This is a genomic window from Streptomyces fagopyri (assembly GCF_009498275.1).
Classification (GTDB): domain Bacteria; phylum Actinomycetota; class Actinomycetes; order Streptomycetales; family Streptomycetaceae; genus Streptomyces; species Streptomyces fagopyri.
In genome coordinates this window covers 6,781,003-6,837,020 of record NZ_CP045643.1, presented here as the reverse complement: position 1 = coordinate 6,837,020, position 56,018 = coordinate 6,781,003, and the positions used below count along the sequence as shown (strand labels likewise).

General features: G+C 72.8%; 53 protein-coding genes and 1 pseudogene (1 of these 54 running past the window's edge). 20 read left to right on the top strand and 34 right to left on the bottom strand.

The genetic code is table 11. The features are described from left to right. Positions 1–536: 536 nt before the first annotated feature. The 4 genes and pseudogenes from pepN to GFH48_RS29495 form a co-directional block, all read right to left on the bottom strand. Complete coding sequence (gene pepN / locus GFH48_RS29510) at positions 537–3,038, bottom strand: aminopeptidase N (protein WP_153291142.1); 2,502 nt, start codon at positions 3,036–3,038, stop codon at positions 537–539. A 70-nt stretch (positions 3,039–3,108) separates the two neighbouring features. Beyond that, on the bottom strand, positions 3,109–3,579 hold the full coding sequence (locus tag GFH48_RS29505; protein WP_153291141.1) for a response regulator: 471 nt from the start codon (positions 3,577–3,579) through the stop codon (positions 3,109–3,111). Positions 3,580–3,704: 125 nt separating this feature from the next. Next, positions 3,705–4,037, bottom strand: a pseudogene (locus tag GFH48_RS39795) (chorismate mutase); the annotation flags it as partial. Between the two features lie 158 nt (positions 4,038–4,195). Further along, positions 4,196–5,080: a helix-turn-helix transcriptional regulator gene (locus tag GFH48_RS29495; RefSeq protein ID WP_153291140.1), complete on the bottom strand. Its 885-nt coding sequence runs from the start codon at positions 5,078–5,080 to the stop codon at positions 4,196–4,198. A 102-nt stretch (positions 5,081–5,182) separates the two neighbouring features. Here GFH48_RS29495 and GFH48_RS29490 point away from each other — a divergent pair, with 102 nt between their 5' ends. After that, complete coding sequence (locus tag GFH48_RS29490) at positions 5,183–7,039, top strand: glycoside hydrolase family 35 protein (RefSeq protein WP_153291139.1); 1,857 nt, start codon at positions 5,183–5,185, stop codon at positions 7,037–7,039. 92 nt (positions 7,040–7,131) lie between these two features. Here the strand turns inward: GFH48_RS29490 and GFH48_RS29485 are convergent, their stop codons facing one another. Continuing rightward, on the bottom strand, positions 7,132–7,914 hold the full coding sequence (locus tag GFH48_RS29485) for a S1 family peptidase (RefSeq protein WP_153291138.1): 783 nt from the start codon (positions 7,912–7,914) through the stop codon (positions 7,132–7,134). A gap of 311 nt (positions 7,915–8,225) precedes the next feature. Here GFH48_RS29485 and GFH48_RS29480 point away from each other — a divergent pair, with 311 nt between their 5' ends. Together GFH48_RS29480 and GFH48_RS39790 are read left to right on the top strand one after the other, a co-directional pair. Continuing rightward, positions 8,226–9,122, top strand: a complete 897-nt coding sequence (locus GFH48_RS29480) for a hypothetical protein (RefSeq protein WP_153293173.1) — start codon at positions 8,226–8,228, stop codon at positions 9,120–9,122. Positions 9,123–9,222: 100 nt separating this feature from the next. Continuing rightward, complete coding sequence (locus tag GFH48_RS39790) at positions 9,223–10,452, top strand: ankyrin repeat domain-containing protein (protein ID WP_153291137.1); 1,230 nt, start codon at positions 9,223–9,225, stop codon at positions 10,450–10,452. 17 nt (positions 10,453–10,469) lie between these two features. Here GFH48_RS39790 and GFH48_RS29470 read toward each other — a convergent pair whose 3' ends face one another. The 3 genes from GFH48_RS29470 to GFH48_RS29460 all read right to left on the bottom strand — a co-directional run bounded on the left by GFH48_RS29470 (position 10,470) and on the right by GFH48_RS29460 (position 12,822). Continuing rightward, positions 10,470–11,024 carry a hypothetical protein gene (locus GFH48_RS29470; protein ID WP_322747007.1) on the bottom strand — a complete coding sequence of 185 codons (555 nt, stop codon included), beginning with the start codon at positions 11,022–11,024 and terminating at the stop codon, positions 10,470–10,472. 87 nt (positions 11,025–11,111) lie between these two features. Continuing rightward, positions 11,112–12,062, bottom strand: a complete 951-nt coding sequence (locus GFH48_RS29465) for an SDR family oxidoreductase (RefSeq protein WP_153291136.1) — start codon at positions 12,060–12,062, stop codon at positions 11,112–11,114. A gap of 1 nt (position 12,063) precedes the next feature. Then, entirely contained in the window at positions 12,064–12,822 is a 759-nt protein-coding gene (locus GFH48_RS29460) for an SDR family oxidoreductase (RefSeq protein WP_153293172.1), read from the bottom strand. Between the two features lie 191 nt (positions 12,823–13,013). Here GFH48_RS29460 and GFH48_RS29455 point away from each other — a divergent pair, with 191 nt between their 5' ends. From GFH48_RS29455 to GFH48_RS29435, 5 genes are read left to right on the top strand one after another with little or no spacing between them, the layout of a single operon-like run. Next, on the top strand, positions 13,014–13,946 hold the full coding sequence (locus GFH48_RS29455; protein WP_153291135.1) for an enoyl-CoA hydratase family protein: 933 nt from the start codon (positions 13,014–13,016) through the stop codon (positions 13,944–13,946). Next, a complete protein-coding gene (locus tag GFH48_RS29450; protein ID WP_153291134.1) occupies positions 13,943–14,800 on the top strand; it encodes a CoA transferase subunit A in 858 nt (285 codons plus the stop codon). The genes GFH48_RS29455 and GFH48_RS29450 overlap by 4 nt, the downstream gene beginning before the upstream one ends. Continuing rightward, the gene (locus GFH48_RS29445) at positions 14,797–15,570 is read left to right on the top strand and encodes a CoA-transferase subunit beta (RefSeq protein ID WP_153291133.1); all 774 of its coding nucleotides are present in this window, start codon (positions 14,797–14,799) and stop codon (positions 15,568–15,570) included. The genes GFH48_RS29450 and GFH48_RS29445 overlap by 4 nt, the downstream gene beginning before the upstream one ends. Continuing rightward, complete coding sequence (locus GFH48_RS29440) at positions 15,570–16,652, top strand: NAD(P)H-dependent flavin oxidoreductase (protein WP_153291132.1); 1,083 nt, start codon at positions 15,570–15,572, stop codon at positions 16,650–16,652. The genes GFH48_RS29445 and GFH48_RS29440 overlap by 1 nt, the downstream gene beginning before the upstream one ends. Then, a complete protein-coding gene (locus GFH48_RS29435) occupies positions 16,649–16,909 on the top strand; it encodes a type II toxin-antitoxin system Phd/YefM family antitoxin (protein WP_153291131.1) in 261 nt (86 codons plus the stop codon). The genes GFH48_RS29440 and GFH48_RS29435 overlap by 4 nt, the downstream gene beginning before the upstream one ends. Before the next feature lie 92 nt (positions 16,910–17,001). Here the strand turns inward: GFH48_RS29435 and GFH48_RS29430 are convergent, their stop codons facing one another. From GFH48_RS29430 to GFH48_RS29420, 3 genes are read right to left on the bottom strand one after another with little or no spacing between them, the layout of a single operon-like run. Beyond that, a complete protein-coding gene (locus GFH48_RS29430; RefSeq protein WP_153291130.1) occupies positions 17,002–18,159 on the bottom strand; it encodes an acetyl-CoA C-acetyltransferase in 1,158 nt (385 codons plus the stop codon). Between the two features lie 2 nt (positions 18,160–18,161). Next, complete coding sequence (locus GFH48_RS29425) at positions 18,162–18,806, bottom strand: TetR/AcrR family transcriptional regulator (RefSeq protein WP_153291129.1); 645 nt, start codon at positions 18,804–18,806, stop codon at positions 18,162–18,164. 15 nt (positions 18,807–18,821) lie between these two features. Then, a complete protein-coding gene (locus tag GFH48_RS29420; protein WP_153291128.1) occupies positions 18,822–19,637 on the bottom strand; it encodes an SDR family oxidoreductase in 816 nt (271 codons plus the stop codon). Between the two features lie 60 nt (positions 19,638–19,697). Here GFH48_RS29420 and GFH48_RS29415 point away from each other — a divergent pair, with 60 nt between their 5' ends. Next, entirely contained in the window at positions 19,698–20,837 is a 1,140-nt protein-coding gene (locus GFH48_RS29415) for an acyl-CoA dehydrogenase family protein (RefSeq protein WP_153291127.1), read from the top strand. Then, on the top strand, positions 20,837–21,805 hold the full coding sequence (locus GFH48_RS29410; protein WP_153291126.1) for an acyl-CoA dehydrogenase family protein: 969 nt from the start codon (positions 20,837–20,839) through the stop codon (positions 21,803–21,805). The genes GFH48_RS29415 and GFH48_RS29410 overlap by 1 nt, the downstream gene beginning before the upstream one ends. Before the next feature lie 19 nt (positions 21,806–21,824). Here GFH48_RS29410 and GFH48_RS29405 read toward each other — a convergent pair whose 3' ends face one another. Then, on the bottom strand, positions 21,825–22,409 hold the full coding sequence (locus GFH48_RS29405) for a HutD/Ves family protein (RefSeq protein WP_153291125.1): 585 nt from the start codon (positions 22,407–22,409) through the stop codon (positions 21,825–21,827). Next, positions 22,406–23,125, bottom strand: coding sequence for a vWA domain-containing protein (locus tag GFH48_RS29400; protein WP_153291124.1), 720 nt, complete (start codon positions 23,123–23,125; stop codon positions 22,406–22,408). The genes GFH48_RS29405 and GFH48_RS29400 overlap by 4 nt, the downstream gene beginning before the upstream one ends. 242 nt (positions 23,126–23,367) lie before the next feature. Here GFH48_RS29400 and GFH48_RS29395 point away from each other — a divergent pair, with 242 nt between their 5' ends. After that, positions 23,368–24,333, top strand: coding sequence for a rhomboid family intramembrane serine protease (locus GFH48_RS29395; protein WP_153291123.1), 966 nt, complete (start codon positions 23,368–23,370; stop codon positions 24,331–24,333). A gap of 73 nt (positions 24,334–24,406) precedes the next feature. Further along, positions 24,407–25,252 carry a chitosanase gene (locus tag GFH48_RS29390; RefSeq protein WP_153291122.1) on the top strand — a complete coding sequence of 282 codons (846 nt, stop codon included), beginning with the start codon at positions 24,407–24,409 and terminating at the stop codon, positions 25,250–25,252. Positions 25,253–25,430: 178 nt separating this feature from the next. Here the strand turns inward: GFH48_RS29390 and GFH48_RS29385 are convergent, their stop codons facing one another. The 3 genes from GFH48_RS29385 to GFH48_RS29375 form a co-directional block, all read right to left on the bottom strand. Next, entirely contained in the window at positions 25,431–26,891 is a 1,461-nt protein-coding gene (locus GFH48_RS29385; protein ID WP_153291121.1) for a glutamate synthase subunit beta, read from the bottom strand. After that, positions 26,884–31,401 carry a glutamate synthase large subunit gene (gltB, locus tag GFH48_RS29380; protein WP_456114892.1) on the bottom strand — a complete coding sequence of 1,506 codons (4,518 nt, stop codon included), beginning with the start codon at positions 31,399–31,401 and terminating at the stop codon, positions 26,884–26,886. The genes GFH48_RS29385 and gltB overlap by 8 nt, the downstream gene beginning before the upstream one ends. Positions 31,402–31,885: 484 nt before the next feature. Next, positions 31,886–32,617: a VIT1/CCC1 transporter family protein gene (locus tag GFH48_RS29375; RefSeq protein WP_153291119.1), complete on the bottom strand. Its 732-nt coding sequence runs from the start codon at positions 32,615–32,617 to the stop codon at positions 31,886–31,888. Positions 32,618–32,865: 248 nt separating this feature from the next. Here GFH48_RS29375 and GFH48_RS29370 point away from each other — a divergent pair, with 248 nt between their 5' ends. From GFH48_RS29370 to GFH48_RS29340, 7 genes are all read left to right on the top strand, one after another. Continuing rightward, positions 32,866–34,191: an ADP-ribosylglycohydrolase family protein gene (locus GFH48_RS29370; protein ID WP_228121018.1), complete on the top strand. Its 1,326-nt coding sequence runs from the start codon at positions 32,866–32,868 to the stop codon at positions 34,189–34,191. A 104-nt stretch (positions 34,192–34,295) separates the two neighbouring features. After that, the gene (locus GFH48_RS29365) at positions 34,296–35,399 is read left to right on the top strand and encodes an ADP-ribosylglycohydrolase family protein (protein WP_153293171.1); all 1,104 of its coding nucleotides are present in this window, start codon (positions 34,296–34,298) and stop codon (positions 35,397–35,399) included. A gap of 7 nt (positions 35,400–35,406) precedes the next feature. Continuing rightward, positions 35,407–36,576: an ADP-ribosylglycohydrolase family protein gene (locus tag GFH48_RS29360; protein ID WP_153291118.1), complete on the top strand. Its 1,170-nt coding sequence runs from the start codon at positions 35,407–35,409 to the stop codon at positions 36,574–36,576. Continuing rightward, positions 36,564–37,991: an ADP-ribosylglycohydrolase family protein gene (locus GFH48_RS29355; protein ID WP_153291117.1), complete on the top strand. Its 1,428-nt coding sequence runs from the start codon at positions 36,564–36,566 to the stop codon at positions 37,989–37,991. The genes GFH48_RS29360 and GFH48_RS29355 overlap by 13 nt, the downstream gene beginning before the upstream one ends. Next, entirely contained in the window at positions 37,988–38,908 is a 921-nt protein-coding gene (rbsK, locus tag GFH48_RS29350; protein ID WP_153291116.1) for a ribokinase, read from the top strand. The genes GFH48_RS29355 and rbsK overlap by 4 nt, the downstream gene beginning before the upstream one ends. After that, positions 38,905–40,107, top strand: coding sequence for a CaiB/BaiF CoA transferase family protein (locus GFH48_RS29345; protein WP_153291115.1), 1,203 nt, complete (start codon positions 38,905–38,907; stop codon positions 40,105–40,107). The genes rbsK and GFH48_RS29345 overlap by 4 nt, the downstream gene beginning before the upstream one ends. Positions 40,108–40,109: 2 nt before the next feature. Continuing rightward, on the top strand, positions 40,110–40,952 hold the full coding sequence (locus GFH48_RS29340) for an HpcH/HpaI aldolase/citrate lyase family protein (RefSeq protein ID WP_153293170.1): 843 nt from the start codon (positions 40,110–40,112) through the stop codon (positions 40,950–40,952). A gap of 54 nt (positions 40,953–41,006) precedes the next feature. On the opposite strand, the gene lgt is transcribed toward GFH48_RS29340, so the two are convergent. The 11 genes from lgt to hisI all read right to left on the bottom strand — a co-directional run bounded on the left by lgt (position 41,007) and on the right by hisI (position 50,711). Then, complete coding sequence (gene lgt, locus GFH48_RS29335; RefSeq protein ID WP_228121014.1) at positions 41,007–42,212, bottom strand: prolipoprotein diacylglyceryl transferase; 1,206 nt, start codon at positions 42,210–42,212, stop codon at positions 41,007–41,009. A gap of 132 nt (positions 42,213–42,344) precedes the next feature. Next, positions 42,345–43,121 (bottom strand): DsbA family protein, encoded by a 777-nt coding sequence (locus GFH48_RS29330; protein ID WP_153291114.1) that lies wholly within the window; start codon positions 43,119–43,121, stop codon positions 42,345–42,347. A gap of 150 nt (positions 43,122–43,271) precedes the next feature. After that, positions 43,272–44,087, bottom strand: a complete 816-nt coding sequence (trpA, locus tag GFH48_RS29325) for a tryptophan synthase subunit alpha (protein WP_153291113.1) — start codon at positions 44,085–44,087, stop codon at positions 43,272–43,274. After that, entirely contained in the window at positions 44,084–45,376 is a 1,293-nt protein-coding gene (gene trpB, locus GFH48_RS29320) for a tryptophan synthase subunit beta (protein ID WP_153291112.1), read from the bottom strand. Before trpB ends, trpA begins: the two co-directional genes overlap by 4 nt. 422 nt (positions 45,377–45,798) lie before the next feature. Beyond that, positions 45,799–46,035 (bottom strand): tryptophan biosynthesis modulator TrpM, encoded by a 237-nt coding sequence (gene trpM, locus GFH48_RS39950; RefSeq protein WP_322747032.1) that lies wholly within the window; start codon positions 46,033–46,035, stop codon positions 45,799–45,801. A gap of 124 nt (positions 46,036–46,159) precedes the next feature. Beyond that, entirely contained in the window at positions 46,160–46,969 is an 810-nt protein-coding gene (gene trpC, locus GFH48_RS29310) for an indole-3-glycerol phosphate synthase TrpC (protein ID WP_153291111.1), read from the bottom strand. Positions 46,970–47,137: 168 nt separating this feature from the next. Then, the gene (locus GFH48_RS29305; protein ID WP_153291110.1) at positions 47,138–47,584 is read right to left on the bottom strand and encodes a DUF2752 domain-containing protein; all 447 of its coding nucleotides are present in this window, start codon (positions 47,582–47,584) and stop codon (positions 47,138–47,140) included. Between the two features lie 89 nt (positions 47,585–47,673). Then, positions 47,674–47,925: an HGxxPAAW family protein gene (locus GFH48_RS29300; RefSeq protein WP_153291109.1), complete on the bottom strand. Its 252-nt coding sequence runs from the start codon at positions 47,923–47,925 to the stop codon at positions 47,674–47,676. A gap of 182 nt (positions 47,926–48,107) precedes the next feature. Then, positions 48,108–48,761 carry a TIGR02234 family membrane protein gene (locus GFH48_RS29295; protein WP_153291108.1) on the bottom strand — a complete coding sequence of 218 codons (654 nt, stop codon included), beginning with the start codon at positions 48,759–48,761 and terminating at the stop codon, positions 48,108–48,110. Between the two features lie 52 nt (positions 48,762–48,813). After that, a complete protein-coding gene (locus tag GFH48_RS29290) occupies positions 48,814–50,301 on the bottom strand; it encodes an anthranilate synthase component I (RefSeq protein ID WP_153291107.1) in 1,488 nt (495 codons plus the stop codon). 11 nt (positions 50,302–50,312) lie between these two features. Further along, positions 50,313–50,711 (bottom strand): phosphoribosyl-AMP cyclohydrolase, encoded by a 399-nt coding sequence (gene hisI, locus GFH48_RS29285; protein WP_153291106.1) that lies wholly within the window; start codon positions 50,709–50,711, stop codon positions 50,313–50,315. Between the two features lie 144 nt (positions 50,712–50,855). Here hisI and GFH48_RS29280 point away from each other — a divergent pair, with 144 nt between their 5' ends. Continuing rightward, positions 50,856–51,491 (top strand): TIGR03085 family metal-binding protein, encoded by a 636-nt coding sequence (locus GFH48_RS29280; protein ID WP_153291105.1) that lies wholly within the window; start codon positions 50,856–50,858, stop codon positions 51,489–51,491. 681 nt (positions 51,492–52,172) lie between these two features. Here the strand turns inward: GFH48_RS29280 and hisF are convergent. The 7 genes from hisF to GFH48_RS29250 all read right to left on the bottom strand — a co-directional run. After that, positions 52,173–52,928 carry an imidazole glycerol phosphate synthase subunit HisF gene (hisF, locus tag GFH48_RS29275; protein ID WP_153291104.1) on the bottom strand — a complete coding sequence of 252 codons (756 nt, stop codon included), beginning with the start codon at positions 52,926–52,928 and terminating at the stop codon, positions 52,173–52,175. Then, positions 52,925–53,323 carry a Rid family hydrolase gene (locus GFH48_RS29270; protein ID WP_153291103.1) on the bottom strand — a complete coding sequence of 133 codons (399 nt, stop codon included), beginning with the start codon at positions 53,321–53,323 and terminating at the stop codon, positions 52,925–52,927. The genes hisF and GFH48_RS29270 overlap by 4 nt, the downstream gene beginning before the upstream one ends. Continuing rightward, on the bottom strand, positions 53,320–54,045 hold the full coding sequence (priA, locus tag GFH48_RS29265; RefSeq protein ID WP_153291102.1) for a bifunctional 1-(5-phosphoribosyl)-5-((5-phosphoribosylamino)methylideneamino)imidazole-4-carboxamide isomerase/phosphoribosylanthranilate isomerase PriA: 726 nt from the start codon (positions 54,043–54,045) through the stop codon (positions 53,320–53,322). The genes GFH48_RS29270 and priA overlap by 4 nt, the downstream gene beginning before the upstream one ends. Next, on the bottom strand, positions 54,042–54,689 hold the full coding sequence (gene hisH / locus GFH48_RS29260; protein ID WP_194280716.1) for an imidazole glycerol phosphate synthase subunit HisH: 648 nt from the start codon (positions 54,687–54,689) through the stop codon (positions 54,042–54,044). The genes priA and hisH overlap by 4 nt, the downstream gene beginning before the upstream one ends. Continuing rightward, the gene (locus tag GFH48_RS38690) at positions 54,680–54,844 is read right to left on the bottom strand and encodes a hypothetical protein (RefSeq protein ID WP_194280715.1); all 165 of its coding nucleotides are present in this window, start codon (positions 54,842–54,844) and stop codon (positions 54,680–54,682) included. The genes hisH and GFH48_RS38690 overlap by 10 nt, the downstream gene beginning before the upstream one ends. An 88-nt stretch (positions 54,845–54,932) precedes the next feature. Next, positions 54,933–55,526 (bottom strand): imidazoleglycerol-phosphate dehydratase HisB, encoded by a 594-nt coding sequence (gene hisB / locus GFH48_RS29255; RefSeq protein ID WP_153291100.1) that lies wholly within the window; start codon positions 55,524–55,526, stop codon positions 54,933–54,935. Then, positions 55,523–56,018 carry the 3' portion of a histidinol-phosphate transaminase gene (locus GFH48_RS29250; protein WP_153293168.1) on the bottom strand. It continues 611 nt past the right edge of the window, so only the last 496 of its 1,107 coding nucleotides appear in the window; the start codon falls outside the window, past its right edge; its stop codon occupies positions 55,523–55,525. Before GFH48_RS29250 ends, hisB begins: the two co-directional genes overlap by 4 nt.

Sequence of the window (56,018 nt, the reverse complement as noted above, 5' to 3'; positions counted from 1 at the left end):
GCGGTGCCCTGCCGGGTGGGACCGGGGCGGTGGGGACGGGGGACGGTGGGGACGGGGTGATCGTCCCTGCCCTTTACGGGAGGGGCGATCGGCCCGCCGTGTGTCCGGGGGTGCGGGTCCGCCCGTCCGCCGGTCCTGGCACGTCCCGGGCCGGCCCCGGTGGACCCGGGCCGGCCCGACCGGCCCGGACCGGATCGAATCGGATCGAATCCGGTCTGCTGGATCCGGGTCCGTGCGGAGCGGGCTTCCACGAAGCCGGGTCCACGGAATCCGGGCCTGTTTACCCCGGGCCCGATCGGCCCCACTACCCGTTGACCTTCAGGACCGGTGGCCTCGGGGCCCGTTGACCTCGGACCGTACCCCGAGGCCCGTTGACCACCAGGCCCGTTGACCCCGAGGCCCGTTGACCACCAGGCCCCTCGACCCCGAGGCCCGTTGACCCGAGGCCCGTTGACCCCGAGGTCCGTTGGCCTCCAGGCCGTTGCCTCGGGGTTCAATGGGATCCCGGACCCCAGCGGGCCCCGGTGCCGGCGGATCTAGTTGCGGCTCGCTTCCCGTACCTTCAGCGCCCTTGCCAGGTCGTCGAGTTGGTCGACGAGCTTGCGGCGCAGCGCGGGGATGGGGTCGGCGTCGCGCAGGCAGGTCTCGCCGAGGGTGAGGGTCTCCGCGCTGACGGCGTGGCCGGGGAACGCGTAGCGGCCGGCGGCGTCGGCGATGGCGGGGCCTCGGCGGGCGGCGAGGGCCACGGCGTCGGCCCAGTAGCGCTCGACGTACTCCCGTACGAGGTCGGCCTGTTCGGGTTGCCAGAAGCCCTGGGCGGTCGCGGTGAACAGGTAGTTGGAGAGGTGGTCGGAGGCGAACATCTCCTCCCAGGCGCGTCGTTTGGCCTCGGGGTCGGGCAGCGCGGCGCGGCAGCGGGCGGCGCCTTCCTGGCCGGTGGCGCTGGGGTCCTGGACGAGTTCGGCCTCGATGACGGCGTCGTCGATGGCGCCGAGGACGGCGAGGCGGCCGAGGACGCGCCAGCGCAGTTCGGGGTCGAGTTCGGGGCCGCCGGGGACGGTGCCCTCGGAGAACCAGGCGCTGATGGTGTCGGGGTGGGCGGCGACGTCGATGAAGTGGCGTACGGCGGTGAGGCGCAGGCCCGGGTTGTCGCCGTCCTCGGTGCGGCGCAGGAGGTCGCGGCAGAGGTCGGTGAGGGTGGCGAGGGCGGTCGGGCGGTCCTCGGCGGGCAGGAGGAGGTCGGCGACCTGGGTGGCGGCGAACGTCAGGACGCCCTGGACGAGGGCGAGGTCGGTCTCGTGCGGGAGGTGGGTGCGGGCGGCGTCGATGTAGGCCATGGGGGGCAGTTCGCCGTCGCGGACGGCGTCGCGCAGGGCGTTCCAGACGACGGCGCGGGTGAGGGGTTCGGGCAGGCCGGACAGGGCGTCGCGGACGGTCCGGAAGGAGTCGGTGTCGAAGCGGATCTTGGCGTAGGTGAGGTCGCCGTCGTTGAGGAGGAGCAGGGCGGGGCGGCGGCCGGGGCCGAGTTCGACGGGGTCGTTCTGTGGTACGTCGGTCTCGAAGCGGGCCCGTGGGAGCAGTCGTCGGTCCTCGCCCGGGACGGTGTCGTAGGCGCTGACGGCGATGCGGTGGGGGCGGCTGCCGTGGTGTTCGACGGTGAGGTGCCAGGTGCCCTGGGTCTCGGTGAGTGTGGGGCGCAGGGTGTCGACGCCGGTGGTGCGCAGCCAGGAGGCGGCCCAGGCGTGGACGTCGCGTTCGGTGGTGGCGGCGAGGGAGTCGATGAAGTCGGCGAGGGTGGCGTTGGCGAACTTGTGGCGGGCGAAGTGGGTGTTGATGCCGGCCAGGAAGTCCTTCTCGCCGAGCCAGGTGACGAGTTGGCGCAGGGCGGAGGCGCCCTTGGCGTAGGAGATGCCGTCGAAGTTGAGCATGGCGGACGCGGTGTCGGGGACGGCGTCCGGGTCGGGGGCGACGGGGTGGGTGGAGGGGCGCTGGTCGGCGTCGTAGCCCCAGGGTTTGCGGGTGACGCCGAACTCGGTCCAGGTGTCGGTGAAGCGGGTGGCTTCGGTGAGGGTCTGGTAGCCCATGTACTCGGCGAAGGACTCGTTGAGCCAGATGTCGTCCCACCAGCGCAGGGTGACGAGGTCGCCGAACCACATGTGGGCCATTTCGTGGGCGATGACCATGGCGCGGGTCTGGCGCTCGGTGTCGGTGACGGCGGAGCGGTAGACGAACTCGTCGCGGAAGGTGACGAGGCCGGGGTTCTCCATGGCGCCGGCGTTGAATTCGGGGACGAACGCCTGGTCGTAGGAGTCGAAGGGGTAGGGCTCGTCGAACTTCTCGTGGTAGCGGTCGAAGCAGGCGCGGGTGACGTCGAGGATCTCGTCGGCGTCGGTGTCCAGGTAGGGGGCGAGCGAGCGGCGGCAGTGGATGCCGAAGGGGAGGCCGCGGTGCTCGGTGCGCACGGAGTGCCAGGGCCCCGCGGCGACGGCGACGAGGTAGGTGGAGATGAGTGGGGTGGGCGCGGCCTTCCAGCGGCCTTCTCCGAGGTGTTCGGTGATGCCGTTGGAGAGGACGGTCCAGGTGTCGGGGGCGGTGACGGTGAGGTCGAAGACAGCCTTGAGGTCGGGCTGGTCGAAGGCGGCGAAGACGCGCTGGACGTCTTCCATGAACAGCTGGGTGTAGAGGTAGGTCTCGCCGTCGGTGGGGTCGGTGAAGCGGTGCATGCCTTCGCCGGTGCGCGAGTAGTGCATGACGGTGTCGAGGCGCAGTTCGTGCTCGCCCTCGGTCAGGCCTTTGAGGGGAAGCCTGTTCCCGTCGAGGGTTTCGGGGTCGAGGGGCTGCCCGTCGAGGGTGACGGAGCGCAGCTCGGCGGGCTTCAGCTCGACGAAGGTGTCCGCGTCGGCGCGGGCGGTGAACCGGATGACGGTCCGGGATGCGAAGGTCTCGTCCCCGCCGGTCAGGTCGAGTTCGATCCCGTAGTGGTGGACGTCGAGGAGCTTGGCACGGGTCTGCGCTTCGTCGCGCGTCAGTACGGACATGGGGACATGCTGCCTGATGGCCCCGGCAGGGCACAGGGGTGGCCCGTCATGCGGCTTTTGTCTGGTCCGGTCAGGGGGTGCGGCCCTGTGCGAGGGTGCGGTTGGCGGCGTCGACCTCGGCGCGCAGTTCGCGCAGTTCCTGTTCGAGGGCCTGGCGGCGGCGGTGGGTGTCGTAGAGGTAGCGGACCTTGGTGCGCAGGGTCCAGGGGTCGACGGGTTTCATGACGAGGTCGGCGACGCCGAGCGCGTAGGCGGTGGCGGACAGTTCGGTGTCCGGGCCGAAGCCGGTGAGCAGGATGACGGGGATGTGCTGGGTCTGTTCCAGGCGCCGCATGTAGCGCACGACGTCGAGGCCGCTGACGCCGGGCATGCGTACGTCGAGGAGGAGCAGTCCGATCTGCCCGCGCAGGACTTCCTTGAGGGCGCCGTCGCCGCTGGTCGCGCGGGTCATGAGGTGACCCAGTGGGGCCAGGGCGTTCTCCAGCGCGTAGAGCGTGTCCTCGTGGTCGTCGACGATGAGGATCTTGGCATCCGACGGCATGGCCCGATACGTCCCCTCGCTCGGGCACCCGCCGTCCCTGGCGCGCATGGACGGGCGGCATGTGCCCTTGGCCTGACACTGACAGGGAGTGCTCCGCGCAGGATGCCCGCTGGGGGCACCCGGTGTCACTCCCCCGTGGCCCCGGTGGCCTGTCCCGCGCCGTCCGCGATGCTCTCGTGGTGGCGGATGACCTCGGCGATGATGAAATTCAGCAACTTTTCCGCGAAGGCCGGATCCAGCTTGGCGTTCTCGGCGAGCCGGCGCAGCCGGGCGATCTGCTGGGCCTCGCGGGAGGGGTCGGCGGGCGGCAGCTGGTGGGCTGCTTTGAGGTGACCGACCTGCTGGGTGCATTTGAAGCGTTCGGCGAGCATGTGGACGACGGCGGCGTCGATGTTGTCGATGCTGTCGCGCAGCCGGGCGAGTTCGGCGCGCACCGCCGCGTCGGCCTCGGTCGCGGTGGTGCCGGTCGCGTTCCCGGTGTCGCTCGTCGCGTTACCGGATCCGCTCGTCGCGTTCGCGTTCCCGGTGTCGTCGGTCGCGTGGCCGGTGCGGTCGGTCGTGTCGCCGCTGTCGTCGGTCGCGTCGCCGGTGTTGCTGGTGGTCATGGTCGACCAGCCTACGTGGCGTGCGGGTGGTCGGTCGTGGGCGGATCGTGGGGGTCGGGGGCGCTGTCGTCGCGGGCGCCGGGCGGGGTGCGGCCCTGTTGTGCGCGGAAGCGGACGGGAGCGACGCCGACACGGCGGGTGAACAGTCGGGAGAAGTAGGCGGGGTCGTCGTAGCCGACGCGTCGGGCCACGGCGGCGACGGGGAGTTCGGTGGCGGCGAGGAGTTCCTTGGCGCGGCCGAGGCGGATCGTGAGGAGGTAGTCCTTGGGGCCGCGGCCGGCGGCGCGGCGGACGGCACCGCGCAGTTCGGCGGGGGTCATGCCGTGCCGGGCCGCGTGTTCGGCGACGGACAGAGGCTGGAAGGCGTCCCGGGCGAGGGCGTGGAGTACGGGGTCGCCGTCGGGGGCGAGGTCGGCGCGGGCGCGGCGCAGTGCGACGAGGAGTTCGTGGACGGCGGCGCCGGTCTCGACCTCCAGGAGGGGGTTGTCACGGCGGGCGGCGCGGGCGATGCGGGTGACGGTGGCGCGGGCCGCGGCCGTGTCGGAGAGGGGGACGACGGGGCGGTCCGGTTCGATGTAGCCGAGTTCGGTGTAGGCGGTGGTCGCGGGGCCGGTGAAGTCGACGAAGCACTCGTCCCAGCTGGGGTCGGGTCCGTAGTGGTGGGGTACGCCGGGGGTGAGCCAGAGCAGGGCGGGGGCGGTGACGATGTGGCGGTGTCCGTCGGGGTCCTGGAGCCAGCCGCCGCCCGCGCTGACGACGACGGCGACGTGGTGGTCGAGGGTGCGTGGCCCGACAGGGGGCAGTTCGCCGTGCTGGAGACCGACGCCGAGGCAGGTGAGGCCGAGCCGGTGGTGGACGGGGGCGGGGGTGAGGTACCGCATCCAGGTGTGGTGCATCCGCTGTGCCTCCCGCCGGTGCGGCCGGTGTCGTTCTTCGGTCCAACCAGAGGTGATCTTTGTCCATGGACGTGGTCGCCGCCAGGGGGTGAGGGTGGGCCCATGGGCGAGTTCACGGTGGGGGACACGGATTTTCTGCTGGACGGGCGGCCGGTGCGGCTGCTGTCGGGTGCGCTGCACTACTTCCGGGTGCGTGAGGAGCAGTGGGGGCACCGGCTGGGGATGTTGCGGGCGATGGGGCTCAACTGCGTGGAGACGTACGTCCCGTGGAACCTGCACGAGCCTCGGCCCGGCGTGTTCCGTGATGTGCGGGCGCTGGGCCGGTTCCTGGACGCGGCGCGGGAGGCGGGGCTGTGGGCGATCGTGCGGCCCGGTCCCTACATCTGCGCGGAGTGGGAGAACGGTGGGCTGCCGCACTGGCTGCCGGGGCGGGCGCGGACCCGGGACGGGGAGTTTCTGCGGGAGGTGGAGCGCTGGTTCCGTCGCCTGATGGGTGAGATCGTGCCCCGGCAGATCGACCGGGGCGGTCCCGTGCTGATGGTGCAGGTCGAGAACGAGTACGGCAGTTACGGGTCGGACCGGGTGTATCTGCGGCGTCTGGCCGATGTGCTGCGTGCCGAGGGGGTGAGCGTCCCGCTGTTCACGTCGGACGGTCCCGAGGACCACATGCTCGGTGGCGGCTCGGTCCCCGGTGTCCTCGCGACGGTCAATTTCGGCTCCCGCGCGCGTGAGGCGTTCGAGGTGTTGCGCCGGCACCGGCCCGAAGGCCCGTTGATGTGCATGGAGTTCTGGTGCGGCTGGTTCGACCACTGGGGTGGTGAGCACGTCGTACGGGATCCGGGGGACGCGGCGGACGCGCTGCGCGAGATCCTGGAGTGCGGGGCGTCGGTCAATCTGTACATGGCGCACGGGGGAACGAACTTCGCGGGCTGGGCGGGGGCGAACCGGGGTGGTGGAGCGCTCCACGAGGGCACGCTGGAGCCGGATGTCACGTCGTACGACTACGACGCTCCCCTCGACGAACTCGGGCGGCCGACGGAGAAGTTCTGGCGCTTCCGGGAGGTCCTGGCCGGGTACGCGCAAGGGCCGCTGCCGGATGTGCCGCCGGTCCCGGCGCCGCTGGGCGCGTCCGCGGTGGTGGATCTGCGGGAGTGGGCTTCGCCTCACGCCGTGCTGGAGGCGCTGGGCGGTCCGGAGGAGGAGTACGCCGTGCCGCCGACCTTCGAGGAACTGGACGTGGACCGGGGCCTGGTGCGGTACGAGGTGACCGTGCCGGGGCCGCGGGGCCGGTATCCGCTGCTGCTGCGCGGGCTGCGGGATCTGGCGGTGGTGTACGTCGACGGAGTGGCGTCCGGGGTGCTGACCGAGGACGAGCCGCGGCTCGGGGAGCCCGTCGCGGGGGGCGCGCGGGTGGAGATGTGGGTGGAGTCGCTGGGCCGGGTCAACTACGGGCCGCGTTCGGGCGAGCCGAAGGGCATCACCGGGGGTGTGCTGCACGAGCGGCAGTATCTGCACGGGGTGCGGGCCCGGGGGCTGCGTCTCGACGCGTTCGACGGGGGCGTGGGCGCGGTGCCGTTCACGGGGGTGCCCGGGCAGGGCGCCCGTGGTCTGTACCGCGGCACGGTGGAGGTGCGCGGTACGGGGGACGCCTTTCTCGATCTTCCCGGCTGGACGCGGGGGTTCGTGTGGATCAACGGGTTCAATCTCGGCCGCTACTGGTCGGTGGGCCCGCAGCGGTCGCTGTACGTGCCGGGGCCGGTGCTGCGCGAGGGGGTCAACGAGGTGTGGGTCCTGGAGTTCCAGGGACCGGACGGGGAGCCGGTCGAGTCGGACGAGGGGGCGGGCGGGAGGCCGGCCGGGTCGGGCGCGGGGTCGGTCCGCCCGATGCCGCCGGTTCTGCGCGGGCCGGTTCCGGCGGGGGCGCCCGATGCCGACCCGGTCGCGGGGAGCCGGAGTTAGACCGTGTGGGGGGCGGGCGTCCGCGAGTGCGGAGCGGGCGTCCGTGATCCGGTCACGGGCGCCCGCTCCGTGTCATGACGGCGACCGGGCCGCTACAGGGTGGACGCCGCCCTGGCTATGGCAGCCGCGAAGGTCGAGACCTCGCTGTAGACGCCCGGGTATCCGGGCTCGGCGCAGCCCTGGCCCCAGCTGACGATCCCGACCTGGACGAACGCGCCGGCGTCGTCCTTGCGGAACATCGGTCCGCCGGAGTCGCCCTGGCAGGTGTCGACCCCGCCCTGCTGGACGAATCCGGCGCAGATCTCGTCACCGGGCACGAGGTCGCTGCCGTACGCCTGCTGACAGGCGGCGTCGCTGACGAAGGGGACGGTGGCCTTGAGGAGGTAGCGCTGCTGGGCGCCGCCCTCACGGGTGGCGCCCCAGCCGGCGACGGTGAAGTTCCCGTTGTTGTACGCGGTGGTGGTGGCGATCTTCAGGGTGGGCTGCTCGATGGGCGAGGCCAGTTTGATGAGGGCCCAGTCCTTGCCCTTGCCGTTGTAGCCGGGTGCCTGGAGCACCTTCGTCGACCTGACCTTGACGGCGCTGGTGCTCTGCAGGTCGACGACGCCGGCGGTGGCGGTGATCGAGGTGTTGGTGCCGGAGCCGCTCACACAGTGCGCGGCGGTCAGCACGATCTGCTTGGTGTAGAGGGCGCCGCCGCAGCCCATGGAGAGCCGGACCATGAAGGGGAACTCGCCCTGTGCGGCGCGGGTTCCGCCGACGACGGGCGTGGGCGCGGCGTGTGCGGCGACGGGCTGGAGCGAGACGGCGGCGAGCGCGACGGCGCCGAGGGCGAGGAGTCTTCTGAGGCCCGTGAACTTCTTCGGAGACTTCAACGTGTGTCCTCTCGTGGGGGGTCGAGGCGTGGCGGTGGTACGCGCCGAGCACCCCGCGGTGTGCCGGGCGGCGGGAACCGTGCGGTGGACAGCACGTCGCGCAGCACAACAAGCCACGGATGTGGCATGTACTTGCCAAGCCTTTGCGCATTATTGAGACGCCCGGGTGCCCCGGCAAGAACCGCTTTTCGGCCAGCCGCTCCCCGGCGCACGCCGTCGCGCCGTCCGCGACCGCGCGCACTCGTCCGGCCACTCGGTGGAACCCGGCTTAGAGTGGAGTGCGGATGCCGGCGTCTTCAGGGGGTGCGGACGTGGCGAACGGCGGGCCCGTCGAACACGGCTACCCGCACCTGGACATGGTGCGGGCCTCGATCACCGCGCTCTACAGGCGGCTCTCGTACGACACCGTGCACACCTTCGCGGCCAGCGTGGCCCCCGCCGACGTGGCCTTCGCCGACGGCGACGACCTGTACCTGGGCGCGCAGCGGGTGGCCCGCGAACTGGTGCGCCACTACCGTCTGCCGGACGCCCGGATGATCATCTCCTTCCGCGAGATGACCCACGCGGCGAACGTCGAACTCGCGGCGGGCCCCGAGTACTTCATCGAGCTCAACGACCGTTTCCGCGTCCACCGCAGGGACATCGGCGCCGCGCTCGCCCACGAGGTGATGCACGTCTATCTGCACCGCCTCGGCCTCTCCTTCCCCCGCACCCCCGACACCGAGATCCTCACCGACACCGCCGCGACCTACCTCGGCGCGGGCTGGCTGCTGCTCGACGCCTACCGCGAGGACGATGCCTCCTTGCAGAAGTTCGGCTATCTCACCCCCGAGGAGTTCGGCTACGTCCTCGCCAAACGCGCCCTGGTCTTCGGTGAGGACCCCTCTGTCTGGTTCACCAGCCCGCAGGCCTACACCGCGTACACGAAGGGCATGGCGACGGCCCGCGGCGACGAACAGCAGCCCCCGCTGACCGCGGCCGGCTGGGCGGGCCGCCGCCGCTACGCGAAGGACCGGCGTCACGCCCAGGACCCGCACGCTCCCGGCCCGCGCCCCGGCGTCCCGTACACGTTCACCCCCGACGGCCGCGGCCCGCTGCGTGTCTCCTTCCCCTGTCCGACCTGCCACCAGCGGATCAGGGTGCCGGTACGGGGCCGGGTGCGGGCGCGCTGCACGCTGTGCGGGACGGTGCTGGAGTGCGACACGTAACGGGATGCCGCGGCGCAAGGGGCGGACGGGACGCGCGAGGTGAGTCAGAACACCCCAAAAGGCTTTGCCTCCCGCCTCCTTCACGAGCGAGGGTCGAAGGATGAGCACGAACGACCCCGCGGCGCGTCTCCTCACCGCTGTGTACGAGGGTGACGAGGACGCGGTGGTACGGCTGCTGCGCTCCGGCGCGAGCCCGGAGTCGGCGGACACGGAGGGCGAGACGGCGCTGTACCTGGCCGCGGTCAGCGACCGGCCGGACGTCGTACGGCTGTTGCTGGCCGCGGGCGCCGACCCGGACCGGCTCAGCCAGGGCACGGACGCCCCGTTGTGCGGGGCGGCCTGCGGCGGCCACACAGAGGTCGTACGGGCCCTGTTGGCGGCCGGGGCGAGCCCCGACCGCGTGGAGGGCTTCGGGTTCACGGCGCTGACCTGGGCGGTGCAGCGGGGCCGGGCCGCGGTGGTGGCGGAACTGCTCGCGGCCGGCGCCGACCCCGACCGTCCGGGACCGACGGGTGAGCCCCCGATCGTGGCGGCGGCCCGCCGCGGCTCCCCCGGCTGCGTACGCGCCCTCCTCCGGCGGGGGGCGCGGGAGCGGTCCGCCGCGCTCGCCGAGGCGCACCGCTGGCTGAGCGTCGACGTGGAGGCCGCGCTCCGCGCGGGCCTGGAGCAGACCTACGGTCCCGGTCACCCGTCCGCCGTGCACCGCTACCCGGAGGACGGCGGTGTCACCGTCGAGGTCCAGCTCCTCGACCCGGCCGGGCACCCTGTGTCCGGCGACGACCAGCAGACCGGTCACGCCGCCATCGCCACCCTCCTGGAAACGTCCCTCGGCATCGCCGCCCCCGCCCCCGAACTCGCCGCCCGCGCCCTGCGCCGCGCCGACCCCGCCGACGACGACTGGACCGAGGCCGCCGCGGCTCTCGGCCTGCGCGGCGACGAGGACACGTTCCGTGCGGCGGTGCTGTGGTGCCGCGGCACGGATCCTCTCCGGCAGGCCTTCGGGGCGGACGTGCTGGGCCGGTCCCGCACACCTCGCGGCCGCCAGGTGCTGCGCGAACTCGCCCGCGAGAGCGAGCAGCCCGTGGTCGCGCGGGCCGCCGTCGTCGCCCTGGGCCGCCGCGCGGACGCGGCCGCGCTCCCCGAGGTCCTGCGCCACGCGCGGCACCCGCAGGCCGCGGTGCGCGCGGCGGTCGCCGACGCACTGGCCCGGCTGCTGCCCGCCGGCCACCCCGAGGGCGTCGAACGTCTGCGCGCCCTGGCCGAGGACCACGACGCCGAGGTCCGCGCGCGGGCGGCACACGCGCTGACCGTGCTGCGGGGGAAGAGCTGACCGACGGGACGGCGCGCTCAGGCCACGGCGGATATCGGTCCGGTGGCGGTGACGCGGCGCGCCCTGACGCGCACCACGGTGAGCCGGCACACGACCTGGGCCAGGGCCATCAGCAGCAGAGCGGCGGTCCACGCGTCGGCCCCGGTGATCAGGTGGTCGCGGCTGAACCGCGCGACACTGCCCGCACCGCCGTGGGTCGCCCAGAACTCGAATCCGGCGCGGGCGGCCATGCCGGCGATCCACAGGAGCGCGGCGACCGCCCCGGCCCTGGCGACCGCGACGCCGTCGGCCGCCCGGCCGAGCCGGGTGGCCGCGCCACAGGCGAGGCCCAGCGCCGCGCCCGCCGCGACGGTGACGGCGTCGAGACGGATGTCGTGCCCCTGGGTCGGGAAGGACTTGAGGTAGTACGCGGCCGCGGTGGCAACAGCGTGTGCGGCAGGGTCTGGCGGGTGCCGCGGATCTGCGGGATCACGAGAAGGATGAGAGCCGCGGAGATGATGTAGTCGGTCGTCGTCATGTCTTCGAGACTGCCGTGCGAGGCGCCGCGCGTCCTCAACCACCGGGTTGAGCACGGGTGGGTTTCCGGCCTCCACCCAAGGGTTGAGACCGGCGCACGCGCGGACCGGCGAAGACGGCGCGCGCCGGCCGGCGGACGGTCCTCAGCGTCCTGTCGCCGGCTCCTCCCCCGCCGCGCCGCCCGTTCCGTACACCGCGCCGGGCGCCTCGGCGCGCGCCAGGAGTCGCAGGGCCGTGTCACCGGCCTCGGAGGGGCTCCGGCGGGCCCCGCCGTCCGCGCCGGGTCCCGGCCGCCAGCCTTCCATGACGGTGATGCGGCCCCCCTCGGTCTCGAAGACGCGTCCGGTGACGCCGGCGCTCGCGTCCGCGCCCAGCCACACGACCAGCGGCGACACGTTCTCGGGCGCCATCGCGTCGAAGGCACCGGTGTCCGGAGCCGCCATCGCCCGGGCGAAGGCACGTTCGGTCATCCGGGTGCGGGCCGCGGGCGCGATCGCGTTGACCTGGACGCCGTAGCGCCCCAGCTCGGCGGCGGCGACCAGGGTCAGTCCGATGATCCCGGCCTTGGCGGCGCTGTAGTTGCCCTGCCCGACCGAACCCAGCAGGCCCGCGCCGCTGCTCGTGTTGACGACCCGGGCCCGCGGCGTCCGCCCCGCCTTCGCCTCGGCCCGCCAGTGCGCCGCCGCGTGCTTCAGGGGCAGGAAGTGCCCTTTGAGGTGGACGCGCAGGACGGCGTCCCAGTCCTCCTCGTCGAGGTTGACCAGCATCCGGTCGCGCAGGAAGCCCGCGTTGTTGACGAGGGTGTCGAGGCGTCCGTACGTCTCCAGGGCGGTGCGGACCAGGGACGCGGCCCCCTCGGTGGTGGCGACGTCGCCCCCGTGGGCGACCGCCTCACCGCCCGCCGCGCGGATCTCCGCCACGACCCGCGCGGCCGGGCCGTCCGCACCCGGCGAGCCGTCCAGCCCGACCCCGAGGTCGTTCACGACGATCCGCGCGCCCTCGGCGGCGTACGCGAGCGCGTGCGCCCTGCCGAGTCCGCGCCCCGCGCCGGTGACGATCACGACCCGTTCCCGGCACAGCAGCGGTCCGCTCATCTCAGTCCTCCTGGTTGGTCGGATCGGCCCGGTTGACGGTCGCGGCGTCGAGGAAGGCGGGCCGCTCCCCTCCCCCGTGCACGAGGAGCGAGGCCCCGCTGATGTAGGCGGCGGCGTCCGAGGCGAGGAAGACGGCGGCCTCGCCCACGTCGGACGGGTCGGCGAGACGGCCCAGCGGGACGGTCCGCGAGACAGCGGCCACACCGTGCTCCCCGCCGTAGTGGAGGTGGGACAGCTCGGTGCGGACCATGCCGACGACAAGGGTGTTGACCCTGATGTGAGGGGCCCACTCGACGGCCATCGAACGGGCCAGGTTCTCCAGACCCGCCTTGGCCGCCCCGTACGCCGCCGAACCGGGCGACGGGCGCGTCCCGCTCACACTGCCGATCATCACGATCGAGCCCCCGGCCCGTCTGAGGTGCGCGTACGCGGCGAGCGAGGCGGTCAGCGGCGCGACGAGGTTGAGCTCGATCACGCGCGCGTGCCGCTCGGCGCCGGCCTCCGCCAGGGGGCGGTAGGGGGCCCCGCCCGCGTTGTTGACCAGTACGTCGAGCCGGGGCAGCGCGTCGAAGAAGGCGTGCACGGCGGGCGGGTCGCGCAGGTCGAGCGGGACGAACTCCGCGCCCGCGACGGGCACTTCCGGGGGCCTGCGGGCGCAGACCAGCACCTTCGCACCCGCCTCGGCGAAGGCCCGCGCGATGCCGGCGCCGACTCCGCGGGTCCCGCCGGTGACGACGACGGTCCGCTCGCCGGTGCCCACGCCGCCCGTTCCCGCCGTGTCACCCGATCCCCGCGCGCCCCGCACCTCCTCCGTGCCGTCCGTGCCGTCCGTGCCGTCCGTGCCGTCCGTGCCGTCCACGTTGTCCACAGGGCCTCCCGCGCGGATGCATTCGCTGCTAGCTTCGAGAGTGCACCTAACAAACGTTTGGTGGAAAGGTAGCTGATGCGTCCATGGGTGTCTCCACCTCGTCCCCGGAAAAACGGATCTCCGTCGTCACGGTCGACTTCCCGCCGGTCAACGCGCTGCCGGTGCGCGGCTGGTTCGACCTCGCCGACGCCGTGCGCGCCGCGGGCCGCGACCCCGACACACGGTGTGTCGTGCTGACGGCCGCCGGGCGCGGTTTCAACGCGGGCGTGGACATCAAGGAGATGCAGCGGGAGGCCCTGGAGACCGCGGGCCACCGGGCGCTGGTCGGGGCGAACCGCGGCTGCTTCGAGGCGTTCGCCGCGGTCTACGAGTGCGAGGTGCCGGTCGTCGCCGCGGTCCACGGATTCTGCCTGGGCGGCGGGATCGGGCTGGTGGGGAACGCCGACGCGATCGTGGCCAGCGAGGACGCCACCTTCGGCCTGCCCGAGCTCGACCGCGGCGCACTCGGCGCGGCCACCCACCTGGCCCGGCTGGTCCCGGGGCACCTGATGCGCGCGCTGTACTACACCGCGCGCACGGCGACGGCGGCCGAACTGCACGCGCACGGCTCGGTGTGGAGGGTCGTGGCCCGCGAGGAGCTCCTGGACGCCGCGCTGGAACTGGCACGCGAGATAGCCGCCAAGGACGGCGAGCTGATCAGGCTCGCCAAGGCCGCGCTCAACGGCATCGACCCCGTGGACGTGCGCCGCAGCTACCGCTTCGAACAGGGCTTCACCTTCGAGGCGAACCTCAGCGGAGTGGCCGACCGCGTCCGCGACACGTTCGGCCGGGAAGCCACCGACGCTGCCGCAGCGCCCGAAGCGGCCAGGGAAGTCACGGGGGCCACGGGAACCCCACGGTGCCAGACACCCGACGCACCCGCAGCACCCGGCACACCCGCGGCACCCGAGGAGCACGACGAACCCGGCGGCCCCGGCCGACCCGGGCAGCACGGGGAGCAGGAGGCCCGGCGGTGAGCGACAAGACCATGTCGGCGGACGAGGCCGTCGCCCGGCTGGAGAGCGGGATGACGCTGGGCATCGGCGGCTGGGGTTCGCGCCGCAAGCCGATGGCCCTGGTGAGAGCGCTGCTGCGGACCGACGTCACCGATCTCACCGTCGTGTCGTACGGCGGCCCGGACGTCGGCCTGCTCGCCGCCGCCGGACGGATCCGCGAGCTGGTCACCGCCTTCACCACCCTCGACTCCATCCCGCTGGAACCGCACTACCGCGCGGCGCGCGAGAGCGGCGCCTTCGAGCTCACGGAGGTCGACGAGGCGATGTTCATGTGGGGCCTGCACGCCGCGGCGAACCGGCTCCCCTTCCTCCCGGTGCGCGCCGGGATCGGTTCGGACGTGATGCGGGTCAACCCCGGCCTGCGGACGGTCACTTCCCCCTACGAGGACGGGGAGACGTTCGTCGCCATGCCCGCCCTCCGTCTGGACGCGGCGCTGGTCCACATGAACCGCGCGGACCGCGCGGGAAACGGCCAGTACCTGGGCCCGGACCCGTACTTCGACGATCTGTTCTGCGAGGCGGCCGACACGGCGTACGTCTCCTGCGAGCAGCTCGTCGACCACCTCGGCACCGCCGCGCCCGGCAAGGAGGCCGCGCCGCAGACGCTGCTGCTGAACCGGTCGAGCGTGACGGGTGTCGTCGAGGCTCCGAACGGCGCGCACTTCACGTCCTGCGCCCCGGACTACGTGCGGGACGAACCCTTCCAGAAGCTGTACGCCACCACACCGTACGAGCGGTTCGCCGAGCGATTCCTCGCCGGGGACGAACAGGCGTACCAGTCCGCCGTGCGGACCTGGCACAAGGAGGGGCGATGAACCCGGTCCCAGCGATCACCCGCGCCGAGTACTGCGTGATCGCCTGCGCCGAGGCCTGGCGGGACGACGGCGAGGTGCTCGCCAGCCCCATGGGCACCATCCCGTCCATCGGGGCCCGACTGGCCAGGCGCACCTTCTCGCCCGATCTGCTGATGACCGACGGCGAGGCCCTGCTCGTCGGCCTCGACGGCACCCCCGAGGGCTGGCTGCCCTACCGCCGGCACCTGACCGCGGTGACCGGCGGACGCCGGCACGTGATGATGGGCGCGAGTCAGATCGACCGCTTCGGCAACCAGAACATCTCCTGCGTCGGGGACTGGGCCCGGCCGCTGCGCCAGCTGCTCGGCGTGCGCGGGGCGCCGGTCAACACGCTGAACAATCCGACGAGTTACTGGATCCCGAAGCACTCCCGGCGGGTCTTCGTCGCGCGGGTCGACATGGTGTGCGGGGTGGGGTACGACCGGGCCGCCGCCGCGGGCCCGAGCGCCACCCGTTTCCACCGCATCCCGCGCGTGGTGAGCGACCTCGGCGTCTTCGACTTCGCCACGCTCGACCGCTCCATGCGTCTGGCCTCACTGCATCCGGGCGTCACCGTGGAGGAGGTGCGGGAGGCGACGGGCTTCGAGCTGTCCGTGGCCGCCGACGTGCCGTACACCCGCGAACCGACCCCGCTGGAGCGGGAGCTGATCCGTACGGTGATCGATCCGGGCGGTGCCCGGGACCGCGAGGTCGTGGACCCGGCCCCGCGTACCGGGGAGGCCGGGCGCTGATGGAGACCGCGTTCACCCGTCTCGTCGGTGTCCGTCACCCGGTCGTGCAGACCGGCATGGGGTGGGTCGCGGGGCCCCGGCTGGTCTCCGCCACGGCGAACGCGGGGGCCCTGGGCATCCTGGCCTCCGCGACGATGACCCTGGACCACCTGCGGGACGCGGTGCGGGAGGTCAGGTCGCGTACGGACGCGCCGTTCGGGGTGAACCTGCGGGCCGACGCGGGGGACGCGGGGGAGCGAGTACGGATCCTCGTCGAGGAGGGCGTGCGGGTCGCGTCGTTCGCCCTCGCCCCCTCCCGTGAGCTGATCACCGAGTTGAAGGAGGCGGGCGTGGTCGTGGTGCCCTCCGTCGGGGCGCGCCGGCACGCGGAGAAGGTGGCCGCCTGGGGTGCGGACGCGGTGATCGTGCAGGGCGGCGAGGGCGGCGGACACACCGGCGAGGTGGCGACGACGGTGCTGCTGCCGCAGGTGGTGGACGCCGTGGACGTCCCGGTGGTGGCGGCGGGCGGTTTCCACGACGGGCGGGGGCTGGTCGCGGCGCTGGCGTACGGGGCGGCGGGCATCGCGATGGGGACGCGTTTCCTGCTCACCTCCGACTCCACCGTCCCGGACGCGGTGAAGGCGGCGTATCTGGCGGCGGGGGTCGGCGACGTGACGGTCACGAGGGCCGTCGACGGGCTGCCGCACCGCATGCTGCGGACGGACTTCGTCGGCTCCCTGGAGCGGGCCGGCCGTGCGCGGGCGCTCGTCCGGGCCGTGCGCGGGGCGGCGGGCTTCCGGCGGGTGTCCGGCCTCTCCTGGCCCCGGATGGTCCGGGACGGCCTCGCCATGAGGCACGGCAGGGACCTGACGTGGAGCCAGGTGCTGCTGGCCGCGAACACGCCGATGCTGCTCAGGGCGGCGATGGTGGACGGGCGTACGGATCTGGGGGTGATGGCGTCGGGGCAGGTCGCGGGGGTGATTGAGGATCTGCCGTCGTGCGCGGAGCTGGTCGAGCGCGTGATGTCGGAAGCGGCGGTGGTTCTCCGCGGACTGACCGTCCACCCCGCGTGTGCACAACCCGGTGTGCACTCGGGGCCATGACCGAGACGCTGGGCATCCGCGAGGCCCGTGCCCGGCCGGCCGAGATCCTGAGCAACGCCGAGGCCGGCGACTTCACAGTGATCACCCGCAAGGGCGAGCGCGTCGGTGCCGTCGTGCCCATAGAGGTTCTGGACGCGGTCGAGGAGGCGGCCGACCGGCTACTCGCCCGGGAAGCGTCCGCGTACGTCGACGAGCCCACGGTCTCCATGGCAGAGCTCCTCGCCGACCTGTTCAGCGATGACCAGGGCGCCGCGTGAAGTACGCCTTCAGGTTCAAGAAGCTCGCGGGGCTGGAAGACCTGTACCGGCTCCGGCGGCGATGCCGCGAGCGGCTTCCGGCGGGAGCACGCTCAAAGCCGTTCGATGATCGTCACGTTCGCCTGGCCGCCGCCCTCGCACATGGTCTGCAGGCCGAACCGGCCGCCGGTGCGCTCCAGTTCGTGCAGCAGCGTCGTCATCAGTTTCACGCCGGTGGCGCCGAGCGGGTGGCCGAGGGCGATCGCGCCGCCGTTGACGTTGACCCGCTCCGGATCGGCGCCGGTCTCCTCGATCCAGGCGAGGACGACCGGGGCGAACGCCTCGTTGATCTCGACGAGGTCGATGTCCCCGAGGGACATGCCGGTCTTCTTCAGCGCGTACGCGGTGGCCGGTATGGGCGCCGACAGCATCCGGATCGGGTCCTCGCCCCGTGCGGAGAGGTGGTGGACGCGGGCCCGCGGGGTCAGACCGTGCTCGCGTACCGCCCGCTCGGAGGCGAGCAGCATCGCGGCGGCGCCGTCGGAGACCTGGGAGGAGCAGGCCGCGGTGATGGTGCCGCCCTCGACGACGGGGGCGAGGGCGGCCATCCTCTCCAGCGAGGTGTCCCGGCGCGGGCCCTCGTCGGCCGTGACCTCGCCGTAGGGGACGGTCTCGCGCGCGAAGCGGCCCTCGTCGAGGGCGCGCAGCGCCCGCCGGTGCGAGCGGAGCGCGAACTCCTCCTGGTCGCGGCGGGTGATGCCCCACTTGGCGGCGATCAGTTCGGCGCCGTGGAACTGGTTGACGGGCCGGTCGCCGTACCGTGCCCGCCAGCCCTCGCTGCCGGCGAAGGGGCCGTCGGTGAGGCCGAGGGGTTCGGCGGCGCGGCGGGAGGCGAAGGCGATGGGGATCAGGCTCATGTTCTGGACGCCGCCCGCGACCACCAGGTCCTGGGTGCCGGACAGCACCGCCTGGGCCGCGAAGTGCACGGCCTGCTGGGAGGAGCCGCACTGCCGGTCCACGGTGACGCCCGGCACCTCCTCGGGGAGTCCGGCCGCCAGCCAGCAGGTGCGGGCGATGTCCCCGGCCTGCGGTCCCACGGTGTCCAGGCAGCCGAGGACGACGTCCTCGACGGCGGCCGGGTCCACGCCGGACCGTTCGACGAGCGACTTGAGGACGTGCGCGCCGAGGTCGGCCGGGTGGACGGCGCTCAGGCCTCCTCCGCGCCTCCCCACGGGCGTACGGACCGCTTCGACGATGTAGGCCTCGGCCATGACTACTCCTCCGCGGGCGGGGTTTGCGGACGGGGTTGGGGACGTACGGAGATCCCGTCCAGCACCATCGACAGGTACTGCCGGGCGATCTCCTCGGGGCTGTGCTGTCCGCCGGGCCGGTACCAGGACGCGGCGACCCAGACGGTGTCGCGCACGAACCGGTAGGTGAGCCGGATGTCGAGGTCGGACCGGAAGGTCTCGGCGGCGACCCCGCGCTCCAGGGTGCTCAGCCACGCCTTCTCGAAGTTGCGCTGGGATTCGGCGAGGAACGCGAAGCGCTGCTGGGCGGCGAGGTGCCGGGACTCCTTCTGGTAGATCGCGACGGCGGCCCGGTGCCGGTCGATCTCCCGGAAGGACTCGGTGACCAGCGCCTCCAGGGTTTCCCGGGGGCCGAGTTCGGCGGCGAGAACGGTGTCGTAGCCGCCCCAGAGCTCGTCGAGGAAGGTCCGCAGGATCTCCTCCAGCATCGATTCCTTGGAGTCGAAGTGGTAGTAGAGACTGCCCGCGAGCATTCCGGCCTCGTCCGCGATCTTGCGTACGGTGGTGGCGTTGTAGCCCTGCTCGGCGAAGACCTCGGCGGCGAGGGCGAGGAGTTCACGGCGGCGCTCCGGGGTGGCGGTCACCTGGGGCTTCTTCTTGGTAGGCACGGTTCCATTGTGGTGCTAGGCATGCTGGCTGCTGACGGCGACGACCTCACCGGTCATGTACGAGGAGTAGCCGGACGCCAGGAACACGATCACGTTGGCCACCTCCCAGGGTTGCGCGTAACGGCCGAAGGCCTCACGGCCCGTCAGTTCCTCCAGCAGTGCGGGGGTGGTCACCTTCGCCAGGTGCGGGTGCATGGCGAGGCTGGGGGACACCGCGTTGACCCGGACCCCGTAGGCGGCGGCCTCGATCGCCGCGCAGCGGGTGAGCGCCATGACGCCGGCTTTGGCGGCGGCGTAGTGCGCCTGGCCCGCCTGGGCGCGCCAGCCGACGACGGAGGCGTTGTTCACTATCACGCCGCCGCCGGTCCGCTCCCTGAAGCGCCGCAGTGCGGCGCGGGTGCAGCGGAAGGTGCCGCCCAGGGTCACGTCGAGGACCTTCGACCACTGCGCGTCGGTCATGTCGGCGAGGTCCGAGGTGCCGCCGAGTCCGGCGTTGTTGACGACGACGTCGAGTCCGCCGTGGAGGTCGCCGGCCCGCGCGAACAGGGCCTCGACCTGTTCGTCGTTCGTCACGTCGCAGGGCAGCGCGCAGACGTTCCCGGCGCCGAACTCGGCGGCCAGGGCTTCCTCGCTCTCCTTGAGACGGCGGATGTGCGCGTCACTGATGATCACCCGCGCGCCCTCCTCCAGGAACCTGCGCGCCGTGGCCCCGCCGATGCCCGTGCCCGCGGCGGCCGTGACGACGGCGGTGCGCCCCTTCAGCAGCCCGTGCCCCGGTTCGTAGGCCGGTTCGCAGGCCGGTTCATGGGCGGGAGTCTCGACGTCGCTCATACTCCCAAGTTAACCTACCAAACACTTGTTAGGGAAGCTCGCCGCCGAGAGGTGCCGTCGATGGATCTCACGCACTCCCCCGCCGACGAGGCGTTCCGCGCCGAGGTCCGGGCCTGGCTCGGCGCCCATGTGCCGGACGCCCCGCTCCCCTCCCTGGAGACCGAGGAGGGTTTCGCCGCCCACCGCGCGTGGGAGGCCGAACTCGCCGCGGACCGCTGGTCGGTGGTGTCCTGGCCGGCGGCGTACGGGGGCCGGGACGCGGACATCGTGCGCTGGCTGGTGTTCGAGGAGGAGTACTACGCGGCGGGCGCGCCTGGCCGCGTCACCCAGAACGGCATCAACCTGCTGGCGCCCACCCTCTTCGAACACGGCACGCCGCGGCAGCGCGCCCGCGTGCTGCCCTCCATGGCCACCGGCGAGGTCGTCTGGGCACAGGCCTGGTCCGAACCGGACGCCGGGTCCGACCTGGCCTCCCTCACCTCCCGCGCGGTGCGCGCCGACGGGGGCTGGCTGCTGAGCGGCCAGAAGACCTGGTCGTCGCGTGCCGCCTTCGCCGATCGCGCGTTCGGACTGTTCCGCAGCGACCCCGGCACACCGAAACCCCACCAGGGGCTGACCTATCTGATGTTCGGCCTGCGGGCCCCCGGCGTCACCGTCCGCCCGATCGGCCGCCTCGACGGCAAGCCGGCCTTCGCCGAGATCTTCCTGGACGAGGTCTTCGTCCCCGACGAGGACGTGATCGGCGAGCCGGGCCAGGGCTGGCGGATCGCCATGTCGGCGACCGGTGACGAACGCGGGTTGCGACTCCGCTCCCCGGGCCGCTTCCTGGCCGCCGCGGACCGGCTGTTCGCCCTGTGGCGGAGCCGGGACAGCCCGGCGTGGGCCGCGGCCCGGGTGGCGGACGCGCTGATCGGCGCCCGCGCCTACCAGCTCTTCGCCTACGCCCATGCCTCCCGCATCCTCGACGGCGACACCATCGGCGCGGAGGCCAGCCTGAACAAGGTCTTCTGGTCCGAGTACGACATCGCGCTGCACGAGACGGCGCTCGATCTCCTCGGCCAGGAGGGCGGTACGGCGGACACGGACTGGTCCGAGGGGTACGTGTTCTCCCTCGCCGGCCCCATCTACGCGGGCACCAACGAGATCCAGCGCGACATCGTCGCCGAGCGCCTGCTCGGCCTCCCGAAGGGCCGCCGCTGATGCGCTTCCTCCTCGACACCGAACAGCGCGCGTTCGCCGGCTCCCTCGACGCGATGCTGACGGCCGCGGACACGCCGTCGGTCGTACGGGACTGGAGCCGGGGCACGTACGACAGCGGCCGTGCGCTGTGGTCCCGTGTCGCCGGGGCGGGCGTGTTCGCGCTGGCGGTGCCGGCCTCGCAAGGAGGGCTGGGCCCGCTCCCGGTGGAACTGGCGGTGGGCTTCGTCGAGCTGGGGCGGCACGCGGTGCCGGGCCCGCTGGCGGAGACGGTCGCGGCGGCCGCCCTGCTGGCGGAGCTGACGGACCCCGGCCCCGCCGGGCGGCTGCTTCCGGCGCTGCTCTCGGGCGAGGCGTCGGCGACCCTGGCCCTCGACGGCTCGTACGCGCCGGACGGCGACTCGGCGACCGTCCGCCTCGCCCTGACGGCCCGCGAACTGCGTCTGGCCCCCGGCCACGGCCCGGTACGCGGCTGTCTGGACCCCGCCCGCCGTCTCACCCCGCTGACGGCAGGCGGCGAACTCCTGGCGCTCGCGCCTCCCGTGGAGCACGCCCTCACCTGGGCCCGGCTCGCCACCGCCGCCCAGGCCCTCGGTGTCGGTCTCGCGCTCCTCGACCGCACGGTCGCCCATGTCGGGCGCCGCACCCAGTTCGGTGTCCCCATCGGCTCCTTCCAGGCCGTCAAGCACCGGCTCGCCGACGCGAGGACCGCCCTGGACTTCGCGCGCCCGCTGCTCTTCGGAGCCGCTCTGACCATGGCTCCCGCCGATGTCGCCGCCGCCAAGGTCACCGCCTGCGAGGCGGCGTACGCCACCGCGCGCGCCGCGCTCCAGCTGCACGGCGCGATCGGCTACACCGCCGAGTACGACCTGTCGCTGTGGCTGGCCAGGGCCCACGCCCTGCGCACCGCCTGGGGCGGCCCGGCCGAGTGCCGTGCCGCCGTCCTCGACGCTCGCGCCGCGCACGCCTGATCTCGCGGCCGACGAGGTGTCACAGGTCGGCCGGTGCGGCGAGCCGGGCCCGTGCCGCGAGCCGGACGACGGCGGTGCGGCCGGTCGCGCGCAGTACGGCGTCCTCGGCGTTCAGCAGCGCGGCGTCATAGCGGCCGAGGGTCAGCCCGGCGACCTCCGCGGTGCCGTCGAGCGCGACGACCAGCACCTCCGGGCCCGCCGGCACGGTGACGGCCGTACCACCACCCGCGATCACGACGTCAGGGGCAGCCGCGCCGTCCCTGCGCCACATGACGTTCAGGTTCACGACCGGGCCCCCGAGCAGCCGGCAGTCGGTGGGCAGGTCGCCGGGGAAGGACCGGGGCACGAAGGGCCTGTCGACCCGGTGGTGTTCGCCGCCGATGGTCAGGTCCATGCCCGCGCCCTCGGCCATCGTCAGGGTGCGGTCCACTCCGGCGAACGACGAGAACGGGCCGTCGGCGCCGACGTCGGCGAGGCTCACCCGCCACCGGAAGTCGTCCATGCCGGCGCCCTCGGGCCCCGCGGCGATCTCCCGCGTCACCCCGCCGCCGTTCTTCCAGGGCACCGCGACCCGCTCGGCGGCGGCCAGCAGCCGCACGCTCACCGCACGATCCCGCGGGCCCGCGCCGCCGCCAGCCAGTGCGGGAACTCACCGACGATCCGGTCGTAGAGCTCCTCGTCGCCCAGTTCCAGGGGATCCGAACCGGCGTGGAAGAAACCGGCGTTGTCGACCACCCGCTTCTGCGGGACGGCCAACTCGTCGAGCCTGCGCAGGAAGTCGAACTGCTTGCTGTCCGGGTCGCCGAACCCTATGAACTGCCAGAACAGCGGAAGCCCGGCCGCCTTGCACAAGTACCGTTCGGCGGCGAGCTTGTTGACCGGCCCGCCGTCCGTCTGGAAGACCACGAGCGCGGGATCCTTGGAGCCGCTGTCGAGGTAGTGGTCGATGACCGCGTCCATGGCCAGGTGGTAACTGGTCCTGCCCATGTGCCCGAGCCCGGCCACGATCCGCTCCACCCGCCCCTGGTGGTCGCCGAGCGCGATGTCGGTGACCGCGTCGATGTCCGTGGAGAAGAAGACCACCGGAACGGTGCCGTCGTCGTCGAGGTGCGCCGACAGCCCGAGCACCCGGTCCGCGAGCGCCTGCACGCTGCCGTCGGCGTAGTACGGCTTCATCGACCCGGAGTAGTCGACCACCAGGTACACCGCGGCCCGTTGCCCGTCCAGCCCGTGCCGGGCGAGGGAGGCGCCGGCGGTCTTGTACAGGCTGACCAGCGCGGGCGCGGTCTCCTCCACCTTGCTGAGACTGATCCCGGGCATACGGGCTCCCTTCGGTACTGCTTCGGCGTGGCCTCGGCACGGCTCGCACCCGGCCTCGGTACGGCGCCGGTACGGCTTCGGCGCGGCTCCGGCGCGATGAGCTGGGCGGGAGTGCCGAGATTACGGCACCAAGACAGCCCCCTGCCGTCCCGCCCGTACACCTGTGTTCGCTATTTTGTTCGCCGCCGACCCCACCGGCTCACCGTTCCCCTCCGCATGTCCGTACCGCCAAGGAGCCGGCCGTGGAATCCGAGTCCCCCCAGTCCACCGGACCCGTCGAGCAGGACGGCCCCGTCGAGCCCGCCGTCACCACCTGCTACCGCCACCCCAAGGTGGAGTCGCATGTGCGCTGCACCCGGTGCGACCGTTACATCTGCCCCGCCTGCATGCGCGAGGCGGCCGTCGGCCACCAGTGCGTGGAGTGCGTGAAGGAGGGCTCCCGGTCCGTCCGGCAGGCCCGCACGGCGTTCGGCGGCCGGATCTCGACGACGCCCGTGGTGACGTACGTCCTGATCGCGCTGAACGTGCTGGCCTACCTGGGCGAAGTGGTGCGCCCGGCGATCGTGGACCGTTTCCAGATGCTGGGCGCGGGGCTGGCGGGACCGGACGGCGGGCACTACCTCTGGGCGGCACACCACTTCGCGGACTTCCACCCGGAAGGCGTGGTCGACGGGGAGTGGTACCGGATGCTGACCGGCGCGTTCCTCCATCTGCCGCCCACCGAGGGCACGTTCGGGATCCTGCACATCGTGATGAACATGGTCTCGCTGTGGAACCTGGGCCGGGTGGTGGAGGCCCAGCTCGGCAGGGTCCGTTACATCGCCCTGTACCTGCTGTCGGCGCTCGGCGGTTCCGTGCTGGTGCTGCTGCTCGCGCCGGACGAGGCCACGCTCGGCGCGTCGGGCGCGGTCTTCGGACTGGGTGCCGCGTACTACGTCATGGCCCGTCGCCTGGGCGCGGACATGAACGCCGTCAACCGACTCCTGGCGGGCCTGCTGCTCTGGCTGGTGATCTCCGCCGCGTACACCTCCTGGGAGAGCCACCTCGGCGGGCTGCTGACCGGTGTCGCGGTGACTCTCGCCTACGCGTACGCACCCCGTGACGGCCGCCGGGCCCTCGTCCAAGGCGCCGTGTGCGCCGGGCTGTTGGTGCTGCTGGTGGTACTGGCCGCCGGAAAGGTCTCCGCACTGAGGAACGGAGCGGCCTAGCGACGCGACGGGGCGCACACCGCCTGTCGCGGCACCGGGCCGGGTGCGCCCGCGCCGGTTCTACGCTGGGGGCATGAAACGCGTACGTCTCCTTCTGCTCGCGGTCCTTGCCCTGGCCGCGGCGGCGGTCTGCTTCTTCGTGCCCGGGTCCGCGGGCTCGGAGGCGGCCGGGTCCGCGGTCCGGCAGGGCGCCGGACGGCCGGGAGGCGCCGGACTCGCCGCGCCGGACAAGAAGGAGCTCGCCCAGAAGATCGTGGCGAGCGCCGAGAACTCCACGCTGGACTGGCGCAGCGCGTACGGCTACATCGAGGACATCGGCGACGGGCAGGGTTACACGGCGGGTCTCATCGGTTTCTGCACCGGCACCCACGACCTGCTCTCGCTGGTCGAGCGTTACACGAAGGACCACCCGGACAACGGCCTCGCCCGCTATCTGCCCGCGCTGCGCAGGGTCGACGGCACCGACTCCCACGAGGGGCTCGACCCGGGTTTCCCCGCGGCCTGGCGCGAGGAGGCCGCGGTGGCCGCCTTCCGGGAGGCCCAGGACACCGAGCGCGACGAGGTCTACTTCGACCCGGTGGTGCGTCGCGCCGAGCTGGACGGCCTGGGCACGCTCGGGCAGTTCGTCTACTACGACGCCATGGTCATGCACGGCCCGGGCACCGGTCCCGACGGCTTCTACGGGCTGCGCCGACGCGCCATGGCCGAGGCCGACACCCCGGCCGAGGGTGGCTCCGAGACGGCCTACCTCGACATCTTCCTGGACATCCGCCGCGCCGCCATGAAGTCCGAGAGCGCCCACCACGACACGTCCCGCATCGACACGGCCCAGCGGAGGTTCCTGTACGACGGCAACCTCGGTCTGGACACGCCGCTGGAGTGGAAGGTGTACGGGGAGACGTACCGGGTGGCGCGGTAGCCGGTCCGGGCGGCGGGCAGGACGGCGCCCACCACACTCCGGGACGCGCCACGGCGCCCACGTCACGCCGGTCGAGCCGGGACGCACCACGGCGCCCACCACAGTCCGGTCGGGGACAAGGCAGGCGCCGCGTTCAGTTCCGTACGCCTTTGTACGGGACGTCTGTTGGGGTGGAGCGTCAGACCATCAGGGAACGGTCCGTGGGGCGGATCGGGGCCGGCAGCTCGCTGGCCCCCGCCAGGAAACGGTCGACCCCGCGGGCGGCCGAGCGGCCCTCCGCGATGGCCCACACGATCAGGGACTGGCCGCGGCCCGCGTCACCGGCAACGTACACGCCCGGCACGTTGGTCGCGAAGTCGGCGTCGCGGGCGATGTTGCCGCGTGCGTCGAGTTCCAGGCCGAACTGGGCGACGACGCCGTTCTCGACGTCGGTGCCGGTGAAGCCCATCGCCAGGGTGACCAGCTGGGCGGGGATCTTGCGCTCCGTGCCGGGCTTCTGGTTCAGCCTGCCGTCGACGAACTCGACCTCGCTGAGGTGCAGCCACTGGACGTTGCCGTCCTCGTCGCCCTCGAAGTGGGTGGTGGAGACCGAGTAGACGCGGTCGCCGCCCTCCTCGTGCGCGGAGGTGACCTTGTAGAGCATGGGGAACGTCGGCCAGGGCTGGCCGGGGTTCCGCTCCTCGCCCGGACGGGGCATGATCTCCAGCTGCGTGACCGAGGCCGCGCCCTGGCGGTGGGCGGTGCCCACGCAGTCCGCGCCCGTGTCGCCGCCGCCGATGACCACCACGTGCTTGCCCTCGGCCGTGATCGGGGGCGTCACGTAGTCGCCCTCCTGGACCTTGTTGGACAGCGGCAGGTACTCCATGGCCTGGTGGATGCCGTTGAGTTCGCGGCCGGGCACCGGCAGGTCCCGCGCGGTCGTGGCACCGGCGGCGATGACCACCGCGTCGTACCGCTTGCGCAGGTCGGTCGCCTTGAGGTCGCGGCCGATCTCGATGCCCGTACGGAAACGGGTGCCCTCCGCGCGCATCTGCTCGATACGGCGGTTGATGTGCCGCTTCTCCATCTTGAACTCGGGGATGCCGTAGCGCAGCAGGCCGCCGACGCGGTCCGCGCGCTCGTAGACGGCGACCGTGTGGCCGGCCCGGGTCAGCTGCTGGGCGGCGGCCAGGCCCGCGGGGCCCGATCCGATGACCGCGACGGTCTTGCCCGACAGGCGCTGGGGGATCTGCGGGGCGACGGACCCGCTGTCCCACGCCTTGTCGATGATCGAGACCTCGACGTTCTTGATGGTCACGGCGGGCTGGTTGATGCCGAGCACACACGCCGACTCGCACGGGGCGGGGCACAGCCGGCCCGTGAACTCCGGGAAGTTGTTCGTGGCGTGCAGACGCTCGGACGCGGCCTGCCAGTCCTCGCGGTAGGCGTAGTCGTTCCACTCGGGGATCAGGTTCCCCAGCGGACAGCCGTTGTGGCAGAACGGGATGCCGCAGTCCATGCAGCGGCCGGCCTGCTTGGAGATGATCGGGAGCAGCGAGCCCGGAACGTAGACCTCGTTCCAGTCCTTGACGCGTTCGTCGACGGGGCGGGTCCTGGCGACCTCGCGGCCGTGGTTCAGAAAGCCCTTGGGATCAGCCATTGGTCGCCGCCTCCATCATCTTCTCGGTGATCTCGGACTCGGGGAGTCCGGCTCGCTCGGCGGCGTCCTTGGCGGCGAGCACTGCCTTGTACGTGCTGGGGATGATCTTGCTGAAGCGGTGGACGCCTCCCTGGGGGGTGTCCCACTCGGCCAGGAGCTTCCCGGCGACCGTCGAACCGGTCTCCTCCTGGTGGCGGCGCACCACGGCGTGCAGCCACTGCTTGTCGGTGTCGTCGAGCTCCTCGACGGCGCCCACGTTGCCGGGGTTGACGTTGTCGCGGTCGAGGTCGACGACGTACGCGATGCCGCCGGACATGCCGGCCGCGAAGTTGCGTCCCGTCTCGCCGAGGACGACGGCGTGGCCGCCGGTCATGTACTCGCAGCCGTGGTCGCCCACGCCCTCGGAGACCACGGTCGCGCCGGAGTTGCGGACGCAGAAGCGCTCGCCGGTGCGGCCGCGCAGGAAGAGTTCGCCGCCGGTCGCGCCGTACGCGATGGTGTTGCCCGCGATCGTCGAGTACTCGGCGAGGTGGTCGGCGCCCCGGTCGGGGCGGACGACTACCCGGCCGCCGGAGAGGCCCTTGCCGACGTAGTCGTTGGCGTCGCCCTCCAGGCGCAGCGTGACACCGCGCGGCAGGAAGGCGCCGAAGGACTGGCCCGCCGAACCCGTGAAGGTGATGTCGATGGTGTCGTCGGGCAGGCCCGCGCCGCCGAACTTCTTCGTCACCTCGTGGCCGAGCATGGTGCCGACCGTGCGGTTGATGTTGCGGATCGCGACCTGGGCGCGGACCGGCTGGGCGTCGGCCTGGGAGTTCGCGGCCAGCGCGTCGGAGGCGAGCTTGATCAGCTCGTTGTCGAGGGCCTTCTCCAGGCCGTGGTCCTGTGCGACGACCCGGTGGCGCACCGCGCCCTCGGGCAGTTCGGGCACGTGGAAGAGCGGGGACAGGTCGAGGCCCTGCGCCTTCCAGTGGTCGACGGCCCGGGTGACGTCGAGGTGCTCGGCGTGGCCGACGGCCTCCTCGATGGTGCGGAAGCCCAGCTCGGCGAGGATCTCGCGGACCTCCTCGGCGATGAACTTGAAGAAGTTCACGATGTACTCGGCCTTGCCGGCGAACCGCTCGCGCAGCACCGGGTTCTGGGTGGCGATGCCGACCGGGCAGGTGTCCAGGTGACAGACGCGCATCATGACGCAGCCGGAGACGACGAGCGGCGCGGTCGCGAAACCGAACTCCTCGGCGCCGAGCAGCGCGGCGATGACCACGTCGCGGCCGGTCTTCAGCTGGCCGTCGGTCTGGACGACGATCCGGTCGCGCAGGCCGTTGAGCAGCAGGGTCTGCTGGGTCTCGGCGAGGCCCAGCTCCCAGGGGCCGCCCGCGTGCTTGAGCGAGGTGAGCGGGGAGGCGCCGGTGCCGCCGTCGTGGCCGGAGATGAGCACCACGTCCGCGTGTGCCTTGGAGACACCCGCGGCGACCGTGCCGACGCCGACCTCGGAGACCAGCTTCACGTGGATGCGGGCCTGCGGGTTGGCGTTCTTCAGGTCGTGGATCAGCTGGGCCAGGTCCTCGATGGAGTAGATGTCGTGGTGCGGCGGCGGGGAGATCAGGCCCACGCCGGGGGTGCTGTGCCGGGTCTTGGCGACCCAGGGGTACACCTTGTGGCCGGGCAGCTGGCCGCCCTCGCCGGGCTTCGCGCCCTGCGCCATCTTGATCTGGATGTCGTCGGCGTTGACCAGGTACTCCGAGGTCACACCGAAGCGGCCGGAGGCGACCTGCTTGATGGAGGAACGGCGCGCCGGGTCGTACAGCCGGTCCGCGTCCTCGCCGCCCTCACCGGTGTTGGACTTGCCGCCCAGCTGGTTCATGGCGATGGCGAGGGTCTCGTGCGCCTCCTTGGAGATGGAGCCGTACGACATGGCGCCGGTGGAGAAACGCTTGACGATCTCGCTGACCGGCTCGACCTCGTCGACCGGGATCGACGGGCGGTCGGAGGCGAAGCCGAACAGGCCGCGGAGCGTCATCAGGCGCTCGGACTGCTCGTTCACCCGGTCCGTGTACTTCTTGAAGATGTCGTAGCTGCCGGAGCGCGTCGAGTGCTGGAGGCGGAAGACCGTCTCCGGGTCGAACAGGTGCGGTTCGCCCTCGCGGCGCCACTGGTACTCGCCGCCTATGTCGAGGGCGCGGTGCGCGGGGGCGATGCCGGAGGCCGGGTAGGCCTTGGCGTGCCGGGCGGCGACCTCCTTGGCGATGACGTCGAGACCGGCGCCGCCGATCTTCGTCGCGGTGCCGCTGAAGTAGCGGCCGACGAACTCGGTGTCCAGGCCGACGGCCTCGAAGACCTGCGCGCCGCGGTAGGAGGCGACGGTGGAGATGCCCATCTTGGACATGACCTTGAGGACGCCCTTGCCGAGCGCGTAGATCAGGTTGCGGATGGCCTGCTCGGCCTCGATGCCCTGCAGGAAGGTGCCGGCGCGGACCAGGTCCTCGACCGATTCCATCGCCAGGTACGGGTTGACCGCGGCGGCGCCGAAGCCGATGAGGAGGGCCACGTGGTGGACCTCGCGGACGTCGCCGGCCTCGACCAGCAGGCCCACCTGGGTGCGCTGCTTGGTGCGGATGAGGTGGTGGTGGACGGCCGCGGTCAGCAGCAGCGAGGGGATCGGGGCGTGCTCGGCGTCCGAGTGCCGGTCCGAGAGCACGATCAGGCGGGCGCCGTTGTCTATGGCGGCGTCGGCCTCGGAGCAGATCTCCTCGATCCGTGCGGCCAGCGAGTCCGCGCCGCCGGAGACGCGGTAGAGGCCCGACAGTGTGGCGGCCTTCATGCCGGGCATGTCGCCGTCGGCGTTGATGTGGATGAGCTTGGCCAGCTCGTCGTTGTCGATCACCGGGAAGGGCAGGGTGACGCTGCGACAGGAGGCCGCGGTCGGCTCCAGGAGGTTGCCCGCCGGGCCGAGCGAGGAGCGCAGCGAGGTGACGAGCTCCTCACGGATCGCGTCCAGCGGCGGGTTGGTGACCTGCGCGAAGAGCTGGGTGAAGTAGTCGAAGAGGAGACGCGGGCGCTGCGAGAGGGCGGCGATCGGCGTGTCCGTGCCCATCGAGCCGATCGGCTCGGCGCCGGCCTTGGCCATCGGCGCGAGGATGATCCGCAGCTCCTCCTCGGTGTAGCCGAAGGTCTGCTGGCGGCGGGTGACCGAGGCGTGGGTGTGCACGATGTGCTCGCGCTCGGGGAGGTCGGAGAGCTCGATCTCGCCGGCCTCCAGCCACTCCGCGTAGGGCAGGTCGGCGGCGAGGCCGGCCTTGATCTCGTCGTCCTCGATGATGCGGTGCTCGGCGGTGTCCACGAGGAACATGCGGCCGGGCTGGAGGCGGCCCTTGCGGACGACCTTGGCGGGGTCGATGTCGAGGACGCCGACCTCGGAGCCGAGGACGACGAGGCCGTCGTCGGTGACCCAGTAGCGGCCGGGTCGCAGACCGTTGCGGTCGAGGACCGCGCCGACCTGGGTGCCGTCGGTGAAGGTGACGCAGGCCGGGCCGTCCCAGGGCTCCATCATCGTGGAGTGGAACTGGTAGAAGGCGCGCCGGGCCGGGTCCATGGAGCCGTGGTTCTCCCAGGCCTCCGGGATCATCATCAGTACGGAGTGCGGGAGCGAGCGGCCGCCGAGGTGCAGGAGTTCGAGCACCTCGTCGAAGGAGGCCGAGTCGGAGGCGTCCGGGGTGCAGACGGGGAAGATCCGCTCCAGGCCCTTGTCGCCGAACAGGTCGGAGACCAGCTGGGACTCGCGGGCCTTCATCCAGTTGCGGTTGCCCTTGACCGTGTTGATCTCGCCGTTGTGCGCGACGAAACGGTAGGGGTGGGCGAGCGGCCAGCTCGGGAAGGTGTTGGTGGAGAACCGGGAGTGCACGAGCGCGATCGCGGAGGCGAAGCGGCGGTCGGACAGGTCCGGGAAGAAGGGTTCGAGCTGGCCGGTGGTCAGCATGCCCTTGTAGACGATGGTGCGCGCGGAGAGTGACGGGAAGTAGACGCCGGCCTCGCGTTCGGCGCGCTTGCGCAGCACGAACGCCTTGCGGTCGAGGTCGATGCCCTCGCTGACGCCGTCGGACACGAAGATCTGGCGGAACACGGGCATCGTGGAGCGGGCGGTCACGCCGAGGAGTTCGGGGGCTACGGGCACCTGGCGCCAGCCGAGAACGGTCAGGTTCTCTTCGGCGGCGATCGTCTCGATCCGTGAGACGGCGTCCTCGGTGCCGTCGCCGGGCAGGAAGGCGATGCCGACCGCGTAGGCGCCGGCCCCGGGAAGCTCGAATCCGGCCACCTCACGGAGGAACGCGTCCGGGACCTGGGACAGGATGCCCGCGCCGTCGCCCGAGTCGGGCTCGGCGCCGGTGGCACCGCGGTGTTCCAGGTTGCGCAGCACGGTGAGCGCCTGCTCGACCAGCGCGTAGCTCGCCTCGCCGGTGAGGGTGGCCACGAAGCCGACGCCACAGGCGTCGTGTTCGTTGCGGGGGTCGTACATACCCTGAGCAGCAGGGCGAGCATCCATGAAGGACCAGTTCTGGCCATTCGTGGAGTGCTGGGACGGCTGGCGCGGCGAACGCATCGGCTCTCCCGTCGTCGTCGTGGCTGGGGGCACCTCCCAGCGCTTCGAAGGCGTCTGGGGGAGCATGTGCCGAGGGACGACTCTGGCCCTCTGCTGGGGGGATGCAAAATTTCGTGCAGGTTACATGATGGAGCGGTTCCCGGGAACCGGATACTGCGTTCCAACATGCGGACACCGGGAGTCGCGGCGGGGGGTACCGCACACGGCGCTGGAGTTGAGGGGGCCCAGGCGGACAGATCGGTGTCCGTGGGCCGGAGCGTGGCAGGCGACGTCGCCCGCCACGGTGGTGCGGAGCAGGCCTCATTGCCCGCAGCGCTTACGGCTCATGCCCAGTGGTTAAGTATTCGAAACCAGCGAGTAACGGCTACTTATGCAGTCCCTTGCATAGCTCCGCCATACATCATCCTACGGCGGTACCGAACAGACTGCCCAGGACGTACGTCACACCCGCCGCGGCACCCCCGAGCGCGAGCTGCCGGATTCCGCTGTACCACCAGGAGCGCGCCGTCACCCGGGCCACGATCGCGCCGCACGCGAAGAGCCCGATCAGCGCGAGCAGCAGGGCGGGCCACAGGACGGTCGCGCCGAGGAGGTACGGGAGCAGCGGGAGCAGGGCGCCCAGGGCGAAGGAGCCGAAGCTCGACACGGCGGCGACCGCGGGCGAGGGCAGGTCGCCGGGGTCTATGCCCAGCTCCTCGCGCGCGTGGATCTCCAGGGCCTGCTCGGGGTCGCGGGACAGCTGACTGGCGACCTCGCGGGCCAGCGCGGGCTCCACTCCGCGGGACTCGTAGAGCGCGGCGAGCTCACGCTCCTCGTCCTTCGGGTGCTTCCTCAGCTCCCGGCGCTCGACGTCGAGTTCGGCCTCGACGAGTTCGCGCTGCGAGGCGACGGAGGTGTACTCGCCGGCGGCCATGGAGAAGGCTCCGGCGGCCAGGCCCACGAGTCCGGTGATGACGATCGTCCGGTGGGAGACGGAGCCGCCGGCGACACCGGTCATCAGGGCGAGGTTGGACACGAGCCCGTCCATCGCGCCGAACACCGCCGGGCGCAGCCAGCCGCCGTTCACATCGCGGTGGGTGTGGTTGTCCCGGTGCGCCTCATGCAGTGCGGCTTCGGTCTCGATGATGGACATACCGGTCCCCCAGAACACGTGATTGGACTACTTCTACTTTTCGACAACCCCAAAAGTACGCCTGGAATTTCCTGCCCGCCAGCAAGGAAAGGCTGGGCTAACCTGCACCTTTACCCTTCTCCGCTCATCCGTGGATGCCTTTGCACAGATGTCGACCGGGTGAATACGGGGTCGCGCGAGGCTCTGCGCGCCTCCTCCCGTGGGACACATCCCCAAAGGGCTCTGGGCCCTGAGAGGAGTGGCACCGAATGGCTTCCATCGCCTGCATCCCCTCCGTCCCGGCGCCCGGGGACGCCACCGGTCTGCGCGAACGGGCACGCGGCGCGCTGCTGGGTCTCGCGGTCGGGGACGCGCTGGGCGCGCCCGCCGAGAACATGCGGCCGTCGCAGATCCGCGCGAAGTGGGGCCGTATCACGGGCTACGTCGCCGAGCATCCGGCCGGGACGGACGACACGGAGTACGCGATCTTCTCCGGACTCCTGCTGGCCCGGCACGGCTCGGCGCTCACCGTGGCGCACGTCGAGTCGGCCTGGCACCAGTGGATCGCCGACCGTGACGAGGGACCGTTCCGCGGCGCCGGCTTCAGCGAGCGCGGCACCCTGGAGAACCTCCGCCGTGGACTGGCGGCCCCCATCTCGGCCCAGCACCGGCACGCGTGGAGCGACGGCCTGGCGATGCGCGCGGCCCCCTTCGGCGTGTTCGCGGCGGGGCGGCCCGCGGAGGCCGCGCGGCTGGTGGCGATCGACGGTTCGGTGAGCCACGACGGCGAGGGCATCTACGGCGGCCAGGCGGTCGCGGCGGGTGTCGCGGCGGCGATGGCGGGCGCCTCGACGATCGCCGTGGCCGCCTCCGCGCTCGCGGTGATCCCGGACGACTCCTGGACCGCCCGCTCGCTGCGCCGCGCGATCGCGGTCGCGCACCGCGGCGAACGCGCGGTGCGCTCGGCGGTCGTCATCGGCGGCTACCCCTGGACGGACCTGGCCCCCGAAGCCGTCGCCCTGGCCTTCGGCGCGTACGCCGCCGCCGACGGCGACTTCACCGAGTCCGTCCTCACCGCCGTCAACATGGGCCGCGACGCCGACACCACGGCCGCGGTGGCGGGCGCGCTGGCCGGGGCGACCCGGGGCGCCTCGGCGATCCCGGCCGCCTGGGCCGCGGCCATCGGCCCGGCGCGCGGCAGTTGCCTCCCCTCGATGGAGGGCCACCACGTGCTGGACGTGGCGGAACTGCTGACCCCGGGGGACGACCGGAAGTGGCGTTCGGGTACCGCACGGGAGCGGGGCCCGGACGGCGGTCTCCCCGTACGTGAGCGGCGACGGCCCGCACGCGATCCGGACCCGGCGAGAGCGACCCCGCACACGGAACCGGGCGCCGCCACCGGCCCGCGCGCCCTCATCACCGACCCTGCCCTCGCCGCCGACCACGCCCTCGCCCCGGAGCGCGCCGTCGCCACCGACCGTCCCCTCCCCGCGGGCCGCACCCTCACCACCGACGGCCCCCTCACCCCGGGCCACACCCCCATCCCCGACCACGCCACCGCCACCGCCACCGCCCACAAGGAGGTACGCCCGTGAGACCCGGCCTCGTGGGAGACGAAAACGGCGCGGGAGCGGCCTCGGCGCCGGAGGTCCTCGTCACGGACGTCGCCGACCCGGCGCCCGGCCCGCGCCCCCGCCGTATCGAGGGCCTCCTGATCGGCCTCGCCGCCGGCGACGCCGCCGGCTGGCCCGCGGCCCGGCACCGTGCCGCCCGGATGCCCGAGTGGACACGGCGGCTGACCAGGGAACTGGACACGTTCGCCGAACAGAACGCGACGACGACCCTGCCGGTGCCCATCGCCCTCAACCAGCCGCCTGAGCCCCTGCGGCTCGGCCCCTCGGACGACGCCGAGTGGGCGGCGTTCGCGGCCGAGGCCGTACTGCGCGCCGGGGACGCCGGCGCGCTGGGCGATCTCAGCCGGGCGCGGCGGATGCGGGCGTCCATCGACCTGTCCTGGAACGCCGTCGCCAGCGAGGTCGCCGCGGCCGCCGAGCGCGCCCCGGAGGTCGAGTCCGCACTGCTGCCGCTGCGCGCCCGGATCTCCGTACGGGCCGGGCTCGGCAACCTCGCCACCGGTCTGCGCCCGCCCGCCACCGGCCACGACAATCCGCACTACTTCGACGACGCGGCCTGCGTCCGCGCCTGCGTACTCGCCATCGCCCACCCCGGCGACGCCCCGCTCGCCGCGGAACTGGCCGAGTTCGACGCCCGCTACACCCAGGACGGAGACGGCGTGCACGGCGCCCGCGCCATGGCCGCCGCCCTCGCGCTCGCCCTCGCCGGAGCCGATGTCGAGGCCTGCGCGGACGCCGCCCTCGCCGAACTGCCCAAGGAGACGGAGATCGGCCGCAACGCACGCCACGCGCTGCGCCTCGCCCGCGACAGCGAGAGCACCTTCGCCCTGGTCCCCCTCCTGGAGCACCAGATCGTCGACCACGTCTACAGCTACGGCGTCGCGGCGGCGGAGACCGTGCCGGTCGCCCTGGCTCTCGCGACCGCGGCGCGCGGCCGGATCGCGGAGGCGGTGCCCGCCGCCGCCTGTCTCTCCCGCGTCGCCGACTCCGCCCCGGCCCTGGCGGGGGCGCTGACCGGAGCGCTCGGCGGCGGTGCCGCCATCCCGGCCACCTGGCGCGACGCCTGCCGGATCCTCTCGGGCTGCGCGCTTCCCCGCCTGACCGGTACGGACCTCATCGGACTCGCCGATCTGCTCGAAGCGACGGAACTGGCCCTCCCGGAGGGATGATTCGGGCATGACGCCCAAAAGAGAAGAAATGGGAACCCTGGACGAACGGATCACGGCAGCCCTCGTCGGAGCCGCGGTCGGCGACGCGCTCGGCGGCCCCGTCGAGGGCTACACCCCCGAGCAGATCACCGAACGGCACGGCGGCCGCGTGCACGGCGTCGTCGGCCCCTGGAACGGCGACGCCTGGCGCACCGCCCGCCCCATCGCCCCGTACCACAAGGGCGACGGGCACGTCACCGACGACACCCTGATGACCCACGCGCTGATCCGCGTGTACACCACGGTCCGCGACCACCTCGACGCCTACGCCGTCGCCGGACACCTCGTCCCCGACCTGATGACGGCCCCCCGCTGGATCCCGGAACTGGAGTCGGAGGCGCTCCCGCTCCAGCGGATCTTCCTCGCCGAGAAGTGGCTGGTCGCCCGGCTCCACTACGGCCATGTGGACCCCCGGGAGGCCGGTACGGGCAACATCGTCAACTGCGGCGCCGCGATGTACATGGCACCGGTCGGACTGGTGAACGCGGCCAACCCGGCGGGCGCGTACACCGAGGCGCTGGACGTCGCGGGCGCGCACCAGTCCTCCTACGGCAGGGAGGCCGCGGGCGTGCTGGCGGCGGGAGTGGCGGCGGCCTGCGCGCCGGGGGCCACCCCGGACTCGGTCGTCACGGCCTGTCTGGACCTGGCGAAGGACGGCACCCGGGACGCGATCGAGGCGGTCTGCGAAGTCGCCGCCCGGCACTCGGACTTCGAGTCGGCGCTGCGCCCGCTGCGGGAGGCGGTGGCCCCCTACGACACGGTGGGCCCGGACTACCGCGCCCCGTCGCTCGGCGCCCGCCGCCCCTCCCGCCTGCACTCCATCGAGGAACTCCCCGTCGCGCTGGGCATGCTGGTGGTCTCCGGCGGCGACTTCCGGCACGCGGTCCTCGGCGCGGTGAACTACGGGCGCGACTGCGACTCGATCGCCACGATGGCCGGGGCCCTCGCCGGCGCGCTCGGCTCCGAGGTCCCGCACGACTGGGCCAAGACGGTCGCGGAATCGAGCCGCCTCGATCTGCACGCCCCGGCCGCGGCCCTCGCGGAGGTGACCCGCGAGATCTTCGACCGGGACGTACGCGGCCGGCGCGCCCACGAGGCGGCGTACACCGCGCTTGCGGGGATCCCGTGCTCCGACTGACCTGGGTCCAGCCCGAGGACCTGATCGGGCACGAGCTCCACCAGGCCGCCCAGGACGGCCGCGAGTCCGACACGATCGCGGCACGCTGGCACGCGGCCGGCGGCCCGCCCGCCCCCCTGCGGGCCGGCGCCTCCCCCACTCCCGCCTCACCGTACCTGCGGGCCCTCGCGACGGATCTGCTGGACGAACTCGCTGACCTGCCCGGCGAGTTGGCGAATCACGAACCGACGGAACTGGCCTCCGTCATGACCCGCTGCCCGGACTGGCCCGCGCGGCAGCCGGACCCGCCCGCCGCCGGCGACGGCAGCACACCCACCGCCGCCCCCGAAGCCTCCGAAGCCCCCGGCGCCTCCCCCGCCGTCGCCGTGCCCCGCCTGGAAGCGGCCTGGCTGGGCCGCGCCGTGGGCTGTCTGCTGGGCAAACCCGTCGAGAAACTCCCCCTCCGGGGCATCCGCGCACTGGCGAAAGCCACCGGGAACTGGCCCCTCCACACCTGGTTCACCGCTCGCGGCCTGCCCGCGGAGCTGACCGCCGCCTACCCCTGGAACAGGCGCTCGGCGTCCACCTCGCTGGCCGAGAACATCGACGGCATGCCCGAGGACGACGACCTCAACTACCCCCTCCTCAACCTCCTGTTGCTCCAGCGTCACGGCCGGGGATTCACCACCGCGGACGTCGCCCGCCTCTGGCTGGAGGAACTCCCCGCCGGCCGCACCTTCACCGCGGAACGCGTCGCCTACCGCAACCTCCTCGCCGGCGTCGAGCCCCCGCACACGGCCCACCACCACAATCCCTTCCGCGAATGGATCGGCGCCCTCATCCGCGCCGACGTCCACGGCTGGACGAACCCCGGCGACCCGGCCGCCGCCGCGGCGCAGGCCCACCGCGACGCCACCCTCACCCACACCGCGAACGGTGTGTACGCCGCCATGTTCACCGCCGCCACCGTCGCCGAGGCCGCCACCGGCCGCAGCGACATCCACGCCTGCCTGCGCACCGGCCTGACCGTCGTACCCCCCGCCTCCCGGCTGGCGAAGGCGGTCCACCACGCCGTCCGGCTCGCCCACTCGACCGTGGACTTCGAGAAGGTCGTCGACGTCCTGCACACCACCTACGGCGACTACCACTGGGTCCACGCCCTCCCCAACACCGCCCTGATCGCCGCCGCCCTCACCCACGCGGACGGCGACTTCACCGGGTCCGTCTGCCGCGCGGTGTCCGGCGGCTGGGACACCGACTCCAACGGCGCCACCGCGGGCAGCGTCGCGGGCCTGCTCGCCGGCGCCCCCGACGCCCTGCCGGAGCGCTGGACCACCCCGCTCAAGAACCGTCTGGCCACCTCCCTCACCGACTTCAACGGCATCGGCTTCGACACCCTCGCCCAGCTCACGCACCGGGAGACCCGTCACCCATGACCCACATCGCCGTGCTCGGCAGCACGAACATGGACCTCGTCACGTACGTCGCCAGGGCCCCGCAGCGCGGAGAGACCGTGACGGGACGGGAGTTCCGTACGATCCCCGGCGGCAAGGGCGCCAACCAGGCCGTCGCCGCGGCCCACGCGGGCGCGGACGTCACGTTGATCGGCGCGGTCGGCGTCGACTCCTTCGGCTCCCAGCTCCGCTCCGCCCTGGAGCACTCCGGCGTGGACACCGACCACCTGCGCACCACCGAGGGCCCGTCCGGCACCGCGCACATCGTGGTGGACGACCAGGGCGGCAACGCGATCGTCGTCATCCCCGGCGCCAACGGCACCGTCGACCACCTCGCCCCCGGCGACGAGGGCCTCATCACCACCGCCGACGCGCTCCTGCTCCAGCTGGAGATCCCGCTCGCCGCCGTCGTCGCGGGCGCCGAGGCCGCCCGCCGGCACGGCGTCCGCACCATCCTGACCCCGTCCCCCGCACAACCCCTGCCGGCCCAGCTCCTGGCCTCCATCGACCTGCTGGTGCCCAACGAGTACGAGGCCGCCGCGCTGACCGGCACCCCCGACCCCCGTGAGGCGGCCACCGCGCTGCTCGACCATGTGCCGGAGGTCGTCGTCACCCTGGGCGCCGCGGGCAGCCTGTACGCGGCCCGGGGCGCCGCCCCCCTCACGGTCCCCGCGCCCCGCGTCGACGCCGTGGACTCGACCGGCGCGGGCGACACCTTCGTCGGCACCCTCGCGGTCGCGCTCGCCGAGGGCCGCCCCATGCCGGAGGCCCTCGCCTGGGCGTCGGCCGCCGCCGCGCTGTCCGTACAGCGGATCGGGGCCACGTCCTCGATGCCGTACCGCTCCGAGATCGACGCCGAGGCCGCGCCGTACACACACCACGCGCAGTCCACGTCATGAGCGCGCGTCCCGGGCCAGGCCCGCTCACCGGCCTGCGCGTCCTCGACCTCGCCACCCTCTTCGCCGGCCCGCTCGCCGCCACCCTGCTCGGCGACTTCGGCGCCGAGGTCGTCAAGGTCGAGCACCCGGCCAAGCCCGACCCGTCCCGGGGCCACGGCCCCTCGAAGGACGGCATCGGCCTGTGGTGGAAGCTCCTCGGCCGCAACAAGCGCACGATCACCCTCGACCTGTCGAAACCCGGTGGCCGCGCCACCCTTCTGCGGCTCGCCGCGCGGGCCGACGTGATCATCGAGAACTTCCGCCCCGGCACCCTGGAGAAGTGGGACCTGGGCTGGGAGGAACTCTCCGCCGCCAATCCCCGGCTCGTACTCGCCCGCGTCACCGCCTTCGGCCAGTTCGGCCCCTACGCGCACCGCCCCGGCTTCGGCACGCTCGCGGAGGCCATGAGCGGCTTCGCGGCGATCACCGGCGAACCGGACACGCCCCCGGTCCTGCCCCCTTTCGGCCTGGCCGACTCGATCGCGGGCCTGACGACGGCGTACGCCGTGATGACGGCCCTGCGCGCCCGCGAGACCTCGGGCCTCGGCCAGGTCGTCGACATGGCGATCATCGAGCCGATCCTCACCGTGCTGGGCCCGCAGCCGCTCTGGTACGACCAGCTCGGCCACGTCCAGCCCCGCACCGGCAACCGCTCCGCGAACAACGCGCCCCGCAACACCTACCGCACGGCGGACGGTTCGTGGGTCGCCGTCTCGACCTCCGCGCAGTCGATCGCCGAGCGGGTGATGCGGCTGGTCGGACGCCCGGACCTGATCGACGAACCGTGGTTCGCGACCGGCGCGGACCGGGCGCTCCACACGGACGTCCTGGACGAGGCGGTGGGCGCCTGGATCGCCCGCCGCGACCGCGCCGAGGTGCTGGAGGCCTTCGAGAAGGCGGAGGCGGCGGTGGCCCCGATCCAGGACGTCGCCGATGTGATGGAGGACGCCCAGTACGAGGCGCTGGACACGATCACGACCGTCGCCGACCCCGAACTCGGTCCCCTGCGCATGCAGAACGTCCTGTTCCGGCTCTCCTCCACCCCGGGCGCGGTCCGCTGGGCGGGGCGCCCGCACGGCGCCGACACGGACACGGTCCTCACCGAACTCGGACTGTCAGGCGACGAGATCACGGCCCTCAGATCGGAAGGCGCCCTGTGACGATCCCGGCCTTCCCGCTCACCTGGCTGTACGCCCCCGGAGACCGCCCGGACGTGGTGGTCAAGGCGCTCGCCTCGGGCGCGGACATCGTCCTGGTCGACCTGGAGGACGCGGTCGCGCCGGACCGCAAGGAGTACGCCCGCGACGCCACCGCCGAGCTGCTCTCGGACCCTCCCCCGGTCCCGGTCCACGTCCGGGTGAACACGCTGGACGGCCCCCTGGCCGAGGCCGACCTCAAGACGCTCACCCCGCTCCCGGGCCTGTCCGGCCTGCGGCTGCCCAAGGTGGCCTCGCCCACGGACGTGGTCCACGTCGCGGAGCACGCCGCACCCGCCGAGGGCCGCGGGATCCCGCTGTACGCCCTGCTCGAAACGGCTCTCGGTGTCGAACACGCCTTCGCCATCGCCTCGGCCCACCCGACCGTACGCGGCATCGGGCTCGGCGAGGCGGATCTCCGGGCCGACCTCGGCGTACGGGAGGACGCGGGCCTCGACTGGGCCCGTGCCCGGATCGTGCTCGCCGCCCGCGCCGCCGGACTCCCACCCCCCGCGCAGTCCATCCACCCCGACATCCGGGACCTGGAGGGACTCGCGGCGTCCTGCGCCCACGGGCGCACCCTCGGCTTCCTCGGCCGCGCCGCCATCCACCCCCGCCAGCTCCCGGTGATCGAACGCGCCTACCTTCCGACACCGGCCGAGGTGGAGAGCGCCGAGGCCGTCGTCGAGGCGGCCAGTGTCGAGCCGGGCGCCCAGGCCCTGCCCGACGGCCGTTTCGTGGACGCGGCCGTCGTGGCGTGCGCCCGCCGCACCCTGGCACTGGCCCGACGCGACGCCCTGACGGCATGAACGAGGGGGGCGCCGCGTCGTCCGACGCGGCGCCCCCCTCGGTGTACGGAGACGTCAGCCCTTCTTGGCCGACTCCGCCCCGCTCCTCGCGGCACCGGCGGAATCCTCGGACAGCTCGGCCCCGGGCTCGGCGTCGGACGCGGTCCCGGACGTCGCGGCCGTACCCGGCTCCGCTTCCGCGCCGCCGGACGCCTCGCCGGCAGCCTTCCCGTCGGACTTCTTCCCGGCGCCGGACACACCGGTCTTCGCGTCGGCTGTGCCACCCGGCTCGCCGTCGGACTTCTCCGCCGCCTTGTCCCCGGCCTTGTCCCCGGCCTTGTTCCCGGCCTTCTTCTCGGTCTTCTCGCCGGTCTCACCGCCCGGCTCGGCGTCGGACTTCTTGTCGAGGCCGACCGGCGCCGCGGAATCGGCGTCACCGTCGCCACCGTCGTCCCCGGAGGCGTCCGCACCCGGCTCGACGATCTCCTCACGTCCGGGCCGCAGCCGCGCCGACACCACGATGTAGACCACCGCCAGAACGAAGACCACCATCGCGGTCCAGTCGTTGAGACGCAGGCCCAGGACGTGGTGGGCGTCGTCGACCCGCATGTACTCGATCCAGCCGCGGCCGACGCAGTACGCGGCGACGTACAGCGCGAACGCCCGTCCGTGACCCAGCGTGAAGCGGCGGTCCGCCCAGATGACGAGGAAGCCCACGCCGACGCACCACAGCGACTCGTACAGGAAGGTCGGGTGGTAGTACCCCGGCACCCGCCCGTCCGTGGCCGACGTGATGTGCAGCGCCCAGGGCACGTCCGTGGCCTTGCCGTACAGCTCCTGGTTGAACCAGTTGCCCCAGCGGCCGATGGCCTGTGCGAAGACGATGCCGGGCGCGAGCGCGTCGGCCCAGGCGGGCAGCGGGATGCCGCGGCGGCGGCAGCCGATCCACGCGCCCACCGCACCGAGCGCGATCGCGCCCCAGATGCCGAGGCCGCCCTGCCACACCTTGAAGGCGTCCACCCAGTCGCGGCCCTCGCTGAAGTACAGCTCGTAGTCCGTGATCACGTGGTAGAGACGGCCGCCGACGAGACCGAACGGCACGGCCCACACCGCGATGTCGGCCACCGTGCCGGCCCGCCCTCCCCGGGCGATCCAGCGCTTGTTGCCGAGCCAGACGGCTACGAAGACGCCGATGATGATGCAGAACGCGTAGCCGCGCAGCGGAATGGGGCCGAGGTGCAGCACACCGTGCGACGGGCTGGGAATGTAGGCAATTTCCATGGCAGGGTCGACGCTACCGTGCCGGACGGGACCCGCGGCGGGTGCCCCGGCAACGGGTCCATAACGGGCAGCGCCCCCGGACCCGTCGCAGGCCGGGGGCGTCGCCGGTCGCGGGCGCCGCGGATCGGGGGCTCAGCCCTTGTTCTCCGCCTGCACCAGTTGCTTGAGCTTCGCGGGGGTCATGGTCTGGTCCGCGTAGATGTTCTTGCCGCCCAGCAGTACGGTCGGTGTGCCGCTGAAGCCACTGCTCTGGAAGGCCGCGTTCGACTTCTTCACCCAGCTGTCGTGCCTGCCGTCGTCGACGCACGCGCGAAAGCCCGGGGTGACGAGACCGTCGACCTTGCCCGCCAGCTCGATGAGCTTGCCGTTGTCCGCGAACGTGTCCTCGGTCTCCTTGGGCTGGTTCGCGTACAGCACGTCGTGGTACGCGGCGAACTTGCCCGCGTCCTGGGCGCAGGCCGCCGCGTTGGCCGCGTGCCGGGAGCCACTGCCCCCCATGTTCCCGTCGATCAGCGTCACCAGGTGGTATTCGACCTTCAGCTGACCGGCGTCCACCAACTGGCGGATCGTCGGGCGGTACACCGTCTCGAAGGACTCGCAGGCCGGGCAGCGGAAGTCCTCCCAGACCGTGAGCGTCGACTTCGCGCCGTCCTTGCCCACGGGGATCGCGAGGCCGTCCTTGCCGGTCGCTCCCGAGGGCGACACGGCCGGTCCCGCCGCGGTGCTCTTCTTGTCCTTGCCGGCGCCGGCGGCCAGCACGCCCACCACCGCGGCGAGGGCGAGGACGCACACCACCGACGCGCCCACGATCAGCGCCCGGCGGCGCTTCTCCGCGCCCTTCTGCTTCTGTCGCTCGACCGCCAGCCGCTCACGGGCGGTGCTCTTTCCCTCACGGTTCTTCTCGCTCACATCCGGCAGAACGAACCGGGGAGGCGCAGCGCGCCTCCCCGGTCCCAGGTCCACCCGTTCGGGTGAGCGGATTGTCCCTTACGTGTCTGAACGGCCGTCTGTCACGTGCCCGGACCGCTGTCCCGGGTCACGTGCCCGGACCGCCGCCCGTCACGGCGTTGCGCGCACACCCTTCGCCAGATCGCCCGCGAGCGCCCGTACGGCCTCCAGGCCCGCCGCCTCGTCCGGCGCGTCCAGCATCCGCTTCACGAAGGCCGAGCCGACGATCACTCCGTCGGCGAAGCCCGCCACCTCGGAGGCCTGGGCCGCGTTGGAGACGCCGAGTCCGACACAGACCGGCAGACCGGTGGTGGCCTTGGTGCGCCGCACCAGGTCCTGGGCCTGGGCCCCCACCGACTCGCGGGTGCCGGTGACACCCATCAGCGAGGCCGCGTAGACGAAACCGGAACCCGCCGCGGTGATCTCGGCGAGCCGGGCGTCCTTGCTGCTGGGCGCGACGACGAAGACGGTCGCGAGCCCGTGCTTCTCGGCGTGCTCCCGCCACAGCGCCGACTCCTGCACCGGCAGGTCGGGCAGGATGCAGCCCGCGCCGCCCGCCTCCGCCAGTTCGGCGGTGAAGCGCTCGACGCCGTAGCGGTCGATCGGGTTCCAGTACGTCATCACGAGCACGGGCTTGCCGGTGGCCCCGAAGGTCTCCCGGACCGTCCGCATGACGTCGGCGATCTTGACGCCACCGCGCAGGGCGATGTCGTCGGCGGTCTGGATGACGGGACCGTCGAGGACCGGGTCACTGTGCGGCAGGCCGACCTCGACGACGTCGGCGCCGCCCTCGAAGACGGCCTTGATCGCCGCGATGCCGCCGTCGACGGTCGGGAAGCCCGCCGGCAGGTACGCGATGAGCGCGGACCGCCCCTCCGCCCTGGCACCGGCGAGGGTGTCGCTCAACAGCTGGATGTTGCCGCTCACTTCGCGTCCCCCTCGATCTCGGCGTTCTCGCTGTCCGCGTCCGCGGGGACGGCCGCGTCGGCGCCCTCGTCGTAGAGACCGAAGTAGCGGGCGGCCGTGTCCATGTCCTTGTCGCCGCGGCCGGACAGGTTGATGACGATCAGTCCGTCCTTGCCCAGTTCCCTGCCGACCTCCAGGGCCCCGGCGAGCGCGTGGGCGCTCTCGATCGCCGGGATGATGCCCTCGGTGCGGGAGAGCAGCCGCAGTGCCCGCATGGCCGCGTCGTCGGTGACCGCGCGGTACTCGCCGCGGCCGCTGTCCTTGAGGTAGGCGTGCTCGGGGCCGATGCCCGGGTAGTCCAGACCGGCCGAGATGGAGTACGGCTCGGTGATCTGCCCCTCCTCGTCCTGGAGGACGTAGGACCGCGAACCGTGCAGGATGCCGGGCTCGCCGGCGGTCAGCGTCGCGGCGTGCTCACCGGTCTCGATGCCGTGGCCCGCCGGCTCGCAGCCGATGAGACGCACCCCGGCGTCCGGGATGAAGGCGTGGAAGAGCCCGATGGCGTTGGAACCGCCGCCGACGCACGCGACGGCGGCGTCCGGAAGACGGCCGGCGCGCTCCAGGATCTGCCGCCGGGCCTCCACCCCGATCACCCGGTGGAAGTCGCGGACCATGGCAGGGAAGGGGTGCGGACCCGCGACGGTCCCGAACAGGTAGTGGGTGTGGTCGACGTTGGCGACCCAGTCCCGGAACGCCTCGTTGATGGCGTCCTTGAGGGTGCGGCTGCCCGACTTCACGGCGATGACCTCGGCGCCGAGCATCCGCATCCGGGCGACGTTGAGCGCCTGCCGCCGGGTGTCGATCTCACCCATGTAGATCGTGCACTCGAGGCCGAACAGCGCGCAGGCGGTGGCCGTCGCCACCCCGTGCTGCCCCGCCCCGGTCTCGGCGATGACACGCGTCTTGCCCATCCTTCTGGTGAGGAGGGCCTGGCCGAGAACGTTGTTGATCTTGTGGGAGCCGGTGTGGTTGAGGTCCTCGCGCTTGAGGAACACCCGGGCGCCACCGGCGTGCTCCGCGAAGCGCGACACCTCGGTCAGCGCGCTCGGGCGACCGGTGTAGTGGACGAGGAGATCGTCGAGTTCACGCGCGAACTCGGGATCCGCCTTCGCCTTGTCGTACTCGACGGCGACCTCGTCCACGGCGGCGACCAGCGCCTCCGGGATGAACTTGCCGCCGAACGCGCCGAAGTATCCCTCGGCGCTGGGAACCTGACCCTCGGGGTCGGGAATGAAGAACTCGCTGGGCATGCGGTTACCTCGCAGGGGCGAAAGCCCCGGTTGAAGGTCGGACATGGGATCACCATCGGCCATGCACGCACGCACACACACCGTGTCCCCGCAGGCCCGCCGGGCCGGGACCGGCCCGACCGGCGAACCGTCGGGACGGACCCGCGGACCTCCCGCGGCGACCGCGGGAGGTCTCCCCGGAATCCGGTGGGCAGTCCCGGGGTGGCACCTCGGGGGCCTCGCCGGTGCCAGGCCGTTCTCCGGGCGGTACCACGGTGCCGGGACGGGGTCTCCGGGCGGTCCTCACGGTGCCGGGACCGCCCCTGGACTGTCCTCACGGTGCCGGGGCGGTCGCCGACGCGGACCGGCGGGCCGGCCGAAGCGGATCACCGTCCTGGGGCGGGGTGACCGCCGCCGGGCGGACCCGTGGTCCGAAAGCCCGCTCAGCCCGTCCGTGGGACGGGACCGGCCGGAGACGACGCGAGTGCGCGTGCGCCGGGACGCCATCGCATGCCGTTGACCTGGCCGGGTTCGTCGCCGATGACATAGCGGACCCGGCGTCCGTGGACGCGGCGGGCCGGCGCCCGGCAGCCGCGCGGGCGGCAGCCACGGGCGAGTCGGGCGTACGGGTCCCGGGCCGCCGAGGCGGCCGGCAGCGGCACGGTGGACCGCGCGCGGATCCCCCCCGCGTTCACGTCGTGGGACGAACCGGGAGCGACCGACCGCACGCGCACCGGACCACCGTCCGGGCGCGGGCCCGGACGGGGGACGGCGAGGGCGCGGGTCGGGGTGGCCACCGGTCCGTCAGCCCCGTCCGTGCCGCAGCGCGGGGTGCGCCCCGGCCGCGACGAGATCGGAGACCGCCGTCCTCGGGTCACGCCCGGTGACGAGGGACTCGCCCACCAGGACCGCGTCGGCGCCGGCGTTGGCGTACGCGATGAGGTCGTGCGGCCCGCGGACCCCGGACTCGGCGACCTTGATCACGCCGGCCGGGATCTCGGGAGCGACCCGCTCGAAGGTGGAACGGTCCACCTTGAGGGTCTTCAGATTGCGCGCGTTGACGCCGATGACCTTCGCGCCGGCCTCCACGGCCCGCTCGGCCTCGTCCTCGTCGTGCACCTCGACGATCGGCGTGAGCCCGATGGACTCGGCGCGCTCGATGAGGGACTCCAGGGCCGACTGTTCGAGGGCGGCCACGATCAGCAGGGCGAGGTCGGCGCCGTACGCGCGGGCCTCCCAGAGCTGGTACGACGTGACGATGAAGTCCTTGCGCAGGACGGGGATGTCGACCTTGGCGCGGACGGCCTCCAGGTCGGCCAGCGAGCCGCCGAAGCGGCGCTGCTCGGTCAGGACCGAGATGACGGACGCGCCGCCCGCCTCGTAGTCCGCGGCCAGTCCGGCCGGGTCGGCGATCGCGGCGAGCGCGCCCTTGGACGGGCTGGAGCGCTTGACTTCGCAGATGACCTTGACGCCGTCACCCCGCAGGGCCGCCAGGCCGTCCTTGGCCGCAGGAGCCTTCGCCGCGCGCTCCTTGAGCTCGTCGAGGCTGACGCGCGCCTGCCGTTCCGCGAGGTCGGCACGGACTCCGTCGATGATCTCGTCGAGCACACTCACGCGAGCGGCCCCCTTCCCTGACGGTGAACGGTTGAAGCGGTTGAGCCTGTCGACCCCGGCACCTCGGTCACAGCGGTACCTACGGGTCACTCCGATGGTATCCGGAGGAAGGGCCTGGCCTCACATCCGGTTGACGCCGGTCCCACTACCTGGACATTTGTCATTTGATCAAGGGTGCAGCCAGCCACCGAAGGGCAGGTTCCGGACAACCGTGAAAACCAGCACCAGGGCGCCCACGCTCCACAGGTGCACCGGCCCCAGCTCGGTCCGCGGCGGTCTGCCACGCGCCGAACGGATCACCCAGACGGTCCACACCGCCGCGAAGGCCACATAGCCCACGACGGCGAGCGCGTTGTCCGTGAGCGCCGTCGCGAGGTCTCCGTGCACGAAGGCGTGCGCGCTGCGCAGACCGCCGCAGCCCGGGCAGTACACGCCCGTGAACCGCAGCAGCGGGCAGACGGGGTAGTGCCCCGGCTGGTCGGGGTCCACGGTGCCCACGTAGGCGAAGGCGGCCACCACCGCCCCGAGCACGCCGGCCGGGACGCCCAGCCGCCGCAGCGCGAGCGGGACGCGCGTGCGCGGTGCCCTCCGGGTTTCGGCGTTCACGCAACGCATTCTGCCCCGCGCGCGCGCGGGGCGCGCGTCACGGACGCGCGAGAGGCGGTCCCGGCTGCCGGGACCGCCTCTGGAGAAGCTTCTCGGGGTCAGCTCTCGGCGCCGACGGCCTCACGGACGGACGGCGTGGAAACGGACGCGGTCCTGGTCTTCGGCTGACCCAGACCCGCCGCCCGCATCGCCATGCCGACGACACCGCCGAGCAGAACGATGACCATGCCGGCCCAGAAGCCCAGCGGGTCGGCCATCACCATGAAGGCACCGGAGACGCAGAAACCGATGAAGGCGATGATGACACCGGTCCAGGCGGCCGGGGTGTGACCGTGGCTGCTGCCCGCCATGACTTGCTCCTCGTTGCTGTGTGCGTGTGTGAGTCGGACGCTCACCGTCCATTGTCCCGTACCCGGGCCTCCATCGTGAGCGCGGGGGTCGCTCCTCGCACGTCTGATGCGTCACGTCGGGACGGAGGTCCGGGTCCAGGGGCCCGCGGAAGACCCGGGGAGAGGGTCTCCGGGCCCGGGGCCTAGGTCCCGGCCGGATCCGGCCCCGTGGGGTCCTCGCCGCGGTCGAGGGCCTTCCAGAGGTCCTCGGGCCGGTCGGGGTCGACGGGTCCGGCCTTGCGCGGCCGGGGCGTCCCGTCGCGCTCGTAGCGTCCCGACATCGCGGGCCACAGCCGCCCGTAGCGCAGGGCGAGCAGCCCGGCGAGCAGGATGAGGACGCCGCCCGCCGCGGCGACGTACGGCCAGCCGGTGTGGCTGAGGGCGTCCGCGGTGGCGGCGGTGTCGCCGGACGCGGAGGCGGCCTTCTCGTCGAGCGCGGAGTCGTCGCCCGCGCCGAGCACCGCCGCGACGACGGTGCCCGCGCCGGAGAGCGCGAGCAGCGCGGAGACCAGCAGGCGTCCGGAGCGGCGGACGGCGAAGACGGCGACGAGCGCGGCGAGGCCGACCACGGCGAGCGCCGCGGGCACGCCCGTGACGTCACTGCCCCTGACGGTCAGCGGGAAGGGGCCGCCGGCGACTGTCACCGTGCCCTGCGCCCAGTTCCGCCGGGTGGCGAGCAGGGCCACTGCCGCGCCGAGGGCCCCGCAGAGCAGGGCGATGCCAAGGCTGCGGCGGCCGGCCCGGGCGGGGCCGGCGGCTTCGGATCGGGGGTGAGGTACGGCAGTCACGTACCCCACTATCGCCTGAACCCCGGGCGAACCGTCACCCGGGGTTCACGTGAGCCTTGTCCTACTGCCCGAGCCGGTTGGCCGTGTGCACGGCGCGCAGGACGGCGGCCGCCTTGTTGCGGCACTCGTCGTCCTCCGCGACGGGGTCCGAGTCCGCGACGATCCCGGCGCCCGCCTGCACGTACGCGGTGCCGTCGCGCAGCAGGGCGGTACGGATGGCGATGGCCGTGTCGGAGTCGCCGGCGAAGTCGAGGTAGCCGACGCAGCCGCCGTAGACGCCGCGCCGGGAGGGCTCCAGCTCGTCGATGATCTGCATCGCGCGCGGCTTGGGGGCCCCGGAGAGGGTGCCCGCGGGGAAGCAGGCGGTGAGGACGTCGAAGGCCGTGCGGCCCGCCGCGACCTGTCCGGTGACGGTGGAGACGATGTGCATCACGTGCGAGTACCGCTCGATGGACATGAAGTCGACGACCTCGACCGAACCGGGCTCGCAGACCCGTCCGAGGTCGTTGCGTCCGAGGTCGACGAGCATCAGGTGCTCGGCGCGCTCCTTGGGGTCGGCGATCAGCTCGTCGGCGAGGGCCTGGTCCTCCTGGACGGTGGCGCCGCGCGGCCGGGTGCCCGCGATGGGGTGCACCATCGCCTGCCCGTCCTCGACCTTGACGAGGGCCTCCGGGGACGACCCGACGACATCGAACCCGTCGAAACGGAAGAGGTACATGTACGGGGACGGGTTGGTCGCCCGCAGCACCCGGTACACGTCCAGGGCGCTCGCCGTGCACGGGGTCTCGAAGCGCTGGGACGGTACGACCTGGAAGGCCTCGCCCGCCCGGATGCGCTCCTTGACGTCGTCGACGGCGCGCTGGAAGTCGGGGCCGCCCCACAACGCGGTGTACTCGGGCAGCTCGGAGGGCGGCAGCGCGGCGGGGGGCTGCGAGACCGCGCGCGAGAGGTCGGCCTCCATGGCGTCGAGGCGCGCGATCGCGTCGGCGTAGGCCTCGTCGACGCCCGTGTCGAGGTCGTTGTGGTTGATCGCGTTGGCGATCAGCTGGACCGAGCCGTCCCAGTGATCCATCACCGCGAGGTCGCTGGTGAGCAGCATGGTCAGCTCGGGGAGTTTCAGGTCGTCGCGCTCGCCGGGGCCGATCTTCTCCAGGCGGCGGACGATGTCGTAGCCCAGGTAGCCGACCATGCCCCCGGTGAACGGGGGCAGGCCCTCGCCGCGGGGGGTGTGCAGCGCCTCGATGGTCGCGCGCAGGGCGGCGAGGGGATCGCCCTCGACGGGGACACCGACGGGCGGGGTGCCGAGCCAGTGGGCCTGCCCGTCGCGCTCCGTGAGGGTGGCGTGGCTGCGGACGCCCACGAAGGAGTAGCGGGACCAGGCGAAGGAGGCGCGGCCGTTCTCCGCGGACTCCAGGAGGAAGGTGCCGGGACGCTCGGCGGCCAGCTTGCGGTAGAGCGCGACCGGCGTGTCGCCGTCCGCGAGGAGCTTGCGGCTGACGGGGATGACACGGCGGTCACCGGCCAGCTTGCGGAAGGTCTCGAGGTCCATGGCGGATGACCTTACTGACCTGGTGACGCGTCGGTGACGGCGTCCTTGAGGAGTACGTCGGCGTCGAAGCAGGTGCGCTCCCCGGTGTGGCAGGCGGCGCCGACCTGGTCGACCCGGACGAGGACGGTGTCGGCGTCGCAGTCGAGCGCCACGGACTTCACCCACTGGAAGTGGCCGGAGGTGTCGCCCTTCACCCAGTACTCCCCGCGGCTGCGCGACCAGTACGTGCAGCGGCCCGTGGTGAGCGTGCGGTGCAGTGCCTCGTCGTCCATCCAGCCGAGCATCAGCACCTCACCGGTGTCGTACTGCTGGGCGATGGCGGGGACGAGTCCGTCGGCGCTGCGCTTGAGGCGCGCGGCGATCTCGGGGTCGAGGCTGCTGGGCCCGCTGGGCGGGGGCGTGCTGGTCATGGGGACCATTGTGCCGCGCCGGTGGGACGCGTCCGGCGGTTGTCCACAGGCCGGACCTCGTGTCCGCACTCGTGTCCGCACTCGTGTCCCCGGGTTGCCCGCTCCCACTGGGCGCCGCGCCGGGGCGGTCGTAGGCTTGCTGCCATGTCGACCCATGCCAAGCGTGAACGACTTCTGCTCGCCGACCTGTTGGAAACCGCGGGTCCGGATGCCCCCACCCTGTGCGAGGGCTGGAACACCCGTGATCTCGCCGCGCACGTGGTGGTGCGCGAGCGCCGTGCCGACGCGGCGGGCGGACTGCTGATCAAGCAGCTCGCGCCGCGCCTGGAGCGGGTGCAGGCGGAGTTCGCGGAGAAGCCGTACGAGGAGCTGATCCAGCTGATCCGTACGGGACCGCCGCGTCTCTCGCCCTTCTCGCTGAAGCAGATCGACGAGGCGTCGAACACGGTGGAGTTCTACGTCCACGCCGAGGACGTTCGGCGGGCGCTGCCCGGCTGGGCGCCGCGTGAGCTGGACCCGGTCTTCCAGGACGCCCTGTGGTCCCGGCTGGAGCGGACGGCGCGGCTGGCCGGCCGGGGCGCCCCGACCGGGCTGGTCCTGCGCCGCCCGGACGGTCAGACGGCGGTCGCGCACAAGGGCGCGCCGGTCGTGACCGTGACCGGTGAGCCCTCCGAGCTGCTGATGTTCGCGCTCGGGCGGCAGAAGGCGGCCGATGTGGAGCTGGACGGCGACAAGGACGCGATCGCGAAGCTGCACGAGACGAAGCGGCTCGGAATCTGACCGCGGGGGCGGGCGCCGGGGTGTGACGCCCCGGGCGGTCCCCCGCGATCACCGTCACCCCTCGGCGTGACGGCGCTCCGGTCACCGGGTGCCCCGGCCCGACCCGGGCCGGGCGCCCGAGCACCGGGGCCGGACCGCGTCCCGACCGCGGTCGGGACGACAGCCGCCGCCCGGCGCCACGGCGGCCCGAGCGCTGTGCCGGCTGCCCTGGCGTCGGAGCCACCGCACCCACGGCGCTTCGAAGCACCACCGGTCGCACGGCGAACCGGGACCCGGCACGAACGACGAAGCCCAGGGCTCCGGTCACCGCGGCCCGGCGGCTGATCCAGGCGTCAGGACCGCCGTCATCGCCCCCGCGGCGCGGTGAAGCACCGGTCGCGGGGTCGACCGGGACCCAGGCCGGCCGAGACCCGGGGCTCGAACACCGCGACCCCGCGGCCCAGCGGCAACCGACCAAGACGCCGCCACCGCACGGTCGCCGCCATCACCCCGTCGCAAGGTCGACCGAGACCGCGGCTCGAACACCGCGGCCCCGCGGCAGCCGACCGTGACGCCAGGGCCGTCGCCACCGCTCCGCGCGGCGAGGGCCCGCCGGACGGGGTACCGGAAGCCGGACCGGTCGAGGTCCGGCGGCCCGGACCTCGTCGCCGCGGTCCGGCGGCGGCCGATCGCGGCGTCGGGTCAGCGGACGGGATGCCCCGCCTCGCGCAGTGTCTCCTTCACCTCGCCGATCCGCAGGTCACCGAAGTGGAAGACCGACGCGGCGAGCACCGCGTCGGCACCCGCGGCGACGGCGGGCGGGAAGTCGGCGAGCCGGCCCGCCCCGCCGCTGGCGATCAGCGGCACGGTGACGTGCTTGCGGACGGCCTCGATCATCTCCATGTCGTAGCCGTCCTTCGTGCCGTCCGCGTCCATCGAGTTGAGCAGGATCTCGCCCGCGCCCAGCTCGGCGGCCCGGTGGGCCCACTCGACGGCGTCGATGCCGGTGCCCTCGCGGCCACCGTGGGTGGTGACCTCGAAGGAGCCGCTCTGCGTGCGCCGGGCGTCCACCGACAGGACGAGGACCTGACGGCCGAACCGTTCGGCGATCTCACGGATGAGGTCGGGCCGGGCGATCGCGGCCGTGTTGACCCCGACCTTGTCCGCGCCCGCCCGCAGCAGCTTGTCCACGTCCTCGGCGGTGCGCACCCCGCCGCCCACGGTCAGCGGGATGAAGACCTGCTCGGCGGTGCGCCGCACCACGTCGTACGTGGTCTCGCGGTTGCCGGAGGACGCGGTGATGTCCAGGAACGTCAGTTCGTCGGCGCCCTCGGCGTCGTACACCTTGGCCATCTCGACCGGGTCGCCCGCGTCGCGCAGGTTCTGGAAGTTGACGCCCTTGACGACCCGGCCGTTGTCCACGTCCAGGCAGGGGATGACTCGTACGGCCAGGGTCATGAGGGGGTCGCCTCCCGGTACGCCTCCACCTCGACCTCGACGACCAGCCGCGGGTCCACGAGGCCGGAGACGATGAGCATGGACGCGGCGGGCCGGACGGGGCCGAAGATCTCCTTGTGGGCGCGTCCGACCTCCTCCACGTCGCGGGCGTGGGTCAGGTGCATCCGGGTCCGCACGACGTCGTCGCGGCCGAGGCCGAGCTCCGCCAGCGCGGCGAGCGCGACACCGAAGGAGTTGACCGCCTGCTCGTACGGGCCGCCGTCGACGATCGCGCCGTCGATCACGGAGGTGCAGCCGGAGACCAGCACCAGGCCGTTGGGAAGTTCCACGGCCCTGGAGTACCCGAAGGTGTCCTCCCAGGGCGCGTCGCTCGTGACGCGTCGGACGCCGCTCACCGGGCCACCGCCTCCAGTGCCTCTTCCAGCGTGAACGCCTTCGCGTACAGGGCCTTTCCGACGATCGAGCCCTCGACGCCGAGGGGTACGAGCGCGGCGATGGCGCGCAGGTCGTCGAGGGAGGAGACCCCGCCGGAGGCGACCACGGGGCGGTCCGTCGCGGCGCAGACGTTCTTGAGCAGGTCCAGGTTCGGGCCCTGCAGCGTGCCGTCCTTGGCGATGTCCGTGACCACGTAGCGCGCGCAGCCCTCGGAGTCGAGGCGCCCCAGCGTCTCGTAGAGGTCGCCGCCGTCGCGGGTCCAGCCGCGTCCGCGCAGTGTCGTGCCGCGTACGTCGAGGCCGACCGCGATCCTGTCGCCGTGCTCGCCGATGACCTTGGCGACCCATTCGGGGGTCTCCAGGGCGGCGGTGCCGAGGTTGACGCGGGTGCAGCCGGTGGCGAGGGCGGCGGCGAGCGTGTCGTCGTCGCGGATGCCGCCGGACAGTTCGACCTTGATGTCCATGGCGCCGGCGACCTCGGCGATCAGGTCGCGGTTGTCACCGGTCCCGAAGGCGGCGTCCAGGTCGACGAGGTGCAGCCACTCGGCGCCCGAACGCTGCCAGGCGAGAGCGGCCTCCAGGGGGGAGCCGTAAGAAGTTTCCGTCCCCGACTCGCCGTGCACGAGGCGGACGGCCTGGCCGTCGCGGACGTCGACGGCGGGGAGGAGTTCGAGCTTGCTCACAGTGTTCCGATCCAGTTGGTGAGGAGCTGGGCTCCGGCGTCGCCGGACTTCTCGGGGTGGAACTGGGTGGCCCACAGGGCGCCGTTCTCGACGGCCGCCACGAAGGGCTTGCCGTGCGTCGCCCAGGTGACCAGGGGCGCCCGCATCGCCGGGTTCGTGACGTCCAGGGACCAGTCGTGGACGGCGTACGAGTGGACGAAGTAGTAGCGCGCGCCCGCGTCGAGCCCCGCGAAGAGCCGCGAGCCCGCGGGTGCCTCGACCGTGTTCCAGCCCATGTGGGGCACGATGTCGGCCCGCAGCGGCTCGACCGCGCCCGGCCACTCGTCCAGGCCCTCTGTCTCCACACCGTGCTCGATGCCCCGCGCGAAGAGGATCTGCATGCCGACGCAGATGCCCATCACGGGGCGCCCGCCCGCCAGACGGCGACCGATGATCCAGTCGCCGCGGGCGTCCCTGAGGCCCTTCATGCAGGCGGCGAAGGCGCCGACGCCCGGTACCAGCAGCCCGTCGGCGTTCATGGCCGTGTCGTAGTCACGGGTGATCTCGACCTCGGCCCCGGCGCGGGCGAGGGCGCGCTCGGCGGAGCGTACGTTCCCGAAGCCGTAGTCGAAGACGACGACCTTCCTGGGGCCGCTCAATTCCACACCTCCAGCCTCATGACCCCCGCGACCAGGCACATCGCCGCGCCGATGGAGAGCAGCACGATGAGGCTCCTGGGCATCTCCTGTTTGACGAAGGAGTAGATGCCGCCGAGGAGGAAGAGTCCGACGACGATCAGGATGCTCGACAGGCCGGTCACAGTGTCTTTCCGTTCGCTTCTGCGCCCGCGTGGCGGGGCGCGGCGGGCAGCGTCGTCGTCTGCGGCGCGGTGGCCGCGGGCGCGCCGCTCACAGCGCGCCCTTCGTGGAGGGGAGGATGCCGGCGGCGCGCGGGTCGCGCTCGGAGGCGTAGCGCAGCGCCCGGGCCAGGGCCTTGAACTGGCACTCCACGATGTGGTGCGCGTTGCGCCCGTAGGGCACGTGCACGTGCAGCGCGATCTGGGCCTGGGCGACGAAGGACTCCAGGATGTGCCGGGTCATCGTCGTGTCGTACTCGCCGATCATCGGCGCCATGTTCTCGGGCTCGGTGTGCACGAGGTAGGGGCGGCCGGACAGGTCGACGGTCACCTGGGCGAGCGACTCGTCCAGCGGGACCGTGCAGTTGCCGAAGCGGTAGATGCCCACCTTGTCGCCGAGCGCCTGCTTGAAGGCGGCGCCCAGCGCGAGGGCGGTGTCCTCGATGGTGTGGTGCGAGTCGATGTGCAGGTCGCCCTCGGTCTTCACGGTCAGGTCGAACAGACCGTGCCGTCCGAGCTGGTCGAGCATGTGGTCGTAGAAGCCGACCCCCGTCGACACCTCGACCTGGCCGGACCCGTCGAGATCGATCTCGACGAGGACCGACGTCTCCTTGGTCGTCCGCTCCACTCTTCCGACGCGGCTCATGCGCTCTGCTCCTTCTTCAACTCACGGACCGCGTCCAGGAACGCGTCGTTTTCGGCCGGGGTGCCCGCGGAGACCCGCAGCCGGCCCGGTACGCCGTTGTCTCTGACCAGGACGCCCCGGTCGAGGATCTTCTGCCAGGCCTCGTGGGAGTCCGCGAACCGCCCGAACTGCACGAAGTTGGCGTCCGACTCGGTCACCTCGTACCCGATCGCGCGCAGCTCGGTGACCAGCCGGTCCCGCTCGGCCTTCAGGCGCTCCACGTAGGCCAGCAGCGTGTCGGTGTGTTCCAGGGCGGCCAGGGCGGTGGCCTGGGTGACGGCCGACAGGTGGTACGGCAGCCGTACGAGCTGTACGGCGTCGACGACCGCCGGGTGCGCGGCGAGGTAGCCGAGGCGCAGTCCGGCCGCGCCGAACGCCTTCGACATCGTCCGGGAGACGACGAGATTCGGCCGTCCTTCGAGCAGCGGCAGCAGCGAGTCACCGTGGCTGAAC

What these genes read in the sequence shown, in the direction of transcription:
- GFH48_RS29505 (WP_153291141.1), bottom strand. Translation starts at nt 3,579, where the DNA reads ATGCCGTCGGATGCCAAGATCCTCATCGTCGACGACCACGAGGACACG.
- GFH48_RS29420 (WP_153291128.1), bottom strand. Translation starts at nt 19,637, where the DNA reads ATGAGCGACGTCGAGACTCCCGCCCATGAACCGGCCTGCGAACCGGCC.
- rbsK (WP_153291116.1), top strand. Translation starts at nt 37,988, where the DNA reads ATGACCCACATCGCCGTGCTCGGCAGCACGAACATGGACCTCGTCACG.
- GFH48_RS29445 (WP_153291133.1), top strand. Translation starts at nt 14,797, where the DNA reads ATGAACCCGGTCCCAGCGATCACCCGCGCCGAGTACTGCGTGATCGCC.
- GFH48_RS39790 (WP_153291137.1), top strand. Translation starts at nt 9,223, where the DNA reads ATGAGCACGAACGACCCCGCGGCGCGTCTCCTCACCGCTGTGTACGAG.
- GFH48_RS29390 (WP_153291122.1), top strand. Translation starts at nt 24,407, where the DNA reads ATGAAACGCGTACGTCTCCTTCTGCTCGCGGTCCTTGCCCTGGCCGCG.
- GFH48_RS29410 (WP_153291126.1), top strand. Translation starts at nt 20,837, where the DNA reads ATGCGCTTCCTCCTCGACACCGAACAGCGCGCGTTCGCCGGCTCCCTC.
- GFH48_RS29345 (WP_153291115.1), top strand. Translation starts at nt 38,905, where the DNA reads ATGAGCGCGCGTCCCGGGCCAGGCCCGCTCACCGGCCTGCGCGTCCTC.
- GFH48_RS29435 (WP_153291131.1), top strand. Translation starts at nt 16,649, where the DNA reads ATGACCGAGACGCTGGGCATCCGCGAGGCCCGTGCCCGGCCGGCCGAG.
- GFH48_RS29465 (WP_153291136.1), bottom strand. Translation starts at nt 12,062, where the DNA reads ATGAGCGGACCGCTGCTGTGCCGGGAACGGGTCGTGATCGTCACCGGC.
- trpB (WP_153291112.1), bottom strand. Translation starts at nt 45,376, where the DNA reads ATGCCCAGCGAGTTCTTCATTCCCGACCCCGAGGGTCAGGTTCCCAGC.
- GFH48_RS29370 (WP_228121018.1), top strand. Translation starts at nt 32,866, where the DNA reads ATGGCTTCCATCGCCTGCATCCCCTCCGTCCCGGCGCCCGGGGACGCC.
- GFH48_RS29400 (WP_153291124.1), bottom strand. Translation starts at nt 23,125, where the DNA reads ATGCCCGGGATCAGTCTCAGCAAGGTGGAGGAGACCGCGCCCGCGCTG.
- hisI (WP_153291106.1), bottom strand. Translation starts at nt 50,711, where the DNA reads ATGACCAGCACGCCCCCGCCCAGCGGGCCCAGCAGCCTCGACCCCGAG.
- GFH48_RS29360 (WP_153291118.1), top strand. Translation starts at nt 35,407, where the DNA reads ATGACGCCCAAAAGAGAAGAAATGGGAACCCTGGACGAACGGATCACG.
- hisB (WP_153291100.1), bottom strand. Translation starts at nt 55,526, where the DNA reads ATGAGCCGCGTCGGAAGAGTGGAGCGGACGACCAAGGAGACGTCGGTC.
- GFH48_RS29280 (WP_153291105.1), top strand. Translation starts at nt 50,856, where the DNA reads ATGTCGACCCATGCCAAGCGTGAACGACTTCTGCTCGCCGACCTGTTG.
- GFH48_RS29495 (WP_153291140.1), bottom strand. Translation starts at nt 5,080, where the DNA reads ATGCACCACACCTGGATGCGGTACCTCACCCCCGCCCCCGTCCACCAC.
- lgt (WP_228121014.1), bottom strand. Translation starts at nt 42,212, where the DNA reads ATGGAAATTGCCTACATTCCCAGCCCGTCGCACGGTGTGCTGCACCTC.
- GFH48_RS29375 (WP_153291119.1), bottom strand. Translation starts at nt 32,617, where the DNA reads ATGTCCATCATCGAGACCGAAGCCGCACTGCATGAGGCGCACCGGGAC.
- GFH48_RS29415 (WP_153291127.1), top strand. Translation starts at nt 19,698, where the DNA reads ATGGATCTCACGCACTCCCCCGCCGACGAGGCGTTCCGCGCCGAGGTC.
- GFH48_RS29385 (WP_153291121.1), bottom strand. Translation starts at nt 26,891, where the DNA reads ATGGCTGATCCCAAGGGCTTTCTGAACCACGGCCGCGAGGTCGCCAGG.
- gltB (WP_456114892.1), bottom strand. Translation starts at nt 31,401, where the DNA reads ATGTACGACCCCCGCAACGAACACGACGCCTGTGGCGTCGGCTTCGTG.
- GFH48_RS29305 (WP_153291110.1), bottom strand. Translation starts at nt 47,584, where the DNA reads ATGCGTTGCGTGAACGCCGAAACCCGGAGGGCACCGCGCACGCGCGTC.
- pepN (WP_153291142.1), bottom strand. Translation starts at nt 3,038, where the DNA reads ATGTCCGTACTGACGCGCGACGAAGCGCAGACCCGTGCCAAGCTCCTC.
- GFH48_RS29290 (WP_153291107.1), bottom strand. Translation starts at nt 50,301, where the DNA reads ATGGACCTCGAGACCTTCCGCAAGCTGGCCGGTGACCGCCGTGTCATC.
- hisF (WP_153291104.1), bottom strand. Translation starts at nt 52,928, where the DNA reads ATGACCCTGGCCGTACGAGTCATCCCCTGCCTGGACGTGGACAACGGC.
- GFH48_RS29300 (WP_153291109.1), bottom strand. Translation starts at nt 47,925, where the DNA reads ATGGCGGGCAGCAGCCACGGTCACACCCCGGCCGCCTGGACCGGTGTC.
- GFH48_RS29455 (WP_153291135.1), top strand. Translation starts at nt 13,014, where the DNA reads ATGGGTGTCTCCACCTCGTCCCCGGAAAAACGGATCTCCGTCGTCACG.
- GFH48_RS29440 (WP_153291132.1), top strand. Translation starts at nt 15,570, where the DNA reads ATGGAGACCGCGTTCACCCGTCTCGTCGGTGTCCGTCACCCGGTCGTG.
- GFH48_RS29430 (WP_153291130.1), bottom strand. Translation starts at nt 18,159, where the DNA reads ATGGCCGAGGCCTACATCGTCGAAGCGGTCCGTACGCCCGTGGGGAGG.
- GFH48_RS29490 (WP_153291139.1), top strand. Translation starts at nt 5,183, where the DNA reads ATGGGCGAGTTCACGGTGGGGGACACGGATTTTCTGCTGGACGGGCGG.